This window comes from Enterobacter sp. 22452 (genome assembly GCF_052045065.1).
GTDB lineage: Bacteria > Pseudomonadota > Gammaproteobacteria > Enterobacterales > Enterobacteriaceae > Enterobacter > Enterobacter mori.
In genome coordinates, this window is record NZ_JBQEOB010000002.1 from 111,733 (window position 1) to 167,325 (window position 55,593).

The 55,593-nt window shown below is 56.5% G+C and carries 57 protein-coding genes (1 of these 57 only partly in view); 33 read left to right on the top strand and 24 right to left on the bottom strand.

Translation table 11 applies throughout. From position 1 onward, the window contains the following. Positions 1-41 precede the first annotated feature (41 nt). Entirely contained in the window at positions 42-245 is a 204-nt protein-coding gene (ydfZ, locus tag ACTJJA_RS05810) for a putative selenium delivery protein YdfZ (protein ID WP_010430680.1), read from the bottom strand. A 287-nt stretch (positions 246-532) separates the two neighbouring features. Between ydfZ and ACTJJA_RS05815 the strand changes: the two genes are divergently transcribed. Continuing rightward, positions 533-964, top strand: a complete 432-nt coding sequence (locus ACTJJA_RS05815) for a universal stress protein (protein WP_431140366.1) — start codon at positions 533-535, stop codon at positions 962-964. Between the two features lie 34 nt (positions 965-998). Here ACTJJA_RS05815 and ACTJJA_RS05820 read toward each other — a convergent pair whose 3' ends face one another. Both ACTJJA_RS05820 and ydfG read right to left on the bottom strand, forming a co-directional pair. Continuing rightward, positions 999-1,685 carry a GntR family transcriptional regulator gene (locus ACTJJA_RS05820; protein ID WP_042714708.1) on the bottom strand — a complete coding sequence of 229 codons (687 nt, stop codon included), beginning with the start codon at positions 1,683-1,685 and terminating at the stop codon, positions 999-1,001. A gap of 91 nt (positions 1,686-1,776) precedes the next feature. After that, positions 1,777-2,523, bottom strand: a complete 747-nt coding sequence (gene ydfG / locus ACTJJA_RS05825; RefSeq protein WP_010430687.1) for a bifunctional NADP-dependent 3-hydroxy acid dehydrogenase/3-hydroxypropionate dehydrogenase YdfG — start codon at positions 2,521-2,523, stop codon at positions 1,777-1,779. Positions 2,524-2,666: 143 nt separating this feature from the next. Between ydfG and dcp the strand changes: the two genes are divergently transcribed. Then, positions 2,667-4,700, top strand: coding sequence for a peptidyl-dipeptidase Dcp (gene dcp, locus ACTJJA_RS05830; protein ID WP_440666720.1), 2,034 nt, complete (start codon positions 2,667-2,669; stop codon positions 4,698-4,700). A 45-nt stretch (positions 4,701-4,745) separates the two neighbouring features. Here dcp and ACTJJA_RS05835 read toward each other — a convergent pair whose 3' ends face one another. Then, positions 4,746-5,438: an MgtC family protein gene (locus ACTJJA_RS05835; RefSeq protein WP_406549883.1), complete on the bottom strand. Its 693-nt coding sequence runs from the start codon at positions 5,436-5,438 to the stop codon at positions 4,746-4,748. A gap of 434 nt (positions 5,439-5,872) precedes the next feature. Here ACTJJA_RS05835 and ACTJJA_RS05840 point away from each other — a divergent pair, with 434 nt between their 5' ends. Beyond that, positions 5,873-7,078 carry an MFS transporter gene (locus ACTJJA_RS05840; RefSeq protein WP_440666722.1) on the top strand — a complete coding sequence of 402 codons (1,206 nt, stop codon included), beginning with the start codon at positions 5,873-5,875 and terminating at the stop codon, positions 7,076-7,078. A gap of 18 nt (positions 7,079-7,096) precedes the next feature. On the opposite strand, the gene ACTJJA_RS05845 is transcribed toward ACTJJA_RS05840, so the two are convergent. Further along, complete coding sequence (locus tag ACTJJA_RS05845; protein ID WP_133294319.1) at positions 7,097-8,086, bottom strand: 2-hydroxyacid dehydrogenase; 990 nt, start codon at positions 8,084-8,086, stop codon at positions 7,097-7,099. 210 nt (positions 8,087-8,296) lie between these two features. On the opposite strand from ACTJJA_RS05845, the gene ACTJJA_RS05850 reads away from it, so the two are divergent. Genes ACTJJA_RS05850 through ACTJJA_RS05860 form a run of 3 tightly spaced genes read left to right on the top strand, consistent with a single transcriptional unit; the run spans position 8,297 to position 11,452 of the window. Further along, complete coding sequence (locus tag ACTJJA_RS05850; protein WP_440666725.1) at positions 8,297-10,936, top strand: YdbH family protein; 2,640 nt, start codon at positions 8,297-8,299, stop codon at positions 10,934-10,936. Then, a complete protein-coding gene (locus ACTJJA_RS05855) occupies positions 10,933-11,124 on the top strand; it encodes a YnbE family lipoprotein (protein ID WP_010430706.1) in 192 nt (63 codons plus the stop codon). Before ACTJJA_RS05850 ends, ACTJJA_RS05855 begins: the two co-directional genes overlap by 4 nt. 7 nt (positions 11,125-11,131) lie before the next feature. Further along, positions 11,132-11,452 carry a YdbL family protein gene (locus tag ACTJJA_RS05860; protein ID WP_126817415.1) on the top strand — a complete coding sequence of 107 codons (321 nt, stop codon included), beginning with the start codon at positions 11,132-11,134 and terminating at the stop codon, positions 11,450-11,452. Here the strand turns inward: ACTJJA_RS05860 and feaR are convergent, their stop codons facing one another. Further along, positions 11,453-12,361: a transcriptional regulator FeaR gene (feaR, locus tag ACTJJA_RS05865; RefSeq protein ID WP_440666727.1), complete on the bottom strand. Its 909-nt coding sequence runs from the start codon at positions 12,359-12,361 to the stop codon at positions 11,453-11,455. A 241-nt stretch (positions 12,362-12,602) separates the two neighbouring features. Here feaR and ACTJJA_RS05870 point away from each other — a divergent pair, with 241 nt between their 5' ends. Next, on the top strand, positions 12,603-14,102 hold the full coding sequence (locus tag ACTJJA_RS05870) for an aldehyde dehydrogenase family protein (protein WP_010430712.1): 1,500 nt from the start codon (positions 12,603-12,605) through the stop codon (positions 14,100-14,102). Between the two features lie 98 nt (positions 14,103-14,200). Here ACTJJA_RS05870 and ACTJJA_RS05875 read toward each other — a convergent pair whose 3' ends face one another. The 4 genes from ACTJJA_RS05875 to paaZ form a co-directional block, all read right to left on the bottom strand. Continuing rightward, a complete protein-coding gene (locus ACTJJA_RS05875) occupies positions 14,201-15,307 on the bottom strand; it encodes a GGDEF domain-containing protein (RefSeq protein ID WP_440666730.1) in 1,107 nt (368 codons plus the stop codon). A gap of 72 nt (positions 15,308-15,379) precedes the next feature. Continuing rightward, positions 15,380-17,353, bottom strand: a complete 1,974-nt coding sequence (locus tag ACTJJA_RS05880; protein WP_440666732.1) for an alkyl/aryl-sulfatase — start codon at positions 17,351-17,353, stop codon at positions 15,380-15,382. 166 nt (positions 17,354-17,519) lie between these two features. Beyond that, a complete protein-coding gene (gene tynA / locus ACTJJA_RS05885; RefSeq protein WP_440666734.1) occupies positions 17,520-19,796 on the bottom strand; it encodes a primary-amine oxidase in 2,277 nt (758 codons plus the stop codon). 214 nt (positions 19,797-20,010) lie between these two features. After that, entirely contained in the window at positions 20,011-22,050 is a 2,040-nt protein-coding gene (gene paaZ, locus ACTJJA_RS05890) for a phenylacetic acid degradation bifunctional protein PaaZ (protein WP_440666736.1), read from the bottom strand. A 285-nt stretch (positions 22,051-22,335) separates the two neighbouring features. Between paaZ and paaA the strand changes: the two genes are divergently transcribed. From paaA to ACTJJA_RS05970, 16 genes are all read left to right on the top strand, one after another. Then, entirely contained in the window at positions 22,336-23,265 is a 930-nt protein-coding gene (paaA, locus tag ACTJJA_RS05895; protein WP_440666738.1) for a 1,2-phenylacetyl-CoA epoxidase subunit PaaA, read from the top strand. 12 nt (positions 23,266-23,277) lie between these two features. After that, positions 23,278-23,565, top strand: coding sequence for a 1,2-phenylacetyl-CoA epoxidase subunit PaaB (gene paaB / locus ACTJJA_RS05900; RefSeq protein ID WP_440666740.1), 288 nt, complete (start codon positions 23,278-23,280; stop codon positions 23,563-23,565). Positions 23,566-23,573: 8 nt separating this feature from the next. Next, entirely contained in the window at positions 23,574-24,320 is a 747-nt protein-coding gene (paaC, locus tag ACTJJA_RS05905) for a 1,2-phenylacetyl-CoA epoxidase subunit PaaC (RefSeq protein WP_440666742.1), read from the top strand. Positions 24,321-24,331: 11 nt separating this feature from the next. Further along, positions 24,332-24,829, top strand: coding sequence for a 1,2-phenylacetyl-CoA epoxidase subunit PaaD (gene paaD / locus ACTJJA_RS05910; RefSeq protein WP_440666744.1), 498 nt, complete (start codon positions 24,332-24,334; stop codon positions 24,827-24,829). Positions 24,830-24,836: 7 nt separating this feature from the next. After that, the gene (paaE, locus tag ACTJJA_RS05915) at positions 24,837-25,907 is read left to right on the top strand and encodes a 1,2-phenylacetyl-CoA epoxidase subunit PaaE (protein WP_440666746.1); all 1,071 of its coding nucleotides are present in this window, start codon (positions 24,837-24,839) and stop codon (positions 25,905-25,907) included. After that, a complete protein-coding gene (gene paaF, locus ACTJJA_RS05920; RefSeq protein ID WP_440666748.1) occupies positions 25,904-26,671 on the top strand; it encodes a 2,3-dehydroadipyl-CoA hydratase PaaF in 768 nt (255 codons plus the stop codon). Before paaE ends, paaF begins: the two co-directional genes overlap by 4 nt. Further along, the gene (paaG, locus tag ACTJJA_RS05925) at positions 26,671-27,459 is read left to right on the top strand and encodes a 2-(1,2-epoxy-1,2-dihydrophenyl)acetyl-CoA isomerase PaaG (RefSeq protein ID WP_253178722.1); all 789 of its coding nucleotides are present in this window, start codon (positions 26,671-26,673) and stop codon (positions 27,457-27,459) included. The genes paaF and paaG overlap by 1 nt, the downstream gene beginning before the upstream one ends. A 1-nt stretch (position 27,460) precedes the next feature. Beyond that, positions 27,461-28,885, top strand: a complete 1,425-nt coding sequence (gene paaH, locus ACTJJA_RS05930; RefSeq protein WP_440666749.1) for a 3-hydroxyacyl-CoA dehydrogenase PaaH — start codon at positions 27,461-27,463, stop codon at positions 28,883-28,885. Continuing rightward, positions 28,875-29,303 (top strand): hydroxyphenylacetyl-CoA thioesterase PaaI, encoded by a 429-nt coding sequence (gene paaI / locus ACTJJA_RS05935; RefSeq protein WP_108416967.1) that lies wholly within the window; start codon positions 28,875-28,877, stop codon positions 29,301-29,303. The genes paaH and paaI overlap by 11 nt, the downstream gene beginning before the upstream one ends. Then, on the top strand, positions 29,296-30,501 hold the full coding sequence (gene pcaF, locus ACTJJA_RS05940; protein ID WP_440666751.1) for a 3-oxoadipyl-CoA thiolase: 1,206 nt from the start codon (positions 29,296-29,298) through the stop codon (positions 30,499-30,501). The genes paaI and pcaF overlap by 8 nt, the downstream gene beginning before the upstream one ends. Before the next feature lie 27 nt (positions 30,502-30,528). Further along, positions 30,529-31,845: a phenylacetate--CoA ligase PaaK gene (paaK, locus tag ACTJJA_RS05945; RefSeq protein ID WP_421512209.1), complete on the top strand. Its 1,317-nt coding sequence runs from the start codon at positions 30,529-30,531 to the stop codon at positions 31,843-31,845. Between the two features lie 161 nt (positions 31,846-32,006). After that, positions 32,007-32,942 carry a phenylacetic acid degradation operon negative regulatory protein PaaX gene (gene paaX, locus ACTJJA_RS05950; RefSeq protein WP_029485064.1) on the top strand — a complete coding sequence of 312 codons (936 nt, stop codon included), beginning with the start codon at positions 32,007-32,009 and terminating at the stop codon, positions 32,940-32,942. 9 nt (positions 32,943-32,951) lie between these two features. Beyond that, positions 32,952-33,548: a phenylacetic acid degradation protein PaaY gene (gene paaY / locus ACTJJA_RS05955; protein WP_440666754.1), complete on the top strand. Its 597-nt coding sequence runs from the start codon at positions 32,952-32,954 to the stop codon at positions 33,546-33,548. Between the two features lie 101 nt (positions 33,549-33,649). Beyond that, positions 33,650-34,393, top strand: coding sequence for an SDR family oxidoreductase (locus ACTJJA_RS05960; protein ID WP_440666756.1), 744 nt, complete (start codon positions 33,650-33,652; stop codon positions 34,391-34,393). A gap of 107 nt (positions 34,394-34,500) precedes the next feature. Then, on the top strand, positions 34,501-34,989 hold the full coding sequence (locus ACTJJA_RS05965) for a DinB family protein (RefSeq protein ID WP_440666758.1): 489 nt from the start codon (positions 34,501-34,503) through the stop codon (positions 34,987-34,989). 1 nt (position 34,990) lies between these two features. Beyond that, positions 34,991-35,473 carry a glutathione peroxidase gene (locus ACTJJA_RS05970; protein WP_440666760.1) on the top strand — a complete coding sequence of 161 codons (483 nt, stop codon included), beginning with the start codon at positions 34,991-34,993 and terminating at the stop codon, positions 35,471-35,473. A 196-nt stretch (positions 35,474-35,669) separates the two neighbouring features. Here the strand turns inward: ACTJJA_RS05970 and ACTJJA_RS05975 are convergent, their stop codons facing one another. Next, positions 35,670-36,608 carry an omptin family outer membrane protease gene (locus ACTJJA_RS05975; protein ID WP_410974823.1) on the bottom strand — a complete coding sequence of 313 codons (939 nt, stop codon included), beginning with the start codon at positions 36,606-36,608 and terminating at the stop codon, positions 35,670-35,672. A 314-nt stretch (positions 36,609-36,922) separates the two neighbouring features. Next, positions 36,923-38,080, bottom strand: a complete 1,158-nt coding sequence (locus ACTJJA_RS05980) for an MFS transporter (RefSeq protein ID WP_440666762.1) — start codon at positions 38,078-38,080, stop codon at positions 36,923-36,925. Between the two features lie 133 nt (positions 38,081-38,213). Between ACTJJA_RS05980 and ACTJJA_RS05985 the strand changes: the two genes are divergently transcribed. Both ACTJJA_RS05985 and ACTJJA_RS05990 read left to right on the top strand, forming a co-directional pair. Beyond that, positions 38,214-38,750, top strand: a complete 537-nt coding sequence (locus ACTJJA_RS05985; protein WP_440666764.1) for a MarR family winged helix-turn-helix transcriptional regulator — start codon at positions 38,214-38,216, stop codon at positions 38,748-38,750. A gap of 24 nt (positions 38,751-38,774) precedes the next feature. Further along, positions 38,775-39,701, top strand: a complete 927-nt coding sequence (locus ACTJJA_RS05990; RefSeq protein ID WP_440666766.1) for a LysR substrate-binding domain-containing protein — start codon at positions 38,775-38,777, stop codon at positions 39,699-39,701. A 46-nt stretch (positions 39,702-39,747) separates the two neighbouring features. Here ACTJJA_RS05990 and ACTJJA_RS05995 read toward each other — a convergent pair whose 3' ends face one another. The 7 genes from ACTJJA_RS05995 to ACTJJA_RS06025 all read right to left on the bottom strand — a co-directional run bounded on the left by ACTJJA_RS05995 (position 39,748) and on the right by ACTJJA_RS06025 (position 47,631). Then, positions 39,748-40,218, bottom strand: coding sequence for a hypothetical protein (locus ACTJJA_RS05995; RefSeq protein ID WP_440666768.1), 471 nt, complete (start codon positions 40,216-40,218; stop codon positions 39,748-39,750). Positions 40,219-40,453: 235 nt separating this feature from the next. After that, positions 40,454-41,050 (bottom strand): NAD(P)H-dependent oxidoreductase, encoded by a 597-nt coding sequence (locus tag ACTJJA_RS06000; RefSeq protein WP_440666770.1) that lies wholly within the window; start codon positions 41,048-41,050, stop codon positions 40,454-40,456. Between the two features lie 74 nt (positions 41,051-41,124). Next, positions 41,125-41,718 carry a TetR/AcrR family transcriptional regulator gene (locus ACTJJA_RS06005; protein ID WP_042716852.1) on the bottom strand — a complete coding sequence of 198 codons (594 nt, stop codon included), beginning with the start codon at positions 41,716-41,718 and terminating at the stop codon, positions 41,125-41,127. Positions 41,719-41,752: 34 nt separating this feature from the next. Continuing rightward, the gene (locus tag ACTJJA_RS06010) at positions 41,753-44,842 is read right to left on the bottom strand and encodes an efflux RND transporter permease subunit (protein WP_440666772.1); all 3,090 of its coding nucleotides are present in this window, start codon (positions 44,840-44,842) and stop codon (positions 41,753-41,755) included. Then, positions 44,839-45,936, bottom strand: a complete 1,098-nt coding sequence (locus ACTJJA_RS06015) for an efflux RND transporter periplasmic adaptor subunit (protein ID WP_148399366.1) — start codon at positions 45,934-45,936, stop codon at positions 44,839-44,841. Before ACTJJA_RS06015 ends, ACTJJA_RS06010 begins: the two co-directional genes overlap by 4 nt. A gap of 75 nt (positions 45,937-46,011) precedes the next feature. Next, positions 46,012-46,626 carry a TetR/AcrR family transcriptional regulator gene (locus tag ACTJJA_RS06020; RefSeq protein ID WP_440666773.1) on the bottom strand — a complete coding sequence of 205 codons (615 nt, stop codon included), beginning with the start codon at positions 46,624-46,626 and terminating at the stop codon, positions 46,012-46,014. A 210-nt stretch (positions 46,627-46,836) separates the two neighbouring features. Beyond that, positions 46,837-47,631 carry an SDR family NAD(P)-dependent oxidoreductase gene (locus tag ACTJJA_RS06025; RefSeq protein WP_440666775.1) on the bottom strand — a complete coding sequence of 265 codons (795 nt, stop codon included), beginning with the start codon at positions 47,629-47,631 and terminating at the stop codon, positions 46,837-46,839. Between the two features lie 96 nt (positions 47,632-47,727). On the opposite strand from ACTJJA_RS06025, the gene ACTJJA_RS06030 reads away from it, so the two are divergent. Continuing rightward, positions 47,728-48,096, top strand: coding sequence for a MerR family transcriptional regulator (locus ACTJJA_RS06030; protein WP_420984378.1), 369 nt, complete (start codon positions 47,728-47,730; stop codon positions 48,094-48,096). Positions 48,097-48,139: 43 nt separating this feature from the next. On the opposite strand, the gene ACTJJA_RS06035 is transcribed toward ACTJJA_RS06030, so the two are convergent. Further along, positions 48,140-48,454, bottom strand: coding sequence for a PTS sugar transporter subunit IIB (locus tag ACTJJA_RS06035; RefSeq protein WP_010430812.1), 315 nt, complete (start codon positions 48,452-48,454; stop codon positions 48,140-48,142). Positions 48,455-48,530: 76 nt separating this feature from the next. Continuing rightward, a complete protein-coding gene (locus tag ACTJJA_RS06040; RefSeq protein ID WP_010430814.1) occupies positions 48,531-48,998 on the bottom strand; it encodes a nuclear transport factor 2 family protein in 468 nt (155 codons plus the stop codon). Positions 48,999-49,101: 103 nt separating this feature from the next. Here ACTJJA_RS06040 and ACTJJA_RS06045 point away from each other — a divergent pair, with 103 nt between their 5' ends. After that, on the top strand, positions 49,102-49,680 hold the full coding sequence (locus tag ACTJJA_RS06045; protein ID WP_440666778.1) for a TetR/AcrR family transcriptional regulator: 579 nt from the start codon (positions 49,102-49,104) through the stop codon (positions 49,678-49,680). 51 nt (positions 49,681-49,731) lie between these two features. Here ACTJJA_RS06045 and ACTJJA_RS06050 read toward each other — a convergent pair whose 3' ends face one another. After that, the gene (locus ACTJJA_RS06050; protein WP_440666780.1) at positions 49,732-50,511 is read right to left on the bottom strand and encodes an SDR family oxidoreductase; all 780 of its coding nucleotides are present in this window, start codon (positions 50,509-50,511) and stop codon (positions 49,732-49,734) included. Between the two features lie 90 nt (positions 50,512-50,601). On the opposite strand from ACTJJA_RS06050, the gene ACTJJA_RS06055 reads away from it, so the two are divergent. After that, positions 50,602-50,940: a winged helix-turn-helix transcriptional regulator gene (locus tag ACTJJA_RS06055; protein WP_010430822.1), complete on the top strand. Its 339-nt coding sequence runs from the start codon at positions 50,602-50,604 to the stop codon at positions 50,938-50,940. A 62-nt stretch (positions 50,941-51,002) separates the two neighbouring features. On the opposite strand, the gene ACTJJA_RS06060 is transcribed toward ACTJJA_RS06055, so the two are convergent. Continuing rightward, positions 51,003-51,773 (bottom strand): hypothetical protein, encoded by a 771-nt coding sequence (locus ACTJJA_RS06060; protein WP_440666782.1) that lies wholly within the window; start codon positions 51,771-51,773, stop codon positions 51,003-51,005. A 1-nt stretch (position 51,774) separates the two neighbouring features. Next, positions 51,775-51,972 (bottom strand): hypothetical protein, encoded by a 198-nt coding sequence (locus ACTJJA_RS06065; RefSeq protein ID WP_042715285.1) that lies wholly within the window; start codon positions 51,970-51,972, stop codon positions 51,775-51,777. A 257-nt stretch (positions 51,973-52,229) separates the two neighbouring features. Here ACTJJA_RS06065 and ACTJJA_RS06070 point away from each other — a divergent pair, with 257 nt between their 5' ends. The 5 genes in view from ACTJJA_RS06070 to ACTJJA_RS06090 are tightly spaced (at most 1 nt apart) and all read left to right on the top strand, a layout consistent with a single transcriptional unit that may run on beyond the window. Then, positions 52,230-52,664, top strand: a complete 435-nt coding sequence (locus ACTJJA_RS06070) for a nuclear transport factor 2 family protein (protein WP_420984380.1) — start codon at positions 52,230-52,232, stop codon at positions 52,662-52,664. Beyond that, entirely contained in the window at positions 52,661-53,380 is a 720-nt protein-coding gene (locus ACTJJA_RS06075; protein ID WP_120158085.1) for an SDR family NAD(P)-dependent oxidoreductase, read from the top strand. Before ACTJJA_RS06070 ends, ACTJJA_RS06075 begins: the two co-directional genes overlap by 4 nt. Further along, a complete protein-coding gene (locus tag ACTJJA_RS06080) occupies positions 53,377-54,636 on the top strand; it encodes an NAD(P)/FAD-dependent oxidoreductase (protein ID WP_440666785.1) in 1,260 nt (419 codons plus the stop codon). The genes ACTJJA_RS06075 and ACTJJA_RS06080 overlap by 4 nt, the downstream gene beginning before the upstream one ends. Position 54,637: 1 nt before the next feature. After that, the gene (locus tag ACTJJA_RS06085) at positions 54,638-55,360 is read left to right on the top strand and encodes a DUF1365 domain-containing protein (RefSeq protein WP_440666787.1); all 723 of its coding nucleotides are present in this window, start codon (positions 54,638-54,640) and stop codon (positions 55,358-55,360) included. Beyond that, positions 55,357-55,593: the 5' portion of an SAM-dependent methyltransferase gene (locus ACTJJA_RS06090; protein ID WP_218308211.1), read on the top strand. Its footprint extends 984 nt past the window's final position; only the first 237 of its 1,221 coding nucleotides appear in the window; it begins with the start codon at positions 55,357-55,359; the stop codon falls past the right edge of the window. The genes ACTJJA_RS06085 and ACTJJA_RS06090 overlap by 4 nt, the downstream gene beginning before the upstream one ends.

Sequence of the window (55,593 nt, forward strand, 5' to 3'; positions counted from 1 at the left end):
TTATTTCATGCCGCCGCTGGCGGCGGCATGAACCTGCACGTTTAGTGCATTCCCAGACGAATCAGTTCGATCGGTTCGTACCTGCCTTCACTTCCTTCCACTTCTACCGTTTTGCTGCGGCGCACCTGCGCGGCGTCTAGCCCCTCGCTGTGAATCGCTTTGATCACGCCGGTGCGGCCGGTGCCGCTAATCATGACCCGGCTGCCGGTGGTTATGGCATTACGGTTACGGTCGTATGTCATCATGGTATTTTCTCCTCTCTTACTCTTCGCTACGGCGCTATTTTACCTTCCGCCGTTCACGGGCATTATTAATACGCCTCTCGCCACATTAATTATTTGCTTTTGATCAAGGTCACACTTTTTTTCCCTCAGTGCAGCCCGCTGACGGTTCCGTACGGTAATTTACAAAGCCGACAATTATTTTCCTTAATGGATAATTTCACCCTGCAAGCGTTGAGGGTTTGTTTATATTGCCAATGGCACTCTTGAGTCAGGAAATAATCCTCTCATCGGAATAAGGAGTCAGGCTTATGTACAAGAAAATATTGATGCCTGTAGACGTGTTTGAAATGGACTTGAGCGATAAAGCGGTACGCCACGCGGCTAACCTGGCAAAAGCCGAAGGCGCGTCGATTACCCTGGTCAACATTCTGCCTAACAGCAGCCGCTCGCTGCTGCGCGGGTTTAACGCGGACATAAAGAAGTTTGAAGAGTATATGACCGCGGAGTCTGAGAAAAAAATGACGGCGTTAAAGCGGCTCTTCGATATTTCGCCGAATGATATTCACTGCAAAGTGTGCTTTGGCAACGTGCGTGATGAAATTATCAAACTCAGCAAAGAAGAGAAGTATGACGTCATTGTCATCGGGTCGAAAAACCCGAGCATCACTACCCATCTGCTGGGGTCAAACGCGGAATCTATTCTGCGCTACGCCACGATTCCGGTATTAGTCGTTCGCTAATCACATCGCCGCACCCGAAAGGTGGCGGCGAATATTACTCTTCGCTAAACCACTCGCTATTTTCCTGGCGGATTAGCTGGACCGATTCGCTAATTTCCTGCAGATGCAGCGTCATCGCATTTTCCACGCCGTCCGCGTCGCGTTTTTCCAGCGCGCTGAAAATATCATGGTGTTGGCGGAGCAGCATTTCCGGCGGGGAAACATGGTCAAGGCTCATGTAGCGCACGCGGTCGATGGTGGCTTTGATGTTTTCGATGGTATCCCACGCCAGCTGGCAATCCGCAATTTGCGCCAGTTTCTGGTGGAATTCATCATCAAGCTGGAAGAAGTCGTTGAGCTGCTTACGGTCTATCGCAATACGTTGCTGATGCAGGTTTTGCTCCAGCAGGTAACACTGGTTGTCATCGATAAGCGCTGCGGCGCGACGTGCCACTGCGCATTCAATGGCCTGGCGGACGAAACAGCCATTACGGACTTGCGAAAGGGAAATCTTATTTACATAGCTTCCGCGCTGGGGGCGGATCTGAATCAGGCCATTTTCAGCAAGTTTGATAAACGCCTCGCGCACCGGCTGACGGGAAACGTCAAAACGCACCGAGACCTCTTTTTCAGAGAGCGGCGTTCCCGGCGGGATCAGGCAGTGGACGATATCGCGTCGTAAAATACGATAGATTTGCTGGTTAACGGGCTGGGTAGGATTGAGTTGTGATTCAGCGGCCATGGGTTGCGATTTCTCAGAGAGTTAACCTGAACATACTACCATTCTTTTGCCTGCCATCACATACCCGGCCCGCAGGCCGGGAAGGGCGTAATTAGCCTCTATGGACGCTAAGTCCGGCAAAGCTCTGGCTGACTGGCATCATCTCAACGGTGTTGATGTTGACGTGTTTTGGCAGCGTTGCCACCCACCAGACTGTTTCAGTAATGTCTTCTGGCGTCAGGGCATTGGCGTTTTCGTAGGTTTTGTCCGCTTTCGCGTCATCGCCTTTAAAACGCACGTTCGAGAACTCGGTCCCACCCACCAGGCCTGGCTCGATATCGGTGACGCGAATGGCGGTGCCGTGCAGGTCAGTGCGCAGGTTAAGGCTGAACTGACGCACAAACGCTTTCGTCGCGCCATAGACGTTGCCGCCCGCGTAAGGCCAGCTCCCGGCAGTCGACCCGATGTTGATGATGTGACCGCGGTTGCGCTCGACCATACCCGGCAGCACGGCGCGGGTCATATACACCAGCCCTTTGTTGTTGGTGTCGATCATGTTTTCCCAGTCTTCAACGCTGGCTTTGTGGGCGGGCTCCATGCCCAGCGCCAGACCGGCATTGTTAACCAGCACGTCGATGGCGCGCCATTCTGCTGGCAGATTAGCAATCATCTCTTCAATAGCCGCGCGGTTACGCACGTCCAGCTGCGCGGTCAGGATGCTGTCACCTAACGCCTCTTTCAGCTCCTGCAGGCGTTCCTGACGGCGACCGGTCGCAATCACCTTGTGTCCGTTGGCGACGAAGCGACGCGTGATGCTTTCACCAAAACCCGCTGTCGCCCCGGTAACTAAAATAATCATCTCACTGTTCCTCAACGCTTTTTGTGTTGTATTAACATAGCACGCTCTCAGGCGCGCCGTTAAGGCAACATTTGTATGACGCCATTGCAGGCCAGGGCTGCCTGTCCTACTCTGGGGAGATATACCGTTCTCAGGAGTGAAAGATGTCGGCCAATAACCCTTTTTTTGACATTAGCCTGTTGCCTTATCAGGCGCCGCGTTTTGATGAGATTAACGATAGCCACTATCGCCCGGCCTTCGATGAAGCGCTTCGCCAGAAGCGGGCGGACATTGCTGCCATTGTCGCTCAGGCCGCTGCGCCAGACTTCACCAACACCGTGCTGGCGCTGGAGAAAAGCGGCGCCATGCTTTCCCGCGTAAACAGCGTATTCTTCGCCATGGCCTCCGCGCACACCAATGCGTATCTGCAGGAGCTGGAAGAGCAGTTCTCTACCGAACTTGCCGCGCTGGCGAACGATATCTGGTTGAATGACACCCTTTTCGCCCGCGTGGAGAGCGTCTGGCAGGATCGTGCTGCGCTGGACCCTGAATCTCGTCGGCTGGTCGAGGAGACATTCCAGCGGTTTATTCTGGCCGGTGCGCGTCTGAATGAAACGGAAAAGGCCGAGCTGAAGGCGCTGAATACCGAGTCGGCCTCCCTGACCAGCCAGTTTAATCAGCGTCTGCTGGCTGCCGATAAGACGGGCGGGCTGGTGGTGGATTATGCGCACCAGCTTGATGGGCTGAGCGTCGCTGAGATCGCTGATGCTGCGCAGGCTGCCGCGGAGCGAGGGCTAAAGGATCGCTGGCTGATCCCGCTTCTGAACACTACCCAGCAGCCCGCGCTTTCAGCGCTGCGCAATCGTCAGACGCGCGAAAACCTGTTCAACGCAGGCTGGACGCGTACCCAGAAAGGGGATGAAAACGACACCCGCGCGCTGATCCTTCGCCTGACGGCGCTGCGCGCGCGGCAGGCCCGCCTGCTGGGCTTTGAGGATTACGCCAGCTGGAGTACCGCCGACCAGATGGCGAAATCCCCGGAGGCCGCGCTGGAATTTATGCGCGGCATTGTGCCTGCCGCCCGCGCCCGCGCGGAACGCGAGCAGGCCGATATTCAGAAGGTCATTAATGACGAGCAGGATGGTTTCACCGTGCAGGCCTGGGACTGGGCTTTTTACGCGGAGCGCGTGCGACAAGCAAAATATGCCCTCGATGAGTCGCAAATCCGGCCCTATTTCGCGCTCAACACCGTGCTGCAGGATGGCGTATTTTGGGCGGCAAGCCAGCTGTTTGGCATCCGCTTCGTCGAGCGCTTCGATATTCCGGTTTATCACCCGGACGTCCGCGTATGGGAGATTTTCGACCACACGGGTGAAGGTATGGCGCTGTTTTACGGCGACTTCTTTGCGCGCGATTCCAAGCAGGGCGGGGCGTGGATGGGGAATTTCGTCGAGCAATCCTTCGAGTTTGCTGCCCGTCCGGTGATCTACAACGTCTGTAACTACCAAAAGCCGGCTAACGGCGGCGTTGCGCTTCTTTCCTGGGACGACGTGATAACCCTCTTCCACGAGTTTGGCCATACGCTGCACGGACTGTTTGCCAGCCAGCGTTTCGCCACGCTGTCCGGGACCAATACCCCGCGTGACTTCGTTGAATTCCCGTCGCAAATCAACGAGCACTGGGCCAGCCATCCGCAGGTATTTACCCACTACGCCCGCCATTACGAAACCGGCGAACCGATGCCGGACGCGCTGCGGGAAAGCATGCTCAACGCGACGCATTTCAACAAGGGCTATGACATGACGGAACTGCTGGGGGCCGCGCTTCTGGATATGAACTGGCACGGCATCGGTGAAGCCGTTTCGAGCGTAGAAGATTTTGAAGCGGCAGCGTTGAAAAAAGAGGGGCTGGATCTGCCCGCCGTGCCGCCGCGCTATCGCAGCAGCTATTTTGCCCATATTTTTGGCGGCGGCTACGCTGCTGGCTATTACGCCTACCTGTGGACGCAGATGCTGGCGGACGATGGCTATCAGTGGTTTGTCGAGCAGGGTGGTTTGACTCGCGAAAATGGACAGAAATTCCGCGAAGCGATTTTGTCGCGCGGCAATAGTACTGATTTAGCTGAACTGTACCGTAACTGGCGCGGGCACGATCCGAAGATTGAGCCTATGCTGGAAAATCGCGGGTTAAACGAGTAGCGTGAATTTTGCTGAATATAGAACCGGGCGCGATGCCCGGTTTTTTTATATAGCCTGGCAGCTTACGGAGGCGATAATTTTATTCCCACCAATGTTGCCCATAATCAGATCGAGTAATTTTCGATATTCCTCGCGGGTCATGACTTCGGCCCGTATTTCCGTGGTTCCTGTTATTTCCGTCGTAGCTGAAGAAATCGCTTTCAGGCCTAACGTCAACTCTTTTGCCATATTTACCACGCGCTGCCGTACGACGTCACCATGTTCATCACTGCAGGTGATTTTCAGGATGTAGCATTTCTCACCTTCATGAACCGCAGGAAGCTGATTAATGCGCTGAGCGGCTTCGCGAAGCAATATGTTGGCGCACAGAATAATTAAGCTGGCCATGGCGGCGTTCCAGAACTGGCCTAATCCGCATAATACGCCTATACCGGCAGAGCACCACAGCGTTGCGGCGGTATTTAACCCACGAATATTCATTCCTTCACGCATGATCACGCCAGCCCCAAGAAATCCTATTCCGGAGACAATCTGCGCCGCGATGCGTCCTGGGCTATCGGGCGAGGTGGATACGGAACTCAAAATAAACACCGCCGCGCCGGTGGCAACCAGAGCATTGGTTCTAAGCCCGGCCATTCGCTGACGCCATTGTCTTTCCGCGCCAATAATCGCGCCCAGCAGCATCGCTGCGAGCAGATGAGAGATATAAGGGAACATAAGCCTGTCGCCTGTTAACATATTTCAAATAAGAAGCATCAGTGCGGCGTAAAGCACAGTGACACCGTTAAACGCTATGCATGTCAGGACGAAGGTGGCGGGAAGAGGGTGTTATTAAACATGAACATCGCGATTACCCACAAATTAAGCGGTACGTATTGTGTCGGGATGCAATCGCTGAAAGGGGATTGCTGCCCACCGTGAGGGTAAGCAGCGAAAATATCGCGTTAGCTTACCTTCGTATTCACTATAAAATGACTTTCCAACGAAGGGCTCCTGTAAAATTTCTTGCCAGTATAATCACGCTTTATAGTGAGTAAAGCGAAAAAGCAGCGTTCTTTATGAATCGTTTAAGTTCAGGAAAAACGTTTTTTTGAGCCGTCATCTGATTTTCAACGCTATCCCGTATACTGCATTCTGTTCACTACAGGCGATAACATGCAAAGGCAGGAAGTATGTCTCTTCGTTCGCTGCGGGCGTTATGCCTGACAAGTTTTTTCATTGCCGATGTCCGTGATGGCCTCGGTCCCTTTCTCGGCATCTTTCTGACTGAACGCCAATGGACCCCCGATGGTATCGGCATCCTGATGACGGCCGGTGGGCTGGCGGGGTTGCTGGCCACGCTTCCGGCTGGGTTTATCACCGATACCTCCCGGAACAAACGCTCTGTGCTGGCACTGGTCTGCATCCTGATTACCCTTAGCACCTTGCTGCTCTGGTTTAGCCAGCAAGCTGGCGTTGTCGCCGCTTCGCAAATGGTCACCGGCATCTGCGCGGCGTTTGTGGGGCCGCTGATTGCCGGGATTACGCTGGGCCTGACCGGTCAGGGCGGGTTCAGCGCGCAGATGGGGAAAAACGAGGCGTTTAATCACGCGGGTAATTTCATGACCGCACTGATAGCAGGCGGAATTGCCTGGTACTGGGGCGTCGGGGGGATTTTCCTGCTGATGACCTGTACGACGCTGCTCACGCTCTGCGCGCTGCTTGCCATCCGCAACGAAGACATCGACAACGACGCGGCGCGTGGACTCTCCTCTTCAGCGAACCTGCCAGTGCCCGGCTTTGCGGTGCTAATTAAAAACCGCGCGCTATTTGTGACCGGACTGACGCTACTGCTGTTCCACCTTGCGAACGCTGCGCTTCTGCCGATGCTGAGCATGAGGGTTGCTGCGGCACCCGCCTCGATCAACCCCGGTTTGTATGCCGCAGGTACCGTCATCATCTCTCAGGCCGTGATGATCCCCGTCGCACTTTGGGTCGCAGGCCGGGTTGAACGCTACGGCTACTGGCGCTTAATTATGCTGGCGCTGCTGGTCATGCCGGTGCGCGCTGCGCTGGCGGCGTCTACGGACGCGCCTCTGATGATGATCCCGGTACAAATCCTCGACGGTCTGGCTGCCGGGATCCTGGGCGTCGTAGTACCGTCGTTTATTGTGGTGCTTTTGCGCGGGAGCGGGCACGTCAATGCCGGGCAGAGTGTGATAATGCTGATGCAGGGGGTTGGGGCATCCATGAGCCCGGCGTTAACCGGGACGATCGCCGGTCATTACTCATTTGCGACAGCATTCAGTGTACTGAGCGCGATTGCCCTTGTTGCCGTCCTGCTCTGGTGGCGATGTGCTCACCGGACCTGGGAAATACATGCGCCGGGTGAGGCATAGCCCCACCCGGCGAAACGCTTAGGCCAGCTCGTTAGGGCAGGCTTCACCTTTTTCCAGCTGCTGCAGGTTACCCAGCGTGGTTTCTGAAATACTGATCAACGCTTCGGCAGTCAGAAATGCCTGGTGGCCGGTAAACAGCACGTTATGACAGGCAGACAGGCGGCGGAACACGTCGTCCTGAATCACGTCGTTGGACTTGTCTTCAAAGAACAGGTCGCGTTCGTTCTCATACACGTCCATCCCCAGCGCGCCAATTTTCTGGGTCTTCAGCGCTTCGATAGCAGCCTGAGAGTCAACCAGTCCGCCGCGGCTGGTGTTGATGATCATCACGCCATCTTTCATCTGGTCAAACGCCGCCTGGTTAAGCAGGTGGTAGTTTTCCGGCGTCAGCGGGCAGTGCAGGGAGATCACGTCAGACTGGGAGAACAGCGTCGGCAGGTCAACATACTCCACGCCCAGATCCAGCGCGGCTGCGCTTGGGTACGGATCAAACGCCAGCAGGCGCATACCAAAGCCTTTTAGGATCCTCAGGGCAGCGACGCCAATTTTGCCAGTGCCGATCACGCCAGCGGTTTTACCGTACATGGTAAAGCCCGTCAGGCCTTCCAGCGAGAAGTTGGCATCACGGGTGCGCTGATAAGCGCGGTGAATACGTCGGTTCAGGGACATCATCATGCCGATGGCATGTTCCGCGACTGCTTCAGGGGAGTATGCCGGAACGCGTACTACTCTCAAACCCAGCTCCTTCGCCGCGTCGAGGTCCACGTTATTGAAGCCTGCACAGCGCAGGGCGATATACTTCACCCCTTGCTTTTTCAGCTCTTCCAGCACCGGACGACTGCCATCATCGTTCACAAAAATGCAGACGCCTTCACAGCCGTGCGCCGTTTTGGCGGTTTTTTCGGACAGCAGAAAGTCGAAAAATTCAAGCTCAAACCCGTAAGCCTCGTTAACATGTTGCAGATACTTTTTGTCGTACTGCTTTGTGCTATATACCGCGAGTTTCATAAGACTTTCTCCAGTGATTTTGCATTCACGTTAGCATGATTAAAATAATCTTACAATTTCTAAAATATTATTGAATTCAATAAGTTCTATCAATTATTCTAGAGCATCTATCCTTAAAAAAGGCATTCACTTCAACTGACTGGCTAAACATGCGACAATGATCGGCAATGTCGGCTTAATTCTTTCGCTAAATCAGGATATTAACTGCCCATGAAGGGTAAATACAAAGCCGCGATTGCGCTTTTACTGCTGTTGATTTTGGTGCCGCTGACGCTGCTGATGACGCTCGCCCAGTGGGTGCCAACGCTCGCCGGGATCTGGCTCCCCGTCGGAACGCGTATCGCTTTCGAGGAAAGCCCAAAACTCACCCGTCACGCGCTGGTGATCCCCGATCTTCGTTATCTGGTGGATGAGTGTGAAATTGCGCGTATCGATAACGTGACATTGTCACACCCAAGCCGCTGGAAACTTGATGTAGGCACCCTTGAACTTAACTCCGTCTGCCTGAGCAAACTCCCTCAATCTGCGCCGTCGACGGTGGCACCCAAAACGCTGGCCCAGTGGCAGGCGGTGTTACCGAATACCTGGCTGACGGTGCATCGTCTTTCTCTTGCCCCCTGGCAGCAGTGGGAGGGCGAACTTCATGCGTCACTCACTCCCGCCAGTCAGGAAATTACCTATAAAGGCGAGCAGGTCAGCATTATAGGCCAGCTACGCGGACAAACTCTCTCTATCAGTCAGTTCGATATTCGCCTTCCAGACCAGCCGCAGCCTGTCAAACTGGTCGGGAAATTTACCCTGCCGCTGGTGCCGGACGGTGTGCCGGTGAAAGGGCACGCCGTTGCCACCTTTAACGTGCCACAGTTGACCTCTCTGGTCGATGCCGATCTGGACTGGGAGGACAATCAGGGGCAACTGGTGGTGATGGCAAGGGACAATCCCGATCCGCTGCTCGACCTGCCGTGGCAGATTACAGCCGAACAGCTGAATATCAGCGACGGACGCTGGAGCTGGGCGCTGTCCGGCCTGCCGCTGAGCGGGCGGGTTGGCCTGCGTATTGATAACTGGCAGCAGGGGCTGGAGAAAGCCACCGTTTCCGGGCGACTGAATGTGCTCACGCAGGGCGATGCGGGTAAAGGGAATGCGGTGCTGAATATTGGCCCGGGTTCGCTTAGCATGGAAAACAGCGATATGCCGCTGTATTTGAGCGGCGAGGCGAAACAAAACGATCTCATTCTCTACGCCAAACTCCCGGCCAAACTGACCGGAAGCCTCAACGATCCGCAGCTTTCCTTTGAACCTGGCGCGCTGCTGCGTTCGCGCGGTCGCATTATCGATTCGCTGGATATTGATGAAATCCGCTGGCCGCTGGCGGGCGTGAAGCTCACGCAAAAAGGCGTAGATGGCCGACTTCAGGCTATTCTGCGCGCGCATGAAAATGAAATGGGCGATTTCGAACTGCACCTGGACGGTCAGGCCAACGACTTTTTACCTGATAATGGCCTGTGGCAGTGGCGCTACTGGGGAAAAGGGAGCTTTACGCCTATGCACGCGCGCTGGGATGTCGCCGGTAAAGGCGAGTGGCGCGACGCGCTTATTGAGTTAACCGAACTCTCGACCGGATTCGACAAGCTTCAGTACGGCACCATGACGGTAGGTGAACCGCGCCTGGTTCTGGAAAACCCCGTTCGCTGGAACCGCGATCCGGCCAAGCCCTCCTTTAGCGGCGCCCTGGCGCTGAACGCCGGACAAACGACGTTCTCCGGCGGAAGCGTACTGCCGCCTTCGGTACTGAGCTTCAGTGTTGATGGCACCGATCCGACACTCTTTCAGTTTAAGGGCGACCTCCATGCCGACAAAATTGGTCCGGTACAGGTCAATGGACGCTGGGACGGCGAACGCCTTCGTGGTCAGGCCTGGTGGCCGAAACAGTCGCTCACCGTGTTCCAGCCGCTGATCCCACCAGACTGGAAAATGACGCTGCACGACGGCGAACTGTATGCCCAGGTGGCTTTCTCGGCTGCGGCCGGTCAGGGCTTTGAGGCGGGCGGACACGGGGTGCTGAAATCCGGCAGCGTCTGGATGCCGGATAACCAGATTAACGGTATCGACTTTGTCCTGCCGTTCCGTTTTAGCGAAGGCACATGGTCGCTGGGTACGCGAGGGCCGGTCACATTGCGTATTGGCGAGGTGCAAAACCTGGTCACGGCGAGGAATATCACCGCAGATTTGCAGGGGGACTACCCCTGGAGCGAAGAGAACCCGCTGTTGCTCACCAACGTCAAGGTTGAGGTGCTGGGCGGGAAAATCACCATGCAGCAGTTGAGGATGCCGCAGCACGATCCGGCACTGCTGCGCGTGGACAATATCTCGTCCAGCGAGCTGGTAAGCGCCGTCAATCCGAAACAGTTTGCGATGTCCGGGCCGGTCAGCGGCGCGCTACCGTTCTGGCTGGACAATGAAAAATGGATCATCAAAGATGGCTGGCTGACCAATCCGGGGCCGATGACGTTGCGTCTCGACAAAGACACGGCTGATGCCATTGTGAAAGACAATATGGTCGCAGGGGCGGCGATTAACTGGTTACGCTATATGGAAATTTCCCAATCGTGGACAAAACTGAATGTAGATAATCTGGGTGTATTAACGCTGCAGGCGACCATTAAAGGCACCAGCCGTGTTGATGGCAAAAGCAGCTCCGTGAACCTGAATTACACCCACGAAGAGAACGTATTTACCCTCTGGCGCAGCCTGCGCTTCGGGGACAACTTGCAAACATGGTTTGAGCAACATGCGGCGATACCGGGTCTCCGCAGTTCGACGGGCAAGGAAAGTGAGGAACAACAATGAAAAAGATGGCTGGTGTGCTCACCGTTGCCGTTGCCGCGCTGATGACAGGCTGTACGCCGCGCATTGAAGTCGCTGCGCCAAAGGAGCCGATTACCATCAACATGAACGTCAAAATCGAACACGAGATCCATATTAAGGTCGATAAAGACGTTGAAACCCTGCTGAAATCGCGCAGCGATCTGTTCTGAGGACGCCATGAAACGAACGTTAGCTCTCATTTTACTGGCGCTGGGAATGCACGTGCAGGCGGCAACGCTTACCCTGAATGACGCCCGTGAGCAGGGGCGTGTGGGGGAGACCCTGAGCGGCTATATCGCGCCGATCAAACACGATGCCGAAACGCTGGCGCTGGTTAGCCGCATTAACGCGGCGCGTACGGAAAGCTATCAGAAGCTGGCCGACAGCAATAACTTACCTGTAGACGAAGTGGCAAAAATGGCGGGGCAAAAGCTGGTTGCCCGCGCGCAGCCGGGGGAATACGTGAAGGGTATAAACGGTAAATGGCTGAAGAAGTGATCAGCGGAAGCGCTTACGATACTCTCCCGGAGACACGCCAAAACGCTGCTTAAACGCCGTCGAAAAATGGCTGTGATCGGCAAAGCCCCAGCTGTAGCCGATCCCCGCCAGCTTTTCATCATCTCTGGCGGAGCGCAACACCTGCGCGCAAAGGTCCAGGCGGCGGTTTTTGATGTACTGCGCCACGACCAGCCCCTTATCGGCAAACATGCGGTACAGGCTACGTACCGACATCCCGCTCTCTGTAGCAATCCACTCCGGTCGCAGGGCATCAGACTGAATATGATCGTCAATCAGCGAGAGAACGTGCTGGAACTGGCGTTCCTTTCGCGGCTGGACGACGTCACGTTGCTGAAAGGCCGGGCGGAGCAGGCAGACCATCGCCTCCAGCGCCGCTTCGCTCTCTCTGTCGCTCAGCTGTGCATTTCCCATACTCTCCTGCAACAGGCGATGGCTCAGCTGTACGGTCGGCAGGCTACGCGAAAGCGTCAGCGCGCAGCTCACCTCCTGAAAACGACACTGCTGCTCAATGATTTGACGCGGCACGAGAAGTGAAATCTGGCGGGATTTATCCTGCCAGGAGATGGAGCAGGGGCGTGACGCGTCGATGAGTGTTATGTCGCCGGTATTGAGAATGGAACGTCGTTCATCCTGTTCAATCTCTGCACCGCCTTCAAGCTGAAACACGGCGTAGAACCAGGCATCGTTACTGTTTTTTATTTCCCGGCGGGTACGGAACAGGTTGACGTTGCCTGCGGTCACGGTGCTGAGCTTCAGGCTTCTTGCGTAGCTGGTTTCCAGTTCGCCAATGAATGTGCCCTCTAACGGGCGAGCGTCAAACCGTCCGCAAACCTGGTTAATTTGCGCCAGCCACTGCTGATACTTTTCCTGCTCGCTCGCACATGCCATCGTTTATCTCGCCGCACCGTCAATGTTTTCGCATTGTTGCATTTGTGTTGCAATTTGTCAGAGCCATGAGGCTGACTATAGGAAAGAACACTCACCGGTAACAGCGTTATAAGCGGTAATTATCATGTTTTGCGGAGCCTGTCACAGGTGGCAAAGCGAATGTCACACAGACAAAAGCGGGAATGCGAAACGCCTCGTAGACTGCATTAAAACCCTACGAAGAATAACGAAGGAGTACCCTATGTCTGAATCACAGGTAGCCGTCCTGCCCGAGGTCCAGCGTTTTATGGATCGCCACCACGGCTTGTGGATTGAAGGGCGTCAGGTTGCGTCCGATAGCGAAAAGCGCCTGAACGTCTACAACCCGGCGACGGGAGAGGTGATTGCCTCAACCGCGGATGCCAGCGTCGATGATGTGGATCGTGCGGTGATGTCCGGCTGGCGGGCCTTTGTCGCCCGCAGCTGGGCAGGAAAACTTCCGGCAGAGCGTGAACGCATCTTGCTGCGTTTTGCCGATCTGGTCGAACAGCACAGCGAGGAGCTGGCGCAGCTGGAAACGCTGGAGCAGGGGAAATCGATCAACATATCCCGCGCCTTCGAAGTGGGCTGTACCCTGAACTGGATGCGCTATACCGCCGGGCTGACTACCAAGATTGCAGGGAAAACCCTCGATCTCTCCATTCCATTGCCTCAGGGCGCGCGCTATCAGGCGTGGACGCGCAAAGAGCCGGTTGGCGTCGTGGCAGGGATTGTGCCGTGGAACTTCCCGCTGATGATCGGCATGTGGAAAGTGATGCCTGCGCTGGCGGCGGGCTGTTCCATCGTCATTAAACCTTCAGAGACCACGCCGCTCACCTTGCTGCGCGTTGCGGAGTTAGCGAGTGAGGCGGGTATCCCGGATGGCGTGTTCAACGTGGTGACCGGGAGCGGCGCGGTATGTGGCGCCGCGTTAACCTCGCATCCGCATATTGCGAAAGTGAGCTTCACCGGCTCGACGGCGACGGGAAAACAGATTGCGCGCGCGGCGGCGGATACGTTGACGGGCGTTACCCTGGAGCTGGGCGGCAAAAACCCGGCAATCGTGTTGAAAGATGCGGACCCTGCGTGGGTGATCGAAGGCCTGATGACCGGCAGCTTCCTGAATCAGGGGCAGGTCTGCGCGGCAAGCTCGCGTATCTACATTGAAGCGCCGCTGTTCGACACGCTGGTGAGCGGGTTTGAGCAGGCGGTGAAATCCCTGAGCGTCGGCCCGGGCATGTCGCCTGAGGCGTTTATCAACCCGCTGGTGTCGCGTGCGCACTGCGATAAGGTGCAAACCTTCCTGGATGAGGCGACGGCACGCAACGCAGAGCTGATCACCGGCAACCGCGGCCCGGATGGCAAAGGGTATTACGTATCGCCGACGCTGGTGGTGAACCCGGATGCCGCGCTGCGGCTGACCCGCGAAGAGGTGTTTGGCCCGGTGGTCAACCTGGTGCGCGTATCCGATGCAGAAGAGGCGCTCCAGCTGGCAAACGACACCGAATATGGCCTGACGGCCAGCGTCTGGACGCAGAACATCAGCAAGGCGCTGGAGTATACCGACAGGCTGCAGGCGGGCACGGTGTGGGTGAACAGCCATACGCTGATCGACGCCAACCTGCCGTTCGGCGGCATGAAGCAGTCCGGTACCGGGCGTGATTTTGGCCCGGACTGGCTGGACGGCTGGTGTGAAACCAAGTCGGTTTGTGTGCGCTATTAAAAAACAAGCCGGGTGGCGGCTACGCCTTACCCGGCCTGCAAAACCAACATATTCCTGAGATCCCGTAGGCCGGGTAAGCGCAGCGTCACCCGGCTTTATCACCGCGACCACCGATCCCGCCCGGCCTCCTTCGCGCGATACAGCGCCGCATCGGCGCGGGCGATAATTTCGGTGCCCGCTAAGCCCTCGGCCATCTCGGCAATCCCCATGCTTACGGTGACACGATCGCTCACGGTTGACGCGCTGTGCGGTATGGCTTCTTTGCGCAGACCATCCTGAATGCGTGCTGCGACCTTTTCAGCAATGTCTGCCGGACAATTAAAGAGAATCACCAAAAACTCCTCACCGCCGTAGCGTGAAACCACATCGTCCGGCGTTCGCACCGACTGCTTCAGCACCTGCGCCACGCGGGCCAGACAGTCATCACCCGCCGGGTGACCGTAGGTGTCGTTGTAGCGCTTGAAATAGTCGATATCCAGCATAATCACCGAGAAGGCTTTTTTCTGCTCAACGGCGTTCTCCAGCACCACTTCCATTTTCCGGCGATTGGCGGTGTTGGTTAACGGATCCTGATGCGCCAGCGCATCCAGTCTGGAGATCAGCAGCTGGTTTTGCTGGTTACGTCGCCAGGCCTCGTCAAACCAGCTGATCAGGATGAACCGTCCACAAATCAGGATCAGCGAAAACACGCTCCAGATGACGATAAAGTGGATGTTGATGCCACCATTCAGCATCCAGCTTGCTATCGGGAGGGTGATCCAGAGCGGGAGCACAAAGGCCAGTAAACCCTTAGGGTAAAAATAGAGGGCCGTTAAGCCAGCGAGTAATAAAATGACGCACAGCGGCCAGACGTGGGGCAGCAGCAGCTGGGTAATGAACCAGAAACAGGCTACTGACCACATGGCGCTACAGATAAACAGTACCACGCTGATACCGGCGATGCGCCGCCAGGCCATCAGGATTAACGCCGCTGAGAGGATGATAATGCCAAGCATGGAGGCATCAATTATTTTTGTCAGATACGGCGAGTGGGGATAAAGGGGATCGCTGGCCTTTAGCAGGACGTGACGCAGCAGAATCATCACCGCGAAGCTGATATTGACGAAGGCCAGCCACGGCAGGTTCATCGCCAGACCATGCATGATCATGGCATGGCGCGTTGGCCAGGTTGCCCGTTCAAGTGTCGGTTTTTTTCTTTTTTCCATTAACGCTTTTTACCCTTTCTGGCGAACACGTGAAGCAGGAAAGGGCGGACGAGCCGCCCTTTTGCGTGACCGTTACGGTGTCACAATGTTAAACCAGAAATCAAATTTATCCATATATCCAAGCATTGAATCCAGTTTAGCGCCGTCACCGGTGAGCTTGACGTCGCCGCTCTGTTCGGCCTGTTTGAGCGTCACCTCTTTAAGGATAATTTTGTTCAGCGTGTCGCGGTTAAGGGTGAGAGTAGCGTCTGCGTCCTTCGCCTCCGCGTTTGCCGTGTGGTTCAGCACGCCGTTTTCCAGCTCGAGTTTGTATTTCCCGCCATCGCTGCCAAGATCGATGTTAAACACTGATTTGGCGTCCCCTGCTTTTTGTCCGTTGATGTGAACGGCAAGGTAGTCAAAGAACATCTCCGGCGTCATCGCCCGCACCGTATCCGGGCTGGCGGTATTCGGCGTTGGACCTTTCACCACACCGTTACGCAATTCCTGCGCGCCGGTCAGGTAGAAGTTACGCCACGGACCGGATTCAGCCTGATAGCCGAGCTGTTCCAGCGCATCCGCTTCCAGGTTGCGCGCCGCCTGGTTGTTCGGATCGGCAAAGACCACTTTGCTCACTACCTGCGCCACCCAGCGGTAGTTGCCCTGGTCGAAGTCTGTTTTCGCCTTGCTCAGGATGGCATCCGCGCCGCCCATATACTCCACGAATTTCTTCGCGCCTTCTTCTGGCGGCAGTTCATCCAGCGTCGCCGGGTTGCCGTCAAACCAGCCCAGATACAGCACATAGGTGGCTTTTACGTCATGGCTAACCGAGCCGTAATAGCCGCGGTTAGCCCAGGTATGCGCCAGTGAATCCGGGAGCGTGAAGTTAGCGGCGATCTCGTCGCGCGTCAGCCCTTCATTCGCCATACGCAGCGTCTGGTCGTTGATGTAACGATAGAGGTCACGCTGGCTTTTCAGCAGCTTAACCACGTTTTCATTACCCCAGGTCGGCCAGTGGTGTTGTGCCATGATGATTTCGGCTTTGTCACCCCAGCGTACAATCGCCTGGTTGATGTATTTCGACCAGGGCAGCGGCTCGCGGATTTTGGCCCCGCGCAGCGAGTAGGTGTTGTGCAGGGTATGGGTCACGTCCTCAGCGGATTCAATCAGTTTCTTCTCTTCGATATACCAGAGCATTTCGGATGGCGCTTCGGAGCCCGGCGCGAGCATAAAATCGTATGTCAGGCCGTCGATGACCTCTTTCTGCCCATCTTTTTCGATGATGTTGGTCGGGGCAATCAGCGTCACCGTCCCGGCGGAGGTGGTCGTGCCCAGGCCCGCGCCCACCTGACCTTTGGCATCTGGCTTCAGCAGGTTGCCATACATATAGCTGGCGCGGCGGCTCATTACGTTACCCGCCATGATGTTCTCGGCAACGGCCGCTTCCATAAACCCGGCAGGTGCGTAGATTTTCACCTTGCCGGACTTCACGTCGGCTTCATCCACCACGCCGCGCACGCCGCCATAGTGGTCAACGTGGCTGTGGGTATAAATAATGGCGACGACCGGTTTTTTGCCGCGATTTTTAAAATAGAGATCCATCCCGACCTTCGCCGTTTCTGCCGACACCAGCGGGTCAACCACGGTAATACCTTCTTTCCCTTCAATGATGGTCATATTCGACAGGTCAAGATTTCGTATCTGATATACGCCATCGGTCACTTCAAACAGGCCGCTAATATTAATCAGCTGAGATTGACGCCATAAGCTGGGATTAACGGAGTCTGGTGCTTTATCGCCTTCTTTAATAAACGAATATTGCTGTGGATCCCAGATAACATTGCCTTGTTCCCCTTTGATAACGTCCTGAGGAAGAGGCGCAATAAAGCCTTTATGGGCGTCCGTGAAATCGGTATTGTCGGAGAAGGGAAGCTGATTAAACAGGGCGTTATTGGCTTGTTGCGTGGCGGCCGTGGCATCTTTCGGCGCTTCTGCGGCATACGCGGAACTGACGGAAATAAAAAGTCCAGCCAGAGCAAGACTCCTGACGATCATATTGAATTTCATCCTAAAACCTCTCAATGATGTATTACGTCGCTTGTGGACAGTTCGCGTCCTGGCAGAAAGTGATTCAAAAATGAAATGAAAAAATGAGGTAGAAATAACTATAATCGGGGAGAAGTATTCAGCAAGTAAATAGATGAAAAACCGGGCATTGCGCCCGGTACGTTATTTATTTCTGTTCGTCTTTCTTCTTCCCGAGCGTTGGCGTCTCGTCGAAGAAGTTCCACGGTTTTAGTAGGGTATGCACCCATTCCGTCGGCATGATCGGCCACTCTTCTGCGCGTGCGACGTGGGTAGTCCCGGTGGTCATCCAGACCACGTCATCCTGGTCATTGAGCGACTCGTTATCCTTGCTGTACTGCCCCAGGCCCGTGTCGTGGATGGAGCGGTTCGGGAATTTGCCTTCCGGGTAAAGTTCATCCGGATGGTAGCGCGTCACCCACAGCTGTTTGTCCATAAAGCTCAGGCGATGGTAGATCCACTCGTCCGGGGCAAATTTCGCACCGCTTGCCACCGGGTGCGTACCGCCCGCGTAAGGGATAATCTGATACGAAACCGGGTTGCCCATGCGATTCTCTTTACTTGTGTTGCTCAGCAGCCGAATAGTGCCCGGGTCGAACTTCTGCGCCGCCTGCTGTTCGGTGTCAATATCGTACTGATTCACCTGCATGGTGCTGGTGCGCGGACCACCGGCGGTATTCGGCTTCACTTCCGGGTCCATCGCCACCAGCTTGTTGTTGATGCCGTCCACGTCCATATCAAGACGGAAGTTGTAGATGTGCTGGTGCGTGGTGCCGACGATGTTATGGTCGATCAGCGTGCCGTATTGAGTGTCGTCTTTGGCGGTGGCATCGTGCATGGTTTTCGCCTGAACGCCTTTCACCGCCTCGATACCCGTTGCACCGGCGTCAATGCCAATGGTGCCATTTTCATGGAACACCCAGTCGAAGATGTAATCGTAGTTGCCCACGGTACTGACCCAGCGCACCACCAGTTCACGACGTTCGGTGCTGACGTTCGGCTGGCCCATCTCCTGATGCTTATATTCCGGCCCCGCGTAGCGTTCGAAAATGGCGATCGCGCGCGGGATCTCCATCGGCGCGCCGGTATAATCCGGGATGGTTTCATTGAGCATCACGGCGTTGGACGGCACGTCTTTACCGCGCACCAGCGGTGAGGTCAGGGTGCCCATCCCGTAGTCGCCGGAGTCGAGATAGGCTTTAAAGTACCAGCCCACGTCCGGATCGCCGTAAGGGACGATCATGCCGCCGAGCGAACCCTGATACATCACCTGGCGCTTTTTGCCGTTGTCGTTATACGTAACTGTTGAAATCATCGGGCCCACGCGGGAGTCCAGGCTCAGGTGGAAATCCCAGTTCTGCCAGTGCACCATATCGCCGGTGATGGTGTAGTTCTTGCCTTCCGGCTCGACGATCTCCAGGGGTTTTTTCACCGTTTCTACCCGGTCGCGGCCGTCATACGGGCGCGGGGTGAGCGGAACCGGGATGACCGGGCCTTCTTCGATTTTCTGAATTTTCTTCTGTTCAAGATCGACAACCGCGACCAGGTTCTCTATCGGGTGCGCCCAGTAGTTGCCGTCGCCCACGTCCAGATAGCTCACCACCTTCAGCAGGCGATCTTCCTGCTTCAGGCCGTCCTTGCCGTCGAAATAGCCGACGGTCAGCGGGGTGGTAATCACTTTCTTCGTATCGGTGATACCGCGCTTTTTCAGCACTTCGGCAAACTCGGTGCTCTCGTTGATGATCTGCTGTACCGTGGCGAAGTCATCCAGCAGAACCATGCCGTGCGCGTCTTTTACCGGTTCCCAGCGCAGAATTTTTTTATCCTTCAGGTCCACCACGCTTTCGATAACGTGCTTGCCATCGAGCATGACGATCTTCGCCAGGCGGGGGGAATCGACTGCCGTTCCGTTGAGCACAAAGTCCCACACTTTGGCTTTCTCCGGCTCTGCAAGGGCGATCTGGGTAAAGCGGGTATTGGGTTTAAAATCCGCCGAGGTTTTCACAATCTCAACGGCTTGCTTAATTTCGTCCGCCGTGAGCGCGTTTAACGGGTGGGGGCGTTTTTCAACCTGGAAGGTCTGATCGAGGCCAGACTGGAAAACATCGTTGATGAAGGTCTCAGAGATAAAGGCTTTTTTGCCTTTCATCACCACCGGCACCTCAAGCTTGAGGGTTTTACCGTTGACGATGGCGGTTTTTGCGCCCGGTTTGACCTTCACAAAGGCACCGTCTTTCGCAATGGTGAACATCTGTGCGTAATCATCCCACTGAACGTCCGCGCCAAAGTCCTGCAGCGTTTTGTCCATTGGGACCATATGCGCCTCGCTGCCGTGGGCGAAAACAGGGGATTGCCAGGCGCAACACAGCGCAACGGCCATGGCCAGCGCCGTTCTACGGGCAGAAAAAGAAGAATTGCTTCCCATCGTAGACCTCATCTTGTTGTGTTTTTAGGGTTTATTGTGTTGTCACAGCCTTATCCTGACAGGCCCATGAGAAAAGCGTTTGCCTGCATCTGCCAGATTATTTGTCAGCCTTGCCAGGTTAAAAAAAGACCGGGATGACGTCACACCCCGGCTGGTCGTCGTAGGCCGGGTAAGCATCGCGCCACCCGGCAGGAAAGGCGGTGAAGGGAAGGTGTCAGAATTCGCCCTGCTGGCGCGCCACCAGCGTCAGAATGGAGTAGAGCGCCACGGCCTGCTGATGCTGGTTGAATATCTCAACGGCCCATTCCACCACGCCGGTTGGTTTTTCCTCCGCGGTACGCTGTTTCTTCAACGTTTTACGTTTGCAGGTCAGACGCACCTGAATGGTGTCGCCCGGTTTAACCGGCTCAATAAAGCGCAGGTTTTCCATACCGTAGTTGGCAATCACCGGCCCGACGCCCGCGTCGACGAACAGCCCGGCCGCGGCGGAAATCAGGAAGTAGCCGTGCACCACGCGCTCGCCAAAGATTGACTCTGCCGCACCGATCTTGTCCATATGGGCGTAGAAGTGGTCCCCGCTCAGGCAGGCAAAGTTCACGATATCCGCTTCCGTCAGGGTGCGGCGCGGCGTCAGCAGGCTGTCGCCCGGCTGTAGCTCCTCAAAGTATTTGCGGAAAGGATGCACGCGATCTTCCTGCACCGTTGCGCCACGCACCCACTGTTTGCCAATGGCGGCCAGCATCGACGGGCTGCCCTGAATCGCGGTGCGCTGCAGGTAGTGCTTCACCGCACGCAGGCCACCCAGCTCTTCGCCGCCGCCCGCGCGGCCCGGGCCGCCGTGCACCAGCTGAGGAAGCGGGGATCCGTGGCCGGTAGACTCTTTTGCTGATTCCTCGTTAAGGATCTGAATACGCCCGTGGGCGCGCGCCGCACCGGCAATAAACCGGCGGGCAATGTCCTGGTCTGCGGTGACCAGCGTACCCGCCAGGCTGCCGCCGCCCGCGCGGGCAAGCTGCATCGCGTGGTGCGCGTTGCGATACGGCATCAGTGTCGCAACCGGGCCGAAGGCTTCCGTCGCGTGGACGGCCGGGGTTTCATCCGGCTGCGGGCAGAACAGCAGGGTCGGTGGGAAGAACGCGCCCGCGGCCTGCAAATCCGCTTTGCCGCCCAGACGGATCTGGCAGCCTGCTGCGATCAGTTGCTCCACTTTCTCCTGCACGTCCGCACGCTGTTCGGCGTTGACCAGCGCGCCCATCTTCACCCCTTCCTGCGCCGGGTCACCCACCACCACCTTTTCCAGCCGCGCAATCAGCGCCAGGCTGACGGCCTCAATCTGGTTTTGCGGGACGATAATCCGGCGGATAGCGGTACATTTCTGCCCGGCCTTGGCGGTCATCTCGCGCACCACTTCCCGGATGAACAGGGCAAATTCCGGCTGTTCCGGCGTGACGTCTTCTCCCAGCACGCAGCAGTTCAGGGAGTCCGCCTCCATGGTGAAGGGAATGGAATTCGCCACAATATTCGGGTGCACGCGCAGGCTTTGCCCGGTGCTGGCGGAGCCGGTAAAGGTCACCACGTCCTGGCTGTCGAGCTGGTTCAGCAGGTCACCCGCGCCGCCGCAGATCAGGCTGATGGCGCCGTCCGGCACCAGTCCGCTTTCCACGATGGATTTCACCATCGCCTGCGTTACCTGTGCGGTAGCGGTAGCGGGTTTGATAATGGCGGGCATCCCGGCGAGCCAGGTCGGCGCCAGCTTTTCCAGCATCCCCCAGCAGGGGAAGTTAAAGGCGTTGATGTGCACCGCCACGCCGGATTTCGAGGTCAGGACGTGGCGCGCCGCAAAGCCGCCTTCTTTCGACAGCGGGATTAACTCATCTTCCGGCCACAGCGTGTCGTCCGGCAGTTCGCGGCTACCCAGGCTTGCGTAAGTGAAGAGGGTGCCGATGCCGCCTTCAATATCGACCCAGCTGTCCGCCTTCGTCGCGCCCGTCTGGGCGGACAGGGCATAGAACGTCTCTTTATCGCTAAGCAGGTGCTTTGCCACCGCCTTCAGCATGGCTGCCCGTTCGATAAAGGTCATCTCGTGAAGCGCTTCACCGCCGCGCTCAATCGCATAGCGACGGGCGGCCGCCATATCCAGCCCTTCGCTGGTTACGCTCCAAAGCGCTTCGCCACTGATGGCGTGATGAATAGTGCGTTCGCGGCCCCGGCCAGACTGCCAGGTACCGGACACGAAGCTGGCTAACTGCTGCATCGCTTATCTCCAAATGTTTCGTTTTTTCACCATTAATAGTTTGACCGTGAATCATAAAAATCAAGCTGTGTTTTTAATGAATTGTTAACGTTGTGATCTGGCTGGATGAATCGCATCGCGAAAAGGCGCTTGATGCAAGGCTGTTGGTAAAAGCCTTGCGAGCGGCATCACAAAACCGGGAAACAATTCTTGGGGTTATATTTAACCTTTGTGTAACTTTTAAAAAACAAAGTGATTCAACATTACGCTTTAATTTGCAAACTAACGAATCATAAAGGTGATGACGTGACGCAAGAACAACGGTTTGAGCAGCGCATAGCGCAGGAGACGGCGATTGAGCCTCAGGACTGGATGCCTGACGCCTACCGTAAGACGTTGATCCGCCAGATTGGTCAGCATGCGCACTCCGAAATTGTCGGCATGCTGCCCGAAGGTAACTGGATCACCCGCGCGCCGACGCTGCGCCGAAAAGCGATCCTGCTGGCGAAAGTGCAGGACGAAGCCGGGCACGGGCTCTACCTCTACAGCGCGGCGGAAACGCTGGGCTGCGCGCGGGAAGACATCTATCAGAAGATGCTCGACGGCAAGATGAAATACTCCTCCATTTTTAACTATCCGACCCTGAGCTGGGCCGATATCGGCGTGATTGGCTGGCTGGTGGACGGCGCCGCTATCGTCAACCAGGTAGCGCTGTGCCGGACCTCCTACGGTCCGTATGCCCGCGCGATGGTGAAAATCTGTAAAGAAGAGAGCTTCCACCAGCGCCAGGGCTTTGAGGCCTGCATGGCGCTGGCGCAGGGCAGTGAGGCCCAGCGCCAGATGCTGCAGGACGCCATCAACCGCTTCTGGTGGCCGGCGCTGATGATGTTCGGGCCGAACGACGACAACTCGCCGAACAGCGCCCGCAGTCTGGCCTGGAAAATCAAACGCTTCGGCAATGACGAACTTCGCCAGCGCTTTGTCGACAATACGGTGCCGCAGGTGGAGATGCTGGGCATGACGGTGCCGGATCCCCACCTGCGCTTCGATGAAGAGAGCGGCCACTACCGCTTCGGCGAGATCGACTGGCATGAGTTTGACGAGGTCATTAACGGGCGCGGCATCTGCAACCACGAACGCCTGACCGCGAAACGAAAAGCCTGGGAAGACGGGGCGTGGGTGCGGGAAGCCGCGCTGGCGCACGCCGAAAAACAGCGCGCCCGTCAGGCCGCATAAGAGGAAATAACCATGAGCAATGTCTACTGGCCGCTGTACGAAGTCTTCGTACGCAGCAAACAAGGTTTGTCCCACCGTCACGTGGGCAGCCTTCATGCAGCCGACGATCGCATGGCGCTGGAAAATGCGCGTGATGCCTACACCCGCCGTAGCGAAGGGTGCTCTATCTGGGTGGTTAAGGCGAGCGAGATTGTCGCCTCCCAGCCGGAAGAGAGCGGTGAGTTCTTCGACCCGGCGGAAAGCAAGGTCTATCGACATCCGACGTTCTACACCATCCCTAACGGCATCGAGCATATGTGAGGCAAAAAATGAATTCAGTGACTGCCTATGCCCAGCGTCTGGGCGACAACGGTTTGGTGCTTTCCCAGCGTCTGGGCGCCTGGTGCGGCCACGCGCCGGAGCTGGAAATTGACCTTGCGCTCGCCAATATCGGTCTCGACCTGCTGGGCCAGGCGCGCAATTTCCTGACCTATGCCGCTGAGCTGGAAGGCCAGGGCGATGAAGACACGCTGGCGTTTGGCCGCGACGAGCGCCAGTTCCGCAACGTGCTGCTGGTGGAGCAGCCGAACGGCAGCTTCGCTGATACCCTTGCCCGCCAGTACCTGATGGATGCCTGGAACGTGGCGCTATACGAACGCCTGACCCAAAGCACCGACAGTCAGCTTGCCGCTATTGCCGCCAAAGCCATCAAAGAGGCGCGCTACCACCTGCGCTTCAGCCGCGGCTGGCTGGTGCGTCTGGGCGACGGGACCGAAACGTCCGCGCAAAAAATGCAGCAGGCCATCGACAGCCTGTGGCGTTTTACGGCGGAGCTGTTTGAGGCGGATGACCTTGAGCTGGAATTGATTGACTCCGGCGTGGCGGTTGACCCACGCGGCCTGCGCCAGCCGTGGGAAAGCGAAGTCTTTGCAGGTCTGAATGAAGCCTGCCTGCAGGTGCCCGAAGAGGTGGCGTATCGCACCGGGGGCAAGCAGGGGCTGCATACCGAACATCTGGGCCCGATGCTGGCGGAAATGCAGTATCTCCAGCGCGCGTACCCGGGCCAGCAGTGGTAAAGGAGAACGCTATGCAACGCCTCGTCGACATCGCGCCTGCGCAAATTCCGCAGATCTGGGTGCTGTTAAGCCAGATCCCCGATCCGGAAGTGCCGGTATTAACCATCACCGATTTAGGCATGGTGCGCAGCGTGAAGGCGCAGGGGGAAGGCTGGGTCATTGGCTTCACGCCAACCTACTCGGGCTGTCCTGCAACGGAACACCTGCTGGGGGCGATCCGCGACGCGATGACCGCGCACGGCTTTACCCCGGTGCATATCGTGCTCCAGCTTGAACCCGCCTGGACCACCGACTGGATGACCGCCGACGCGCGTGAGCGCCTGCGGGCGTACGGCATCAGTCCGCCCGTGGGGCATAGCTGTCACGCGCACGCATCTCTGGAGGTGAGCTGCCCGCGCTGCGCCAGCACCGACACCTCGCTTATCAGTGAATTTGGTTCGACGGCCTGCAAAGCGCTCTATCGCTGCAACACCTGCCGTGAGCCCTTCGACTATTTCAAATGTATTTGAGGCTGCCATGACAACGTTTCATTCATTAACAGTGGCAAAAGTGGAACCCGAAACCCGCGACGCGGTGACCATCACGTTCGCGGTGCCGCAGGCGCTGCAGGACGCCTACCGTTTCCGCCCCGGCCAGCACCTGACGTTAAAAACGAAGCTTGACGGGGACGAGCTGCGCCGCTGCTACTCCATCTGCCGGAGTACCGCCCCGGGCGAGATCAGCGTGGCGGTCAAAGCCATCGACGGCGGGCGCTTTTCCCGCTATGCCCGGGATGAGATCAAAGCGGGCATGGCGCTGGAGGTGATGGTTCCTCAGGGGCAGTTTGGCTACCAGCCGCGGGCCGAACGCGAAGGCCACTACCTGGCGATTGCGGCAGGCTCCGGGATCACCCCGATGCTGGCGATAATCTCCGCTACGCTGGCGACCGAACCCAACAGCCATTTCACCCTGATCTACGGTAACCGCAGCAGCCAGAGCATGATGTTCCGCCGGGCGCTGGCGGACCTGAAGGACAAATACCCGCAGCGGCTGCAGCTGGTCTCCATTTTCAGCCAGGAGCGGCTGGACAGCGATCTGCTCTACGGTCGCATCGACGGGGAAAAGCTGCAGGCGCTGGCGAAAACCCTGATCAACTTCCGCCAGTACGACGAGGCATTTATCTGCGGCCCGTCGGCGATGATGGACGACGCCGAAGCCACGCTGAAGGCGCTGGGGATGCCGGACAAAGCGATTCACCTTGAGCGCTTTAACACTCCGGGGTTCTCCGCTAAACGCGCGGTACACGTGCAGGCGGAAGGCCAGAAAGTGACCGTGCGTCAGGACGGACGCGACCGTGAAATCACCCTGACGGCGGACGATGAAAGCATCCTGGATGCGGCCCTGCGTCAGGGGGCGGATCTCCCGTATGCCTGCAAGGGCGGCGTGTGCGCCACCTGCAAGTGCAAAGTGCTGCGCGGGAAGGTGGACATGGCGACCAACTACAGCCTGGAGCCGGACGAGCTGGCAGCAGGATACGTGCTGAGCTGCCAGTCGCTGCCGTTAACCGCCGACGTGATCGTGGATTTTGACGCGAAGGGGATGGCATGAGCGAACTGATTGTTACCCGTCATGGCCGTGTGCTCCAGCTGACGCTCAACCGTCCGGCGGCGCGCAACGCCCTCGACAATGCGCTGTTGACGCAGCTTGCTGAGCAGCTTGAGGCCGCGGCTTCTGACATCGAGATTTCCGTCTGCGTGATTTACGGCAGCGAACGCTGCTTTGCTGCCGGGGCCGATCTCAACGAAATGGCGGAGAAAGACCTGCCTGCCACTCTGAACGATATCCGCCCGCAGCTGTGGGCGCGCATTAACGCGTTCAACAAACCGCTGATTGCCGCCGTGAACGGCTTCGCGCTGGGCGCGGGCTGCGAGCTGGCGCTGCTGTGCGACGTGGTGATTGCTGGCGATAACGCCCGCTTTGGCCTGCCGGAAATCACGCTGGGCATTATGCCCGGCGCGGGCGGCACCCAGCGTTTGATTCGCAGCGTCGGTAAATCGCTCGCCAGCAAAATGGTGCTGACCGGAGAGAGTATCTCCGCGCAGCAGGCGCTGAGCGCGGGTCTGGTCAGCGATGTTTACCCGGCAGCGCTGACGCTGGAGTATGCCCTGGAGCAGGCGGCACGGATGGCGCGCCACTCTCCGCTGGCGCTGCAGGCGGCGAAACAGGCGCTGCGCCAGTCTCAGGAGGTGCCGCTGCAGGCCGGGCTGGCCCAGGAGCGCCAGCTTTTTACGCTGCTTTCTGCCACCGAAGACCGCCGGGAAGGCATCGACGCCTTCTTACAAAAACGCACCCCCGACTTTAAAGGACGCTAATTGTGGAATGTATTCTCAGTCATGTTGAGCAGGGCGTAATGACCATCACGCTGAACCGCCCGGAGCGTCTGAACAGCTTTAACGACGTGATGCACCAGCAGCTTGCCGAGTGCCTGAAACAGGCCGAGCGTGATGACACCATCCGCTGCCTGCTGATCACCGGGGCGGGACGCGGCTTTTGTGCCGGTCAGGATCTGAACGACCGCAACGTCGACCCTAACGGCCCGGCGCCGGATCTGGGGATGTCCGTTGAAACTTTCTATAACCCGCTGGTGCGCCGCCTGGCAAAGCTGCCGAAACCGGTCATTTGTGCCGTTAACGGCGTGGCGGCTGGCGCGGGGGCCACGCTGGCGTTGGGGTGCGACATGGTCATTGCCGCCCGTTCGGCCAACTTTGTGATGGCCTTCAGCAAGCTCGGCCTGGTGCCGGACTGCGGCGGCACCTGGCTGCTGCCGCGCGTGGCCGGACGCGCACGCGCCATGGGGCTGGCGCTGCTCGGCGACAAACTCAGCGCCGAACAGGCGCAGGCGTGGGGGATGATCTGGCAGGTGGTGGATGACGACCAGCTCTCCACGACGGCGCAGCAGATGGCGCTGCATTTTGCGTCTCAACCGACCTTCGGGCTGGGGCTGATCAAGCAGGCGATCAATGCCGCAGAAACCAACACCCTGGACGCCCAGCTCGATCTGGAGCGCGACTATCAGCGTCTGGCCGGGCGCAGCGACGATTACCGCGAGGGCGTCAGCGCCTTCCTGGCGAAGCGCGCGCCGAACTTTACGGGGAAATAAGATGCTGAACATACGGACTGTCGCCGTGATTGGCAGTGGCACGATGGGCGCAGGTATTGCCGAAGTGGCGGCAAGCCACGGTCATCAGGTTCTGATTTACGACATTTCTGCCGACGCCATTTCCCGCGCGATTGACGGCATTCGTCAACGCCTCGCGTCTCGGGTAACGCGCGGAAAGCTTTCTGCGGACGCGAGCGGACAGATCCTCGCCCGACTGGTTCCGGTGACGGATATCGATGCGCTGGCATCGGCAGATTTGGTTATTGAGGCGGCCTCCGAACGCCTTGACGTCAAAAAAACGCTGTTTGCGAAACTGGCGGAAGTCTGCCCGCCGCAGACGCTGTTGACCAGTAACACCTCCTCTATCTCCGTCACGGCGATTGCGGCGGATATCCACCATCCGGAGCGCGTCGCAGGGCTGCATTTCTTTAACCCGGCACCGGTGATGAAGCTGGTGGAGGTGGTTAGCGGGCTGGCAACCTCACCGGAAGTGGCCGATGCGCTGTGCGAGCTGGCGCTGAACTGGGGGAAACAGCCCGTTCGCTGCCAGTCAACGCCGGGGTTCATCGTCAACCGCGTCGCGCGTCCGTTCTATTCCGAAGCCTGGCGCGCGCTGGAAGAGCAGGTCGCCCCACCGGAGGTGATTGATGCTGCCCTGCGCGAAGGCGGCGGTTTCCCGATGGGGCCACTGGAGCTGACCGACATGATTGGTCAGGACGTGAACTTTGCGGTGACCTGCTCGGTATTTAACGCCTTCTGGCAGGAGCGTCGTTTTCTGCCTTCTCTGGTCCAGCAGGAGCTGGTGCTGGCAGGGCGGCTGGGCAAAAAGAGCGGTAAGGGCGTCTACAACTGGCAGGGTGACAAACCCAATGTTCAGTGGGAGCCTGCCGTGAACGACAGCTACAGCCCGATGCGCGTGGAAAAAAGACGTGACGGTGTCACCGAAATTGATGATGTGTATCTGATTGAAACGCAGGGGGAAACCGCTCAGGCGCTGGCGCTGCGGCTCAACGGCCCGGTGGTGGTGGTCGACCGCATTGAACGCGATGTGGCGGTGATTGCCGCGGCGGCAAGCAACCCGCATACCGCGACGCAAAAAGCCATCCGCTACCTGCAACAGCAGGGTAACCGGGTGGTGCAAATTGCCGATTATCCCGGCCTGCTGGTCTGGCGCACGCTGGCAATGATTGCCAACGAAGCGCTGGATGCCATGCAAAAAGGGGTCGCCAGCGAGAAGGACATCGATACCGCCATGCGCCTGGGCGTGAACTACCCGAGCGGGCCGATCGCCTGGGGCGAGCGTCTGGGCTGGCAGCGCCTGCTGACGCTGCTGGAGAACCTGCAGCGTCATTACGGCGAAGAGCGCTATCGACCCTGTTCACTGCTGCGCCAGCGCGCGCTTCTGGAGAGTAGCTATGAGTCTTAACGCCTGGCATAACGCCCGCGCGATGTACGAACGGGACGCCTGCGCGCAGGCGATGGGGATGGACATTGTCGAGATGGATGAAGGCTACGCGGTGGTGACCATGACCATCACTCCGCAGATGCTTAACGGCCATAAAACCTGCCACGGTGGACAGCTTTTTTCGCTGGCAGACACCGCCTTTGCCTACGCCTGCAACAGCCAGGGGCTGGCGGCGGTAGCCTCAGGCTGCTCGATTGATTTTCTGCGTCCGGGCTTTGCCGGGGACACGCTCACCGCCACCGCGCGCGTGATGCATCAGGGCAAGCTGACCGGCGTGTATGACATTGAAATCCAGAACCAACAACAGAAAACCGTCGCCCTTTTTCGCGGAAAATCTCACCGCATCGGCGGCAGCGTGACAGGAGAGGCAGATGCGTGACGCATTTATTTGTGATGGTGTTCGAACCCCTGTGGGGCGCTACGGCGGCGCGCTTGCCGCAGTCCGGACCGACGATCTCGGTGCCGTGCCGCTGCGCGCGCTGCTGGACCGCTACCCCCAGCTCGACCTCGAGCGGATCGATGATGTGATCTTCGGCTGCGCCAACCAGGCGGGGGAAGATAACCGCAACGTAGCGCGTATGTCGTCCCTGCTGGCCGGACTGCCTCAGACGGTGTCTGGAACCACTATTAACCGCCTGTGCGGGTCGGGGCTTGACGCGATTGGTTTCGCCGCGCGCGCCATTAAGGCAGGCGACGGCGACCTGCTGATCGCAGGCGGCGTGGAGTCGATGTCCCGCGCACCGTTTGTGATGGGCAAAGCCACCGCCGCGTTTCAGCGTCAGGCGGAAGTCTTTGATACCACCATCGGCTGGCGATTTGTGAATCCGCTCATGCATCAGCAATTCGGAACTGACAGTATGCCGGAAACGGCAGAGAATGTAGCTGAATTGTTAAATATCAGCCGTGCAGATCAGGATGCGTTCGCGCTGCGCAGCCAGCAGCGTACCGCGCAGGCCCAGCAGAACGGCATTCTGGCGCAGGAGATTGTGCCGGTGCGGGTGCCAGGCAAAAAAGGGGCGGTCACAGAGTTCAGCGTGGATGAACATCCGCGCGCGGACACCACGCTCGAGCAGCTCGCCGGGCTAAAAACGCCGTTCCGTAAGAACGGGGTGGTCACGGCGGGAAATGCCTCCGGCGTCAACGACGGCGCGGCGGCACTGATTGTCGCCAGCGAGAAGATGGCGCTGGCGCAGGGGTTAGTCCCGCGCACGCGGATCGTGGCGATGGCGACGGCGGGCGTGGAGCCACGTCTGATGGGGCTCGGCCCGGTACCCGCCACCCGCAAGGTGCTGGAGCGCGCCGGACTCAGTATTAACGATATGAACGTGATTGAGCTTAACGAAGCGTTCGCCTCGCAAGCGCTGGGCGTGCTGCGTCAGCTGGGCCTGCCGGATGATGCCGAGCACGTCAACCCGAACGGCGGCGCGATTGCGCTGGGCCACCCGCTGGGAATGAGCGGTGCCAGACTGGCGCTGGCCGCGAGCAATGAACTGCACCGACGCGGCGGGCGCTACGCGCTGTGTACGATGTGCATCGGTGTGGGTCAGGGCATTGCCATGATCCTTGAGCGTGTTTGAGCATAAAAACAATGTGAGTACCCTACAATGACAAATACAACAAAGCTTGATCCGATTGAAACGGCCTCCCTTGACGAACTACAGGCGCTGCAGACCGCGCGTCTGAAATGGACGCTGCATCACGCCTACAACAACGTGCCGATGTACAAACGCAAGTTTGACGCCGCGGGCGTTCACCCTGACGATTTCAACGAACTGGCGGATATCCGCAAATTCCCGTGCACCACCAAGCAGGACCTGCGGGATAACTATCCGTTCGATACCTTTGCCGTGCCGATGGAGCAGGTGGTGCGTATTCACGCATCATCCGGCACCACCGGCAAACCGACCGTCGTGGGCTATACGCAGAATGACATCGACAACTGGGCCAACCTGGTGGCCCGCTCCCTGCGCGCCGCGGGTGGCAGCGCGAAGGACAAAATTCACGTGGCGTATGGCTATGGCCTGTTTACCGGCGGGCTGGGCGCGCACTACGGTGCCGAGCGTTTAGGCGCGACGGTGATCCCGATGTCCGGCGGCCAGACGGAGAAACAGGCGCAGCTGATCCGAGACTTCCAGCCGGACATGATCATGGTGACGCCATCCTACTGCCTCAACCTGATTGAAGAGCTGGAGCGCCAGATGGGCGGCGATGCCAGCGGCTGTTCCCTGCGCGTGGGCGTCTTCGGTGCCGAGCCGTGGACGCAGGCCATGCGCCGCGAGATTGAAAAACGCTTAGGCATTACCGCGCTGGATATTTATGGCCTTTCCGAAGTGATGGGACCGGGCGTGGCGATGGAGTGTATCGAAACCGTCGACGGCCCAACCATCTGGGAAGATCACTTCTACCCGGAGATCGTCAACCCGAACGACGGCACGCCGCTGGATGACGGTCAGCAGGGCGAACTGCTGTTCACAACGCTGACCAAAGAGGCGCTGCCGGTGATCCGCTACCGCACCCGCGACCTGACGCGCCTGCTCCCGGCAACCGCGCGCAGCATGCGTCGTATGGACCGGATCAGCGGCCGCAGTGACGATATGCTGATCATCCGCGGCGTCAACGTCTTCCCGTCACAGCTGGAAGAGGAGATCGTGAAGTTCGAACACCTTTCTCCGCACTACCAGCTGGAGGTGAACCGCCGCGGGCATCTTGATTCACTTTCGGTGAAGGTCGAGCTGAAAGAGAGCAGCTTAACCCTGACGCACGAGCAGCGCTGCCAGGTGTGTCACCAGCTTCGCCACCGCATTAAGTCGATGGTGGGGATTTCCACCGACGTGACGATCGTCAACTGCGGCAGTATCCCGCGCTCGGAGGGGAAAGCCTGCCGGGTGTTTGATTTGCGTAAAGTTGCGGCCAACGGTTAAAACACCTTACCCCTCATCCTAACCTTCTCCCCGGAGGGGAGAAGGGACTGCACGGTGCGGTCTTTTCCCCTCTCCCCTCAGGGGAGAGGGTCAGGGTGAGGGGTGAGGGTACACACCAGATTCGTATGCTATGATTCATCCAGGACAAAAATAACAACAGAATGAATCACATGAATAAACTCGACGCCTTTATCCAGCACGCTGTCAGCTCCGTTCCCGTCAGCGGGACATCGCTTATCTCCTCGTTATACGGTGACGCGCTTTCCCATCGCGGCGGTGAGATTTGGCTCGGCAGCCTTGCCGCTCTGCTGGAAGGCATGGGGTTTGGCGAACGGTTCGTGCGCACCGCGCTGTTTCGCCTCAACAAAGAGGGCTGGCTGGACGTTTCCCGCATCGGGCGTCGCAGCTTTTACCGCCTGAGCGATAAGGGGCTGCGTCTGACGCGTCGCGCGGAGAACAAGATCTACCGCGCGGAACTGCCCGCCTGGGACGGCAAATGGTTATTGCTGCTCTCCGAAGGGCTGGATAAAACCACCCTTGCCGACGTCAAAAAACAGCTTATCTGGCAGGGGTTTGGCACGCTGGCGCCGAGCCTGATGGCCTCGCCGTCACAGCATCTGGCGGATGTGCAGTCCCTGCTACACGATGCCGGGGTGGCGGAAAACGTGATTTTCTTTGAAGCCCACTCGCCGCTGGCGCTTTCGCGCGCGGCGCTGCGTTCGCGAGTGGAGGAGTGCTGGCAGCTCACTGAGCAAAACGCAATGTACGAGACGTTCATCGATTCATTCCGCCCGCTGCTGCCGCTGTTGAAAGAGGCCGCGCCGGAGGAGCTGACGCCGGAACGTTGCTTCCAGATCCAACTGCTGCTGATTCACTTTTATCGTCGCGTGGTGCTGAAAGACCCGCTGTTGCCGGAAGAGTTACTGCCCGCGCACTGGGCGGGACAAAGCGCCCGACAGCTTTGCATCAATATCTACCAGCGCGTCGCGCCGGGGGCGCTGGCGTTTGTCAGCGAAAAAGGCGAAACCTCGGTTGGGGAACTGCCCGTGCCCGGCACGCTTTACTATCAACGTTTTGGTGGTCTGAATACTGCGTAAGGAGAGGGTATGCCTGTTTATCAAATTGATGGTCTGACGCCAGTGGTACCTGACGAGAGCTACGTTCACCCAACGGCAGTGCTGATTGGCGACGTGATTCTGGGCAAAGGCGTTTATGTCGGCCCTAACGCCAGCCTGCGCGGCGATTTTGGCCGCATCGTAGTGAAAGACGGGGCGAACATTCAGGATAACTGCGTGATGCACGGCTTCCCGGAGCAGGACACGGTGGTGGAAGAGGACGGGCATATCGGCCACAGTGCCATTCTGCACGGCTGCATTATCCGCCGCAATGCGCTGGTGGGCATGAACGCGGTGGTGATGGACGGCGCGGTCATCGGTGAAAACAGCATCGTCGGGGCGGCGGCGTTCGTAAAGGCGAAAGCGGAGATGCCCGCCAACCATTTGATTATCGGCACCCCGGCAAAAGCGATTCGTGAACTGAGCAAGCAGGAGCTGGCATGGAAGCAGCAGGGCACGCGGGAGTATCAGGTGCTGGTGGAGCGCTGCAAGCTGACGATGCATCAGGTAGAGCCGCTGCGTGAGGTTGAGGCCGATCGCAAACGGCTGACGTTTGACGAGAATTTACGGCCGAAGTCGGCGGTGTAGGACGGGAAGTTCGCGCCACGCCACTAACGGGAAGATGTTACCCGCCTCATCATGCTATTAATCCTCCGATACAGAATTATCACGACAGAGGACAAAGAGTTATGCTGAGGGGTAAAAGAGCTGTTATCACGGGTGGCGGTGGGGGATTTGGTCAGGCGCTGTGCGTCTGGCTGGCGCGAGAGGGCGTTGAAGTGGTTTTTAGCGCCCGTCGGGCGGTGGATATTCAAACAACCTGCAGCCTCATTGCGGCTGAAGGCGGTGAGGCGAAAGGGTATCTCTGTGATTTAGCCCTGCCGGAATCCATTTCTCAGTTTTCTTCGCAGGTCTTACATTCAGACAGGCCAATCGATATTTTAATTCTGAATGCTGCTCAGTGGTTGTCAGGGACAATAGACGAACAGTCGAGCACAGAAATCTTCAATACCGTCAGTTCAGGCCTGACAGGTTCAATCCTGCTCACCCAGGCAATGCTACCGGGTTTAAGACGCTCAGACAGTGCAGACATCATTGCGATTATATCTGCGTGCGGAATTCCGAACTTTACAGATTCGATTGCCCATCCCGCTTTTTTTGCCAGCAAACACGGGCTCAGCGGTTTTACAACGAAACTGTCAGAACACTTATCCAAAGAAAACATTCGGGTAACCGGGTTATATCCACCTGATTTTGAACTGAACGGCTTAGAGCCGCATGTCGATAATCGATCAAGAATGGGGCAGCGTCTGGTGAATGGATGGTCAATCTGGGAAACGATTCGTTTTGTACTGACTCAGCCTCGAAGTTGCCATATCAGCACGATCTACTTTCAGGGGCCGACTCGCGAAGATCTGGCGCATCAGGCCTGAATCTGACGGCGGGCGTTCAACACTATTGCTGATATACGCGTTTTGGAATCCCATACCAGCCTGACAAAGTTGCTGATATGATAATTTTTTGTTAATTGGGAGGAGCGATGGACATAGGATCGATTGTCACGTTATTCAAATTCAAACGCTGGGCAGATACGGAAACCTTACAAGCAATACAGAGGGTCGATACCTCAGCAAATGCTGAAAAGCACCACCTGATGCTCAGGCTTATGAACCATGTTTATGTCGTGGATATGATTTTCAGGGCAAATATCACAGGTCAAATGCATGAATATACTGCGCTAAATACCCCAGAAACGCCGTCTGCAGACGAGCTTCAGAAAAAGATGACTGAATGCACTGACTGGTATATTAAGCACGCAGGTTCAATGGACGTTCCCGGACTTTCTGAAATCATTAAATTCCGTTTCGTCGATGGCGGATACGGCGAAATGAAAGCGGCGGATATGCTCAACCATGTGCTGTTTCACGGTACCTATCATCGTGGCGCTGTGGGCTGGATGCTTTCTGAAACGGGTGTAACCCCTCCAAAGGATGTGCTAACCGTTTTTCTAAGAGACCATAATCACTAATATGACCCACTTTCATCAACTTAGCGCCACCCGTCTGGACGGGCAGCTTATCTCAATGGCCGACTATGCGGGAAAGGTGGTTCTGGTCGTTAATACCGCCAGCCAGTGTGGTTTTACGCCACAGTACGCTGGTCTTGAAGCGCTATATAAGAAATACGCCGAACAAGGTTTAGTGGTGCTTGGCTTCCCCTGCAACCAGTTCGGTAAACAGGAACCCGGCGGCGCTGATGAAATCTCAAAGACTTGTCACATTAACTACGGCGTGAGCTTCCCGATGTTCGAGAAAGTCGAGGTTAACGGTAGCGCAGCTCACCCGCTGTTTCGTTATCTGAAAAACGAGTTACCCGGCGTGCTGGGTGGGCGGATCAAGTGGAACTTTACGAAGTTCCTGATCGGACGCGACGGTAAACCACTCAAGCGTTTTGCACCGATGACCAAGCCCGAGAAAATGGAAGCAGCGATTCTGGCTGCCCTGGAAAGCTAAGAATCTTCGTTTTTAGCAGCCTGATGGATTTTAAGGGGGCTTCAGACTGCTGATACAGTGCGTGAGTTTCACCCGGAGCGGAATGTAGGCCGGGTAGCGCAGCGCCACCCGGCAAAAAGACGGTTTAAATGTTGATTGCGGGGTTTGTCATCAATCCCAGGCCCCGTAAGGGGCCTGGTCTGTTTTAACGTCTGAATTAGAAGCGATATTGCAGACCCGCTGTAATGGTATAGTTGTGGTTAGAAATACCCGCAGCGTCCCCGCCAATAGAGCCGGATTCGCCAGTATTGGTATCAATAATCTGCGTACCGCCTTTACCTTCTTCGTAACTGCTATAGGTAAATTCAGCAAAAACTTTGGCGTGTGGAGTCACATAATATCCGGCATCAACGGATGCGCCATAATAGCGGGAATCCGATGTCTTCTCGCGGAAGGTCAGATCGCGCATGTAGTGCTCGTCGTTATCATGCGCACGGACCCAGTCACTGAATTTAAACAGGGCATTAAATTCAAAGTCATTAAAACGGTACTGTCCTGCAAGGCCAATATACGGCATGGAGAAACGCTGACTATAACCAATACCGCGTTCGCCTGCCGGGAAGTTCCCCTGATAGGCGCCGTTATCGTAATTGTAAGAACCCCCGGTCGCCGTCCAGCTGAAGCGGGTTTCCTGATAACCTGCGGTGACGCCCGCTTTATAGTTATCGCCCTGGAAGATCCAACCTTTTACGTTGAGATCGTATTCATTGGCATAGTTAACGTTCGTCGAAGGATGGCTTGAATGATCTGTCCAGGAGGATTGCTTGGCATTCATCCAGTCATAGTCATCCATATGACCTGAACCTGAAGCCAGGGACGTCCAGCCGCGGGCGTTCAGCGTCAAAAATGAGTATGCATCCCAGGAAATATCGCCTTTCAGAATAGCGACATTTTTTATTTTCCAGTCCAGTTGGCTAATTTTTCTTCCTGTGACTTCGTCATAAACCATCTCATGGGATTTTCCGCTCAGCATCCCGGCAGAGGCTGAAACCGTTAAACTTTCCGGTGAAAAATCCGGTGTGACTTGTGAGGTACCTGCATATACTGCCCCTGAAAACGCGGCCATCATCATTCCCGCAACAATATTTCTTGTCATTTTTATTTCCCTAAAACAAATTAATCAATGAGTTGCAGGGAAATAGTAAAAGTCATACAAATAAGAATCAACTGCCAGTTTTGGTAATTTTTTATAATTTGACGTAAGGAGCGATATTTAACTTTGGGCCGCCTGAAGGAGGCGGTTATTGATTGAAAATAATCACTGGCGAGATGAAAAATAACAGGCGGCAGTGTATAAGATGTCATTATTTATTGTCGTATGCGCGTCTGACACCAGCGCCATTTTGAATCAAGTTCCTGTGCCTCATATTCAATCCATCCCTGCGGCAAATCTTAAAGCGGGTACCGCATTCACCGCACCTGCGCTTCCCCGACGGGTTTAAATTTCATTGCGATGACAATCAGCAAGATAACACCCGCACTCATTATCAGCCATGCGCTGGTCAGCGAGACAGCGCTGTCGCGAACGATCCCCGCAATTAACGGCATCAGCGCGGCAATCATATATCCACCTCCCTGAACTTTAGACAGTAGCTTCCCGGCCTGGGCGGGCGTTCGCGCATGATCGAACGTGACGATGAGCGACAGCGGGAAGAGGGCACCGATCCCGGTACCCAGCAGCAACGTGGATAACACCGGCGTTGTTCCCGGCGAAAAGACCAGACACAGTAATCCCGCCAGCAGCAGCAACAATACGGCGATCAGCGGCACGCGACGGTCGGGGAATTTACCGATCAGCGCGGAGACGGCAAACCCAGCGACAACCTCGGTTAACGTCAGCCAGGCCAGCATATAGCCGCTGCTGCGTGCGGACCATCCTGCCTGAATATAGAGCGGAGGCAGCCAGGCCAATACCAGCGTATAGGCTCCTGTTCCTACGCCGAAAAAGAGCAGCAGTAGCCCTGTGCGAGAGGACGAGAGCGTAACGGTTTCGTGGGCTGTTTTTTCCCCTTGAGGATGCTTAACCAGAGTCAACCACAGTATCAGCGCCAGCAGCGCTAACAGCCCGGCCATTGCCAGTGCGGGTTTCAGCGTGAGCCATGAAAACAGCGGCTCGGCGCTGGCGGCGGCGACTGCCGCACCGGCCATAATACCCGTGCTGAACAGCGACATGATCGTACTGGCCGTTTGCGTATATTCCTTTTTAATCAGGGCAGGCATTAACGCCTGGATCGTGCCTATGCTGGCCCCGCCCAGTAACGCGGTGCCCATAAGACTCGCTGGTGAGGCGCTAAAACCGCGCAATAAACAGGCCACAAGCAGGATGAGGAGCCCGAACATAATTCCCCGTACGGCGCCGACTCTGGCTAAAAGCCGGGGCCCACATAAGGCGGCCAGTCCCATCATCGCGACCGGCAGGGTGGTCAGCAGGCTGAATTGCGTAGCGGTTAACCCCGCTTCGCGCTGCAGCACGGAAAACAACGGTCCGACAGAAGCCAGAATAGGGCGCAGGTTCAGCCCCACGATAAAAGCGATAACGGCGAAGAGTAATGGCGACGTGCGTTTCAACAGGGAATCCTTTTCAGTTGTGAATGGCTCGGGCAAATTGCTGCGAGCATTTATCTTAACGTTAAGATAAAATCTTTTTTTGCGTAAGAGGTACCGCACAACAGGATAAATACCCACGCCATCAGAGGTGAAAATGAAAGACCATGTAGACTTCGTTGTCGACCAGTGGAGCCGTGCCATGCCGGAGCTGGACGCCTCGTCGATGAAAATTTTTGGCCGCTTGCTTCGGCTGATGAAGCATCTGGGAAAAGAATGGGCGGAGGCCATGGCGCAGTTTGGTTTTCGCGAGGGCGAGTTTGACGTGCTCGCCACCCTGCGTCGCGCCGGTGAGCCGTACTGCCTTTCGCCCACACAGCTGTATAAATCGCTGCTGATCACGTCAGGGGCGATGACGAACCGGCTCAGCCATCTCGAACAGCAAGGGCTTATCAGGCGCATTGCCGATCCGGACGATAAGCGCAGCACCCTCGTAAGCCTGACACCGCACGGGCAGGATCGTATCGAAGAGGCGCTGTTCGTGCATACACAAACGCAAAATGCGCTACTGAGCAGCTTATCTGACGCGCAGCGCGCACAGCTTGAGTCCCTGCTCAGGGAGCTGCTGCTGACATTTCCGTCCGAGGGTCTGGGTGACAAGTCACAGAGTGCCGATAATACAAAAACTGCATAGCCAAACCTCACAGAAAGGGAACGTATGTCTTTACCACCACTGTATGCCCTGCGCGCCTTTGAAGTTGCCGCGCGGCTGAACTCCTTCAGCAAAGCGGCTGAGGCACTGAATATTACGCCGGGCGCGGTCAGCAGGCATGTCCGGACGCTTGAAATGTGGTTCGACTGCGAGCTGTTTAAACGGCAAGGGCCGAGAGTTGAAGTCAGTGAGGCCGGGCGTATTCTGGCCGGACAGCTTAGCGAAAGCTTCTCAAACATCGAGTGGGCCTGCCGCGCGTTCAGAAGTGAAAATCACCTTCTGCGCCTCAAGGCTCCCAGCACCCTGACAATGAGATGGCTTCTTAACGTCCTGAAATCGTTTCGTGAAAACCATGCGAAACCGAAAGTAGAAATTGCCAGCGTCTGGATGGACTTCGACACCGTTGACTTCAGCCGTGAGCCCTACGATTGCGCGATCCTCCTCGGGAATGGCTATTTCGGCGAGTCAACAGAAAGCAGGCTGCTCTTCAGCGAATGGCTCATTCCGGTTTGTACCCCGTCTTTGCTTGAATCTGCCCGGCAACAGCTACCGCAGTGCGACCTTATTCACCCCTCTCCGGACAGACGGGACTGGCGACGCTGGCTGAAAAGAACGGGGCAATTCCCCGGTCTCGACATGAGCGGTGGGATTGTGTTCGACACCCTGGAGCAGGGAAGTCTCGCCGCCATGCACGGACACGGCGTGGCGATGGCCGATCTCCGGCTCACGCTGGAAGCGCTGAAAAGCGGCCTGCTCGCGCTGCCCTTCAGGGAGGCGATTGCAACAGGGGATGGCTACTACCTGGTCTGGCCGAAAAATTCACTCAGAAGACAGAGTATTGAACGTCTGCTGGCCTGGCTAAACCTGAACTCGCCGGTAGTGCCTTCTCTGGATATTATCTGTCTTGAGTACGATGAAAAACGGCTTTCTTAAATTAAGCAGGATATTCCTGAAGGTATATCCTGCATAGTTAATGCGTTCATGCGTAGGGGATATTTGCCATCTTCTTATATCTTTCCGGCAGGGCGCTATTCAGGTTAAGTAATTTATCCAGAATATAAAGCGCAGGCGTACCCTTTGCGCGCTCTGCATCGATCAGCGCAGCGCGTAACACATTGGCAGCCGCGGTCATTTTATGGAAGTACGCTTCTGATTCAGACGTCTGCGCTTCGCCAGACGTTGCGTACCGCACCTGGGGCCACTCGGCGAAGTCAAGCAGGGGAAGCGTTCCATCTTCTTTTGGTAAATGGGCAGCGAGCAGCTCCTCGGCGTTACCCGGATTGCTCTGGGCGAAAGACAGGAGATGCAGTCGATGGATAAAAGGGGAAAGCGCATCGGTTCGATGGTTTTCTGACGACAGTCGCGTAATTAGCGCAGGTATATTTTCATCCGCGGTGTTTTTTTCTGGTGAAAGAATTTCCATTAAATGAAATAAAACATCGAGTGTCATAGGTGCTCCATATACGCACATTATTATTTATTGTTTTAATGCCGCTATCTACTATCGACAGCACTATACCAGGGGTGAATGGATGGTATTTCATCGCGATAACGGTTGAAAAACGATAAATAGTGGGCGTCAATGTGAGTTTTACTCAACGTAGGATTTCATATCCTATGCTTTTCTTAGATATGGTGGTGACCCGGCGCGCGAAAAGGCAAGCCGGGTAAGACAGGTGGGCTTATTAAATGCTCTCAAGCCCCTGCAGGAAATCCTCCACCTGGGCAGGTGTTGCCGTGTCTGCCTGGTAAAGGATATCGAGCTTCACGTTCTTCAACCCGCAGAAGCCAAATACACCTTCGATTATCTGCGTCTGAATCGCCGTCGAATAGCCATGTTTGTCGAATCCGGTGAGATCGCTGCCGCCGGTGGCAATCAGGCGGACGGGAACATCGCGTAAATTGCCCACAATCCGGCCATCGTCGGCCACTTTATACGCCCAGTTCAGGGTCAACACCCGATCGAACCAGCCTTTTAACAGTGCGGGGACTGACCACCAGTACACCGGGAAGACAAATACCAGCATATCTGCGCGTTCAACGCGCTGCTGCTCGCGCAAAATATCCTCGGGAAGCGCAGTGGGATCGCCGTGATACAAATCAAGATCGGGGCGTGACATGGTCGGATTAAAGCCTTCAGCATGAAGATCGGCAATTTCTACCTGCATCCCTTGCTCGCGTAACGTCGCGGCGATGCGATCCGCCAGCGAATGGGATAATGAATGTTCAACAGGGTGAGCCGTCACGATCAGTGCATTATTGATGACATGTGTAACAGACATAGCAACCTCAGCAGGGGAGTGAATTGACACCTATATTACTATTGGTAACTTAGGTGTCAATCCGAGAGCAACGATCATTTTGTGCTGTTGGCGTAGGTATCCAGAACGCCAGACATGGCGCCGCTGAGCATATCTTCTGCGACGTTACGGGCGAGTATCCCATTACCCGCGGCAGTACTGAGCGCGTCCGCGGCACCGATGATGGCTGTCAGTACCGCTTCACCCTGAACGCCTTTTAGCACGATAAACGGAGAGAGCGCTGTGCGAAGACAGTCGGCACATTCGGCAACGCACGCCTCGCGGAACGTCTGCAACGCGCGGGAGCCAGACAGCGCTGCGGCTATCGGACCCGTTTCCGGCCCGGCGGTAATGGCGCAGTCGATATAGGCAGCGCTGAAAAAGCGGATCGTCTTCTCCAGCGTTTTGCTGTCGACCGCCAGCGTCTCGCGGAATTTCGCCAACTGGCTATCGCTATAATCCTGGTACAGCGCCATCAGCAAGCCTTCACGATCGCCAAAGTGGTCGTAGGGAATAGGCTTTGTCACGTTAGCCCGCTCGGCAAGATAGCCCAAGGTGAGCGCCTCGGTGCCTTGCTGGCGAACAATGCCGCGAGCAACCTCCAGCAGCTGCACCCGGCGATCCTCTTTTCTTAAGCGCTTAACAACCATGATGTCCTCGTGTTGTTTATCTACTGATAGTAGTTTACACGCTTTCAGCACGAGGCTGAACGCTTTGTGTCGCAGGACGGATCCTGAACCAGATCGCATACATCGCGGGCAGGAAGACCAGCGTAATGATGGTTCCCCCTAACGTTCCGCCGATCAGCGTCCAGGCGAGCGTTCCCCAGAATACGGAATGCGTCAGGGGAATAAAGGCCAGAACGGCGGCCAACGCCGTCAGTAAGACCGGTCTGGCACGCTGTACTGTCGCTTCGACAACCGCATGGAACGGATCGAGCCCCTCTTTCTGGTTATGATCGATTTGACCAATAAGAATCAGCGTATTGCGCATCAGAATGCCCGAAAGGGCGATCAATCCGACGAGGGCGTTGATGCCAAACGGCTGATTGAACAGCAGCAAGGTTGGCACCACGCCGATAAGCCCCAGCGGCGCGGTAAGAAAGACCATGACCATGGCCGACATGGAACGCACCTGCAGAATGATGATCAGTAGCGTCAGGGCAATCATAATGGGGAACAGCGGCAACATTGCCCGGGTGGCTTTGCCTGATTCCTCAATCGATCCGGCCATTTCAATACGGTATCCCGGCGGCAGCGAATCCACGATCGGCTGGAGCTGTTTCATGATGGCTGTAGACACGTCCGGTGGCTGAAGTGATTCGTCGATATCGCCCCGCACGGTGATGGTCGGCATTCGATCGCGACGACGCAACAGCGGATCTTCCATTCTCACCTCAACATCGCCAATTTGTGACAGAGGGATGCGCTGGCCCGCATTGCCGACCAGGGTAAAGCCCGCTATTTTTGCCGGATCCAGGCGAATGTCACCTGCGGCGCGGCCAATCACCTGAACGGCGCGAATGTCCTCTCGTACAGACGTGATGGGAATACCGGACAGCAGGAACTGCAGCTGCTGAGCAACAGCATTCGAGGTTAAGCCAGTGGCCTGCAGGCGGTCCTGATCGAGCGTGAAATGCAGCGTGGGTACGCGCGTTCCCCAGTCCGTGTTGACGGTCCGCATCATCGGGCTTGCCTCAAGCACGCCTTTCACTTTGTCAGCGATGCCGCGTAGCGTATCGACATCGGGTCCCGTGACTCGCCAGGCGACCGGGAAGGGAGAGTAGGGACCAAACACCAGCTGCGTGACGCGCACGCGCGCTTCGGGCACAAGGCCTTCGGCAACCGCTTTACGGAGTCGGAGCTTGAGTGCCTCACGTGATGCCGGGCTATCCGTCAACACCACTATCTTCGCAAATGACGGATCGGGCAACTCAGGTGCCATCGCCAGATAAAAGCGCGGTGAACCCTGACCAATGTACGATGTGACGATGTTGGCTTCTGGCTGTTTCTGCAACCAGTCTTCTATTTTCGCTGCGGCGGCGCTGGTCTGCTCAATTGACGTGCCGTAGGGCATCTGCACTTCAACCAGCACTTCGGGGCGGTCCGATGTCGGGAAAAATTGTTTTTTCACCAGCCCCATGCCCAGGATCGCCAGGATAAAAATGGCGACAACCGAACCCGCCACAATCCATTTTCTGGCGATGACGCGGGTTAAGAGATGGCGAAAACGGTTATAGCGAGGCGTGCCATAGATGGCGGCATGGCCTCCTTCCACTTTTGGCATATCCGGCAGCATTTTCACGCCGAGATAGGGGGTGAAAACCACGGCGACGACCCACGACGCAATCAGCGCCAGGCCGACAATCCAGAACATATTGCTGGTGTATTCTCCCGCCGTTGACTGGGCGAAACCATTCGGCATAAAGCCAATGGCCGTTACCAGCGTACCGGCAAGCATCGGGGCCGCGGTATGGCTCCAGGCGTAGGCGGAGGCTTTAATTCTGTCGTAGCCTTCCTCCATTTTTACCACCATCATTTCGATGGCGATAATGGCATCATCAACCAGCAAGCCCAGAGCAAGAATGAGAGAGCCGAGCGTGATGCGGTCAAAGTTAATGCCGCTGGCTTCCATTACCACAAAGACCACGGCCAACGTCAGAGGAACCGCCGCCGCGACGACCACGCCCACGCGCCAGCCCATGCTGACAAAACAGACCACCATTACAACCAGCAGGGCGACGAAGAATTTGATCATGAACTCATCCACCGACGAGCTGATGTTCACGGACTGATCGGTGACTTTCGTCAGGGTCATCCCCAGAGGCAGACCGTCATTGATTCTCGTCGTTTCGGCATCCAGCGCTTTCCCCAGCGCCAGGCCGTTCCAGCCTTCACGCATCACAATACCCAGCAGCAGGGCCGGTTCATGCTGGTTACGAATTTGCAGAACAGGCGGGTCTTCATAACCTCGTTCCACCGTGGCGACGTCGGAGAGTTTGAGCGTTTTGCCCTGCGCAATAAACGGCGTATCGCGGATTTTCCGCAGGGTATCGAAGGCCCCGTCGAGGCGGATAAAGATCTGCGCGCCGCGCGTCTCAATTGAACCCGCAGCCGTCAATACGTTCTGATTGTTCAGCGCATTGAAAATATCCTGAGGCGACAGGCCCAGCGTCGCGAGACGCTCGTGAGAGAAGGAGATATAAATCCGCTCTGCCTGCTCCCCGATGATATTGACTTTCTTCACGCCGGGGACGTGCAGGAGCTGCTGGCGCATGGTTTCGGCATCGCGCACGAGCAAACGCTGCGGCTCTCCTTTTGCTTTGAGCGCAAAGAGGGCAAACGTCACATCGGCGAACTCGTCATTGATCATCGGTCCCGTCACGCCTGCAGGGAGATTTCGGCTCTCATCCCCAAGCTTTTTCCTGGCCTGATAGAACTCTTCCTGCACCTCAGAAGGTGGCGTATTGTCCTGTAATGACAGCGTGATAAAGGCCATGCCGGGGCGGGTATAGGTTTCCGTACGGTCATACCATTTGAGCTCCTGCAGGCGTTTTTCCAGCGGTTCGGCCACCTGATCCTGGATCTCCTGCGCAGTCGCGCCGGGCCACACGGCGATTGCGGTCATCTGCTTCACCGTGAAAGGCGGATCTTCTGCACGCCCGAGCCCAAAAAACGAGAGAATACCGGCAATCGTCACCAGAATAATCAGAAACAGCGTGACCGAGCGCTCGCGTACGGCAAGCGCTGACAGGTTAAAGCGTCCTTCGCTCATGGCTGACTCTCCGTGCGCTGTTGAGCGAGGCGGACCACTTCGCCTTCATGCAGAAGATGCACCCCTAACGCGACAATCTTTTCACCGGGCGTCACGCCCCCCGTTACCTGGGCGGCATCATCGCTCACGCTAAGCACCTTAACGGGTTGCCAGGTCACTTTGGCGGGTTGAGTCGAGATCCGCCAGACGCCAGGCCCTTTGCCCGCATCGTAGAGCGACGCAAGGGGAACCTGCATGACCTGGTTTTTCTCATTATGACTCCCTATGTTCAGCGTGACGGTCGCACCCAGCGGCGCGTCTGCCAGCGCGCCTGCCAGAACATACCGCGCCTCATAGGTGCGGGTGGTGGCATCGGCGGAGTCAGAGAGCAGACGAAGCGTTGCGGTGACGGGCTGTTTTTCGTTGCCATAGCGAGTCGCCTGCGCTTCGCTACCGACGACGGGACGCAGGGTTTCAGGAAGTTGCACCAGCGCCTCACGTTGTCCCGCGCGGGCCAGGCGGATCACCGCTTGTCCGGCGCTCACGACCTGACCTGGCTCAGCGAAGGTCTCCATCACCACGCCGTCTGAATCGGCCAACAGTACGGCATAGCCCGTCGCGTTTTGCGCTACGCTGGCCTGCGCCCTGGCGGCACTAAGCTCCGCTCTGGCGGTATCAGCCGCCGCTTTAATTTGGTCGTACTCGGAGGCAGACACTGCGCCCGTAGCCACAAGGCCCCGGTATCGCGCTTCGTCAGCGATCGCTTTTCTTGCACGCGCCTGGGCGGCATCCACCGTCCGTTGCTGAGCCTGCGCCTGTAACGTCAGGTCAACGGGATCGAGGCGCATTAACGGCTGGCCTTTTTTTACGCTCTGGCCTGTATCAACGAGGCGCTCAAGAATTTTGCCCTGAACCCTGAAACCGAGATCGCTTTGCGTTCTGGCAACCACCACGCCGGTAAACGCGCGAGAAGTCGCGTTCGCGCGTTCAACGGACGCGGATCTGACGAGCGGTGGGTGCGTGCGCGGATCGTCACTCGCCGCGTTATCGCCGCAGGCCACGAGGGCCAGCGGCAGGAGAGAAACGAGACAACGGGCTGAAGTAAGCCTGAGCATGGGAAACCCTTATTAAAATAACAGGACAGTTTCCGCATTCTCTGACTAGTGACCAATAATGTCAATGGTCACAAATCAGGGAGCCAGACTTCTTAAAATCAGTGAGGGGAGAAGGATCGCTGCGGTGGGGGCGGTTTCGAGATTGTATTGCAGTTGAATGGGGTTAATGTAAGGGCACATCACCAGATAAATCGCGAGCGTAGCCTCATCGAGCGGGGTTTTCCTTTCGAACTCCCCGGCCTGCCTGCCTTCGACAATAATGCTCTCAATCAGTTTTAACAGGTGTTCGGAATACCTTTCTGCTGAAGGCCATTTTTCCCTCGCGGCCACGGCAGCGATGTCGTAGAGCTTACGATCGTGGAAAAACAGTTCGCTTCCTGCCTCGGTGAGCGCTTTGAAGAGACGACGTATTTTCTCGCTGGCGGATGGCGCATCGGCGAGTGCTGAAAGCACTGCGGTCATGATCAGTTCCAGGCGGTTAGCACAGATCACCTCGCCGATAGCCTGTTTGGAGTCAAAAAATTTATAAATGTAGGCCTTTGAAAAACCGATGGATTTAGCAAGCTCTGCCACGGTGGTTTTTTCATAGCCGTAGTGACCGAAGTGCTCAAACGCCGCTTCGACGATCTGCTCTCGGACGGAGTGGTCAAGTGGACCACGTGTAACTGGGATGTTCAAATTTTTAGTCATTTTTTAAGCTTAGCGTGACGGGCTTCGAATGACAACGAGTGACCATTTCGTAATTTGGTTACATGCGTTTTCGTCATGAACCCTTCAGACGGTACGATAAATCAGATGGGGTAAGTGTATCACTGTTTTTCGCGCGCAATGGCATCTCTATGACAGTGATATGCGAGGGTTTCAGCGCAGTTCCTTTGCGCTGAAGTGCAAGGTGTTTGCTTAAGCCGAGCGTGGACGGAGTATTTGTTCTACGATAAGCACCAGACGTTGACGGGTCACGAACCGGTGTAGCTGCCCCAGTAGCCAGTTACCGCATCCGGTGATCAGGGTGTTGCGGTTAGTATCGACAGCCTGTAACGCCTGGGTGACCACTTTATCAGCAGGCATTCTTTTCCCCACCGAGGCTTCAGCGGCATTCACCACATCAAAAAAGGCCGTATCCGTTGCGCCGGGGCAAAGCGCCAGGACGCGGATGCCCTTCGAGCGGTATTCACCCCACAGCGCATTTGAAAACGAGAGCAGGAAGGCCTTGGTTGCGCCATAAATCGCCATATATGGATCCGGCTGCATCGCGGCGGTTGAGGCAACATTAATAATCACCCCGGCACCTTTCTGTAGCATTCCCGGCAGCATGGCGTGCGTCAGTTCCACGGGGGCCAGACTGTTCAGGCTAATTTCATCACGCTGCCGATCGATGGACAGCTTTTCGAATGGCCCATAGGTGGCGAACCCGGCGCAATTGATCAGAATGTCGGGATAATGTCTTAAGGTTTCCAGCCGCGCCGCAATGTGGGGAATGGCTTCAGATTTCGCCAGATCCTGCACGATGACGGTGATGGATACGCCATGCTTTCTGACTAACTCTGCTGCAAGCGCCTGCAGCTTTGACTCTGAGCGGGCGATCAGGATCAATGCCGCGCCGCGGGCAGCGAGTTGCCTGGCGAACTCGCGCCCCATTCCGGATGACGCCCCGGTAACTAGCGCTGTTTTTCCCGTATAATCAAAAGAATTCATAGCTTTAATCCCGTTTCCCTAATGTATGCTGTACAGGATAAACCGTGCACTTAGGTACAGGGTCAAGCGTGATTTATACAAGGTGAGGGCGACGCGATGCGAATTGGTGAACTGTGTGCGAAAACGGGATTGTCGAAAGAGACGGTCCGATACTATGAGCGGCAGGGGCTGTTAGAGAATATCCCGCAACCCAATCGCAGCAATAACTACAAAGTCTATTCCGCCGTCGATTTACAGCGTTTAAACATGATCAAGCATGCCAAAATGCTGGGCTTTACCTTAGCCGAAATTTCAGAGGTTTTAGCCGTCTGGGTTGACGATGAATTTACCGCTGAGCAAAAACAAGCTTCCCTGCGCCGCAAGTTGCAGCAGCTTGAAGAGAAAGAAGCGGCGTTAATTGAACTTAGAGCCAGGCTAAAAAATGCCATTAACAAGGTCGGCCAGCCTTGTGTCGATGCGTTCTAATCGGCGGGTGAGAGGAGGCCGCAAAAAAATGCGGCCTTATATATCAGGCAGCCAGTTCAGGCATCTGTTCCTTCACGAAATTTAACACCTTACTCGCGTCCAGAGACGCATAGGGTAAACTCTCAATAATGGCGATCGAACGCGTATTACCCACCGTTTCTTTTATCTCATCGAGTTTGTACTGAATGTGCGGCGCGATGAGGAAACCATCGAAAGCGGGAGCGACACTGGCGAAGTTATCCAGCCCTACAGCGCTAATCATCAGCGGATAGCCTTCGCGTTCTGCCAGAGACTGCATCTTTTTGGCGAGCGAGTTTGCGGTATTACCAAACAAACAACAGATCAGAAGCTTTTTCATATTTTGTACCTCCTGAAAACCGCTCACAGGGTAGTCCTGAGGCCACGCCTGAAATGTGCGCTATCTCTTAATAAAGCTATAAACCCAGATCGCTCAGAGAGGGGTGATCGTCCGGACGTCTTCCCAACGGCCAGTGGAACAGTCGCTCTGATTCTTTTATCGGCATATCGTTTACGCAGGCAAAACGGCGCTTCATCAACCCGTCCGGCTCGAACTCCCAGTTTTCATTGCCGTATGAACGGAACCAGTTGCCGGAATCATCATGCCATTCATAGGCATAGCGCACCGCGATTCGGTTATCCGTAAATGCCCAGAGCTCTTTAATCAGACGATACTCCAGCTCTTTTTTCCATTTCCGCGCCAGGAACGCCTGGGCTTCTTCACGGTTGGTCGCGAATTCTGCGCGGTTGCGCCATTGGGTATCAAGCGTATAGGCAAGCGCGACTTTCGCCGGGTCGCGACTGTTCCAGCCATCTTCTGCCAGTCTGACTTTTTCGATAGCGCTTTCACGGGTGAAGGGCGGTAAAGGAGGACGTGTGTTCATTGCGATTACCTCTGGGTTATATGATGTAGACAGGTCTGTCTACTTGCGGTAATCTATGCCTGTAAAATAACGCTGTCAACATCCATTTTGAGGCGACTAAAAAATGAAAACAGAACCCGCAGGCAACGATACTAAAATTAGCGTCAGAGATAAGATATTATTCACGGCGCACGATCTGTTTTATTCCACAGGCTTCAGGGCGACGGGAGTGGATACGCTGATTAAAGCGTCGAAAGTGACCAAGGTGACTTTCTATCGTCATTTTCCCAGTAAAAGTTTACTTATTCTCGCCTATTTACACTTTCGGCATGAAATATGGATTAGCTGGTTTGAGACTACGCTGCGTCGACATCTTGACGAAGGCGAAACACCTTCTGATGCGATATCTGCAACGCTTTACGAATGGTTTATTTCCCCCGAGTTCCACGGCTGCGCGTTTATTAATGCCAGCGCAGAGGCAAAATCGGAAGATATTGAAAGTGAAATAAAAGAGATATGCCGGGACCATAAATCAGAGACAAAGAAAACAATCGTCATGCTCACCGGTATAAATGATGAAGAGACCGTCAATGACATGATGATGCTCATTGACGGCGCTATTATTCATGCGCAAATGGGTATGGATTCAGAAAGGGTGGTAAAAGCGTTAAAAACGGGCTTAGAGAAACTGACCGGTCAGTGATATTCCCCTGCGCTTAACCAGCTCTGGTACCGAGCCGATCACGCACCCGCGTCATACTGTCGGAATGGTGCCGCCATCAATCACGTATTCAGTCCCTGTGATACTTGAAGCATGAGATGACGCGAGGAAGACGATGAGGTTAGCCACCTCAATCGGTTTGGCAGGGCGTCCGAGCGGTATTCCACCTAACGCCTTCATAATGATCTGTTTGCCACCCTCGTAGTCTGTTCCTGCCTGCTCTGCCAGCCTCTCCGCCAGTGCAACCGCGGCTTCGGTTTCGATCCAGCCGGGTGCAACGCGCAACACCCGAACACCCTTCGGCGAGACTTCCTTTGACAGGCTCTTGCTGTAGGTCGAGAGGGCTGCTTTAGCCGCCGCGTAGCCCGTGGTTGATTCCGGTAACGGCAGTTCGCGCTGAATAGACGTCACGTGAATAATCACCCCGTTTCCCTGCGCAAGCATTCCGGGGAGCAGGGCGCGATCTAAGCGTACGGCGGGCAACAGGTTAAGATTAAGCTCCTGCTGCCACTCGTCTTCGCCAAGCGCAGCGAAACCGCCACCGGGTGCGGTCGAACCACCTGCGACATGGACAATCACGTCGACGCCGCCCATCTTTTCCTGCACCGCCGATGCGACGGAGGCACATCCAGCAACTGTCGTCAGGTCAGCGGCGACGAATGCATCGGCGATATTTATCTCTGGCGCGTGGCGCGCCGTGGTTAATACCGTTGCACCGAGCTGTTTTAAAAGTTCGACCACTGCTTTTCCAAGCCCTTTTGTTCCAGCGGTAACAAGCACGCGCTTACCTGTGAAATGAATATCTAATGACATGACCTTTAACTCCCGTTATTTACAGTACAGGTATATTCAACATAGACTGAGAAATTGACAAGTACGCACGAAAAAGTGAGTGACTGAATTATGAGTAAGTTATATAGCCCGGAATCTGCCGCAAGCGGCGTGGAGCAGGTATTACGGCTGCTGGAAGGCCGCTGGAAATTAATTATTCTTTTTCATCTGTTCGACGGAAAAGTGCAACGCTACTCTGATTTCGAAAAACTGATCCCCGGTATTTCCCAGAAGATGCTGGCGCAGCAGCTTCGGCAACTGGAATCCGACGGAATTGTTTCGCGGATGGTCTACCCTCAGGTGCCACCGAAAGTAGAATATCGACTCACCGAATGGGGGCAGGCATTATGCCCGGCGCTCGATGCCATGCTGAAATGGGCTGAAAAACGCGAGGCTTACGCCGAGCTGTAAATCCTGTGCCCGGTAAGCCTCGGATGGCTAATCGTGTCGATCTCTGCCAGAACGGAACGCGTTCACTCCGGTTTCTCTTCTGCCTGCGCCATCTCAAGCGCGCTGGCACTTGCGGGATCGAACAGCGAGATGCTCTCAATCTGATTGAGTAAAATTACCTTCCGGAATGATATGGCGCTGCGGGGTTCAGAGTCGAGCGTAATGTCATGCTCCGCATACCACCTGCTGTAGTTATTCTCGATGCGCAGATTCATCGTCTTCGCATCTCTGTACCCGCTTAGCATCGGGATCAGCACGATATTGGCCGTTTTTTCGTACTCCAGCGTGGCGGTGTGGATCATGCCGACGTAGATCCGCCCCGACCGAAGCGATACCTGCGCCAGCTCTCCTTCCTCCATGCACTGATACAGCACCTGTTCAATACCGCTCGACTGCGCCAGACGTTTGTAGAGCTTTTTCCGGCTTTCACCGTCCAGCCTGGCGCTGCCTGCCCAGTTAGAGCGGTAGAGGCAAAACAGGATGGCAAACGCCAGCATCACGACCACCGGCGCCTGAATGCCTAAAAAACTCCAGTTCATAAAGTCGATTTGCCAGTCGGTATATTTCGGTGAGGCAAAGTGAAAAGCGTTGTTGGCGGCGGAAAGGGCGAACAGCACCAGCCAGAGCAAACCGGTAGCGATTACGCCCTGAAGCACAAAAATACAGCCGTAAAGCGCCACGAGAAAATAGACGTCCCAGCCAAAGGAACGCTTGATTTTAAAGCGGGTGGACAGGTCACGGCTGGTGTACCAGTACCCGCATACCATCAGCACCATAAAGATTGCCGTTCCCATATCAGGCCCTCTTCAGCGCGTCGACATGACGCAGAAAATCCTGCCGTACCTCGTTGCTTTTGTAGTTCACCGAGGCGTTCCCGTCCTGGTCGATAATGATGCGATCGCCATCTTCTACGGCTTCAATGATTTCCTGCTGGCTCATTACCTGGAGCAATGACTCAGGGCTGGAGAAAAGAGAGAGAAAGAAGCGTTTCATGTCAGGCATCCTTATGAATAAAAAGGATAAGCCTGGAAGAAGGGCGGCGAGTTTGCCTTAAGGATATCCTGAAAGTTAAAGCAGAGTGGGGGCTACGCCTTATCTGGCCTACAAAACCCATTCTTTCCCATGTGATTAACTCATTGATATAGAATTAAAATAAAAAATAGATCAACACAAACTTGGACAAATAACGATGATTGTGTAAGTTTTAATTATGCGATTACGCCACGTTATTTACAGCCAGGATGTGACCCATGAGCACGTTGCCGCCCGTTGTCAGTCGGTTTGTTGATTACTACGCCACGCTGGACGCTCAGCCGCCGTCGGCGCTGGTGGGGCTTTATCACCCGGATGCCACGCTTGTCGATCCGTTTGGCGAACACAACGGGCTTTTTGCGCTCCAGCGCTATTTCACCCATTTGCTGGCGAATGTCGAAAACTGCCGTTTTACCATTGATGCCCCCCTTCTGAGCGAACGCCGGTTTGTCGTCACCTGGACAATGCACTGGTCGCACCCGCGCATTGCCGGGGGTGAGCCGCTCGGCCTGCCGGGGTGCTCAGTGGTGGACACGGAAAACGATCTCATCACCCGTCAGCGCGACTACTACGACGCGGGGGAGATGATCTACGAACACCTTCCTCTGCTGGGCTGGGCGGTACGCGGCGTGAAGCGGAGGGTCAAATCATGAAAACGGTGCTCATTACCGGCGCCAGCTCGGGCATTGGGGCCGGGCTGGCGAAATCCTTTGCCGCTGACGGCTACCAGGTTATTGCCTGCGGGCGCGATGCGTCACGTCTGGACGCCCTCCAGCTGCACAGTCCGAACATCACGGTGCGCCGCTTCGATATGACAGACAGGGACGCCTGTTGCCAGGCATTGAAGGACTGTAATGCTGAACTGGCGATCCTCTGCGCCGGGACGTGTGAATACCTCGATCGTGGCGTGGTGGATGCCGCGCTGGTGGAGCGGGTGATGAAGACCAATTTCCTCGGTCCGGTGAACTGCCTCGCCGCGCTTCAGCCGCAGCTGGCTGCAGGTCATCGCGTGGTATTGGTCAGTTCGATGGCGCACTGGCTTCATTTTCCGCGAGCCGAAGCCTACGGAGCGTCCAAAGCCGCGCTCACCTGGTTCGCCGACACGCTGCGTCTGGACTGGGAGCCGAAAGGGATTGGTGTAACCGTGGTTTCTCCGGGGTTTGTGGATACGCCGCTGACCCAAAAAAATGATTTTGCCATGCCGGGCAGAGTGACCGTTGACGAGGCCGTGAATGCAATACGCGCCGGGCTGGCGAAGAATAAAAACCATATCGCGTTTCCTTCCGGATTCGGCCTGATCCTGCGGCTGCTCTCATGGCTTCCGACCCTGATCCAGAACGCGCTGCTGCGCAGGATGGTGCGCTCATGAAGATCGCGATTATCGGCAGCGGTATTGCCGGGCTAACCTGCGCCTGGCGTCTGGCGGGCCATCATCAGGTCACCCTGTTTGAAGCGGGCGCAACGCCGGGCGGACACACCGCGACGGTAGACGTCTCCACGTCGCAGGGGAGCTGGGCCATCGACACCGGGTTTATCGTCTATAACGACCGTACTTATCCGCGCTTCATGGGCCTGCTTAGCGAGCTGGGCATCAGCGGCCAAAAAACGCAGATGAGCTTTTCTGTGCACAACCCGCAGTCCGGCCTGGAGTATAACGGGCACACGCTGACGTCGCTGTTTGCCCAGCGCCGAAACCTGGTGAATCCGGCATTCTGGCGGCTGCTTGGGGAGATCGTCCGCTTCAATCGTCTGGCAAAACAGGCGCTGGACGGGGAGGTGGATCCGAACGCCACGCTGGAGATGTTTCTTGAACAGCACGGTTTCACGCCGTTTTTTGCACGCCATTACATTCTGCCGATGGGGGCCGCAATCTGGTCATCGTCGCTGCAGGAGATGAGGCGCTTTCCGCTGCCGCTGTTCCTGCGCTTCTTTGAGCATCACGGCCTGCTGGATATTACCCATCGCCCCCAGTGGTACGTTGTCCCCGGCGGCTCGCGGGAGTATATCCGCGCCATGCTCGACAAGCTGGGCGACCGTCTGAACGTGCATCTCAATTCGCCGGTGCAGCGTGTGAGCCGCCACGAGCACGGAGTCACGCTTCAGCTTGAAAACGGCACTTATACCTTCGATCAGGTGATTTTTGCCTGCCATTCCGGACAGGCGCTGGCGATGCTGGACGAGCCGACGCCTGCAGAACGTGACGTGCTGGGCGATATCGGCTGGCAGCGCAACGAGGTGGTCTTACACAGCGACAGACGCTGGCTGCCGGTGCGCGAGCGCGCGTGGGCGAGCTGGAACTATCGCCTGAGTGAACGTGACCAGGCCAGCGCCTGCGTTACTTACAACATGAACATTTTGCAGGGGCTGCCCGAGGGGAGTCCGCTGTTCTGCGTCACGCTGAATCCTGAAACGCCGGTTGATGAGCGTTTCGTTCTGAGGCGCTTTATCTATGAACACCCGCTGTTCAATCCTGAAAGCTGGCGCGCGCAGGCGCGTCGCGGAGAGATTAACGGTCATCACCGGAGCTGGTTCTGCGGGGCGTACTGGTACAACGGTTTTCATGAGGACGGGGTGCGCAGCGCGCTGGACGTGGTCAATGCGATAGCCGCCGGGGAGGGGAACTGAGATGAACAGCTGCCTCTACCACGGCGTATTGCGCCACCGACGCCTCCAGCCGAAAACCCACACATTCAGCTACAGCGTCTTTATGGCCTGGCTGGATCTCGATGAGCTGGAAACATTGCCCTCGGTGGGCGTACGCCGTAACCGCGCGGCCGCCGCCTCGTTCCACGACGCGGACTATCCGCTGGGCACGCCGCTCAAAGAGAACGTGCTGAGCAGGCTGGAGAGCCTGACCGGGGAACGTCCGCAGGGGCGAGTCATGCTCCTGACGCAGCTGCGCTATTTCGGGTTCCATTTTAATCCGGTCAATTTTTACTACTGCTATGACCAGCACAATACGCTTCGCTGGGTGCTCGCCGAAGTGCGCAACACGCCGTGGAACGAGCGGCACTACTACGCGGTAGACGGCCAGAATGCCCGGCCCACAGAGAAAGCGTTTCACGTTTCGCCCTTCAACCCGATGGACATGGTCTACCACTGGCGCTTCAACAACCCGGACAACACGCTGCATATGCACATTGAAAATCATCAGGAAGCGAAGGTCTTTGACGCCACGCTGGCGCTGCGTCGGGAGCCGCTGACCCGCCCGGCGCTGCGTTCGCTGCTGCTGCGCATCCCGCTGATGACCCTGAAAACCGTTTTCGCCATTTACTGGCAGGCGCTGCGGCTGTGGCTTAAGCGTGTGCCGCTGTATAACCATCCCGTCAGCAGGAGTGAACGCTCATGACCGATCCCGTCTTTGCGCTAGAACCCGATATCCCGCGCAACGTCCGCATCGCGCGCTGGCTGCTTTTTCGGCTGTTAAGCGGCATTCGCGGCGGCTCACTTACGCTGCGTGAAGGGGCGCAAACCTTTCATTTTGGTGAGACATCTGCCGCGCTGCATGCCGACGTGCAGATCCTCACGCCAGGGCTTTACTGGCGCATCTTAACGGGTGGCAGCCTCGCGGCGGCAGAGGCA

Bases quoted from the DNA above. Each gene is read 5' to 3' on its own strand.
- ydfZ (WP_010430680.1), bottom strand. From the start codon at position 245: ATGATGACATACGACCGTAACCGTAATGCCATAACCACCGGCAGCCGG.
- ACTJJA_RS05815 (WP_431140366.1), top strand. From the start codon at position 533: ATGTACAAGAAAATATTGATGCCTGTAGACGTGTTTGAAATGGACTTG.
- ACTJJA_RS05820 (WP_042714708.1), bottom strand. From the start codon at position 1,685: ATGGCCGCTGAATCACAACTCAATCCTACCCAGCCCGTTAACCAGCAA.
- ydfG (WP_010430687.1), bottom strand. From the start codon at position 2,523: ATGATTATTTTAGTTACCGGGGCGACAGCGGGTTTTGGTGAAAGCATC.
- dcp (WP_440666720.1), top strand. From the start codon at position 2,667: ATGTCGGCCAATAACCCTTTTTTTGACATTAGCCTGTTGCCTTATCAG.
- ACTJJA_RS05835 (WP_406549883.1), bottom strand. From the start codon at position 5,438: ATGTTAACAGGCGACAGGCTTATGTTCCCTTATATCTCTCATCTGCTC.
- ACTJJA_RS05840 (WP_440666722.1), top strand. From the start codon at position 5,873: ATGTCTCTTCGTTCGCTGCGGGCGTTATGCCTGACAAGTTTTTTCATT.
- ACTJJA_RS05845 (WP_133294319.1), bottom strand. From the start codon at position 8,086: ATGAAACTCGCGGTATATAGCACAAAGCAGTACGACAAAAAGTATCTG.
- ACTJJA_RS05850 (WP_440666725.1), top strand. From the start codon at position 8,297: ATGAAGGGTAAATACAAAGCCGCGATTGCGCTTTTACTGCTGTTGATT.
- ACTJJA_RS05855 (WP_010430706.1), top strand. From the start codon at position 10,933: ATGAAAAAGATGGCTGGTGTGCTCACCGTTGCCGTTGCCGCGCTGATG.
- ACTJJA_RS05860 (WP_126817415.1), top strand. From the start codon at position 11,132: ATGAAACGAACGTTAGCTCTCATTTTACTGGCGCTGGGAATGCACGTG.
- feaR (WP_440666727.1), bottom strand. From the start codon at position 12,361: ATGGCATGTGCGAGCGAGCAGGAAAAGTATCAGCAGTGGCTGGCGCAA.
- ACTJJA_RS05870 (WP_010430712.1), top strand. From the start codon at position 12,603: ATGTCTGAATCACAGGTAGCCGTCCTGCCCGAGGTCCAGCGTTTTATG.
- ACTJJA_RS05875 (WP_440666730.1), bottom strand. From the start codon at position 15,307: ATGGAAAAAAGAAAAAAACCGACACTTGAACGGGCAACCTGGCCAACG.
- ACTJJA_RS05880 (WP_440666732.1), bottom strand. From the start codon at position 17,353: ATGAAATTCAATATGATCGTCAGGAGTCTTGCTCTGGCTGGACTTTTT.
- tynA (WP_440666734.1), bottom strand. From the start codon at position 19,796: ATGGGAAGCAATTCTTCTTTTTCTGCCCGTAGAACGGCGCTGGCCATG.
- paaZ (WP_440666736.1), bottom strand. From the start codon at position 22,050: ATGCAGCAGTTAGCCAGCTTCGTGTCCGGTACCTGGCAGTCTGGCCGG.
- paaB (WP_440666740.1), top strand. From the start codon at position 23,278: ATGAGCAATGTCTACTGGCCGCTGTACGAAGTCTTCGTACGCAGCAAA.
- paaC (WP_440666742.1), top strand. From the start codon at position 23,574: ATGAATTCAGTGACTGCCTATGCCCAGCGTCTGGGCGACAACGGTTTG.
- paaD (WP_440666744.1), top strand. From the start codon at position 24,332: ATGCAACGCCTCGTCGACATCGCGCCTGCGCAAATTCCGCAGATCTGG.
- paaE (WP_440666746.1), top strand. From the start codon at position 24,837: ATGACAACGTTTCATTCATTAACAGTGGCAAAAGTGGAACCCGAAACC.
- paaF (WP_440666748.1), top strand. From the start codon at position 25,904: ATGAGCGAACTGATTGTTACCCGTCATGGCCGTGTGCTCCAGCTGACG.
- paaH (WP_440666749.1), top strand. From the start codon at position 27,461: ATGCTGAACATACGGACTGTCGCCGTGATTGGCAGTGGCACGATGGGC.
- paaI (WP_108416967.1), top strand. From the start codon at position 28,875: ATGAGTCTTAACGCCTGGCATAACGCCCGCGCGATGTACGAACGGGAC.
- pcaF (WP_440666751.1), top strand. From the start codon at position 29,296: ATGCGTGACGCATTTATTTGTGATGGTGTTCGAACCCCTGTGGGGCGC.
- paaK (WP_421512209.1), top strand. From the start codon at position 30,529: ATGACAAATACAACAAAGCTTGATCCGATTGAAACGGCCTCCCTTGAC.
- paaX (WP_029485064.1), top strand. From the start codon at position 32,007: ATGAATCACATGAATAAACTCGACGCCTTTATCCAGCACGCTGTCAGC.
- paaY (WP_440666754.1), top strand. From the start codon at position 32,952: ATGCCTGTTTATCAAATTGATGGTCTGACGCCAGTGGTACCTGACGAG.
- ACTJJA_RS05960 (WP_440666756.1), top strand. From the start codon at position 33,650: ATGCTGAGGGGTAAAAGAGCTGTTATCACGGGTGGCGGTGGGGGATTT.
- ACTJJA_RS05965 (WP_440666758.1), top strand. From the start codon at position 34,501: ATGGACATAGGATCGATTGTCACGTTATTCAAATTCAAACGCTGGGCA.
- ACTJJA_RS05970 (WP_440666760.1), top strand. From the start codon at position 34,991: ATGACCCACTTTCATCAACTTAGCGCCACCCGTCTGGACGGGCAGCTT.
- ACTJJA_RS05975 (WP_410974823.1), bottom strand. From the start codon at position 36,608: ATGACAAGAAATATTGTTGCGGGAATGATGATGGCCGCGTTTTCAGGG.
- ACTJJA_RS05985 (WP_440666764.1), top strand. From the start codon at position 38,214: ATGAAAGACCATGTAGACTTCGTTGTCGACCAGTGGAGCCGTGCCATG.
- ACTJJA_RS05990 (WP_440666766.1), top strand. From the start codon at position 38,775: ATGTCTTTACCACCACTGTATGCCCTGCGCGCCTTTGAAGTTGCCGCG.
- ACTJJA_RS05995 (WP_440666768.1), bottom strand. From the start codon at position 40,218: ATGACACTCGATGTTTTATTTCATTTAATGGAAATTCTTTCACCAGAA.
- ACTJJA_RS06000 (WP_440666770.1), bottom strand. From the start codon at position 41,050: ATGTCTGTTACACATGTCATCAATAATGCACTGATCGTGACGGCTCAC.
- ACTJJA_RS06005 (WP_042716852.1), bottom strand. From the start codon at position 41,718: ATGGTTGTTAAGCGCTTAAGAAAAGAGGATCGCCGGGTGCAGCTGCTG.
- ACTJJA_RS06010 (WP_440666772.1), bottom strand. From the start codon at position 44,842: ATGAGCGAAGGACGCTTTAACCTGTCAGCGCTTGCCGTACGCGAGCGC.
- ACTJJA_RS06015 (WP_148399366.1), bottom strand. From the start codon at position 45,936: ATGCTCAGGCTTACTTCAGCCCGTTGTCTCGTTTCTCTCCTGCCGCTG.
- ACTJJA_RS06020 (WP_440666773.1), bottom strand. From the start codon at position 46,626: ATGACTAAAAATTTGAACATCCCAGTTACACGTGGTCCACTTGACCAC.
- ACTJJA_RS06025 (WP_440666775.1), bottom strand. From the start codon at position 47,631: ATGAATTCTTTTGATTATACGGGAAAAACAGCGCTAGTTACCGGGGCG.
- ACTJJA_RS06030 (WP_420984378.1), top strand. From the start codon at position 47,728: ATGCGAATTGGTGAACTGTGTGCGAAAACGGGATTGTCGAAAGAGACG.
- ACTJJA_RS06035 (WP_010430812.1), bottom strand. From the start codon at position 48,454: ATGAAAAAGCTTCTGATCTGTTGTTTGTTTGGTAATACCGCAAACTCG.
- ACTJJA_RS06040 (WP_010430814.1), bottom strand. From the start codon at position 48,998: ATGAACACACGTCCTCCTTTACCGCCCTTCACCCGTGAAAGCGCTATC.
- ACTJJA_RS06045 (WP_440666778.1), top strand. From the start codon at position 49,102: ATGAAAACAGAACCCGCAGGCAACGATACTAAAATTAGCGTCAGAGAT.
- ACTJJA_RS06050 (WP_440666780.1), bottom strand. From the start codon at position 50,511: ATGTCATTAGATATTCATTTCACAGGTAAGCGCGTGCTTGTTACCGCT.
- ACTJJA_RS06055 (WP_010430822.1), top strand. From the start codon at position 50,602: ATGAGTAAGTTATATAGCCCGGAATCTGCCGCAAGCGGCGTGGAGCAG.
- ACTJJA_RS06060 (WP_440666782.1), bottom strand. From the start codon at position 51,773: ATGGGAACGGCAATCTTTATGGTGCTGATGGTATGCGGGTACTGGTAC.
- ACTJJA_RS06065 (WP_042715285.1), bottom strand. From the start codon at position 51,972: ATGAAACGCTTCTTTCTCTCTCTTTTCTCCAGCCCTGAGTCATTGCTC.
- ACTJJA_RS06070 (WP_420984380.1), top strand. From the start codon at position 52,230: ATGAGCACGTTGCCGCCCGTTGTCAGTCGGTTTGTTGATTACTACGCC.
- ACTJJA_RS06075 (WP_120158085.1), top strand. From the start codon at position 52,661: ATGAAAACGGTGCTCATTACCGGCGCCAGCTCGGGCATTGGGGCCGGG.
- ACTJJA_RS06080 (WP_440666785.1), top strand. From the start codon at position 53,377: ATGAAGATCGCGATTATCGGCAGCGGTATTGCCGGGCTAACCTGCGCC.
- ACTJJA_RS06085 (WP_440666787.1), top strand. From the start codon at position 54,638: ATGAACAGCTGCCTCTACCACGGCGTATTGCGCCACCGACGCCTCCAG.